The following is a 57,671-nucleotide window of genomic DNA, read 5'->3' on the forward strand; positions in this document are numbered from 1 at the left end:
CGTTCCGTCAAAATTATCAGGCAGAATATTCGTCATTTGTGTTAGATTTTTAGCAAACATATCAAATTCTACCCCATTTTCAAAGGTGAACACCTTTTCCTTCGAACCTACCTTTTCTACTACTCTCGTACTTAGATATTCAGAGGTACATGTGATCTTATCTGCCCTTTGAATAATTCGATTTTCTGCTCTGGATATGATGTTCTTTCTAAAATTTGCTATGATTGAGGTTTTCCCATTGATCGGAGAAGTCCATAAATCACTGCAATCATAAATAACTGTATTCCAAGAAAAGCTGTCTGAAAGTAATGGGAATCCAGGAAAAGTATACCATAAATTAACAGTATACTTTTCCTGAGCTTCTTTTAAATATTGAAATAATGGCTGCAGCTTAGTTTTATGAAATTGATCAATATAGCGTCCAAACCGAAACACTTTATGTGGTAATACATCTTGAATCGTCCATTGTTTTATTCCATTTGACAATCTAGTGAACGGCTCCTTTTTTTGTGTCGGCGTCGGACATAACCAGATGACCTCTTTTGTTTCAGGATGATTCTGTAGGAATTCAGCAAGCCGGTGTCTTCGGTACCGTAACTGGTCCTGTGCCCACTCCCCTGTTGCCACCATGATATGGATACTCTTCATTTGTCCCATCCCTTTTTATATTCTTTTTAGTACAGCATGAAAGGCATAATGAGAAAAACACCAAAAAGCTTTCATAACATTTAGCTTTTCAACTTTACGATACACAAACCAATTCATCTTTGCTGCTTTCCACTTGTTTCTTGAAATAGATGGATTTCCTATTCGGTACTCCGCTAAATTTTCATTTAATCCGTATGCATTGATCCCTTTTTTTAATATGGAAAGCCAGGTAGCTAAATCCTGTCTTGTTCGTATGTTAGGCATCTGAATATCGCCTGCCATCTCTCGATCAATCATGACTGTTAAGCATCCAATAATCGTATTCTTTAACATATCATTGTAGGAAATTTGCTCGGGGGCAGATATCTGTTTATTTAACAGTACTCCCTCATTGGTTACTAATTCATAACCGGTAAATGTAAAAGCAAATTTGTTAGTTTGCATGAAAGAAAGTTGTTTTTGTAATTTTTCTGGTTTCCAGCAATCATCACTATCAAGAAATGCTACATATCTGCCCTTTGCATGCTGTAAAGCTGTGTTTCGGGCAACAGCTGCCCCGCCATTCTGAGTTAAATAAATGACATGTATTCTATCATCTTCTTTATTAAAACGTTCTAATATATCGGGTGTATTATCAGAAGAACAATCATCGACTATAATCATTTCCCAGTTTTGATAGGTTTGCTTTCTTACAGAATTGATTGTCTGCTCGATAAATAAACTTGCATTATATGAAGGTGTTATTATCGAGATCAGTGGCTGCTGTGGGCTCATAAAATAACCTCCTATTCAAATGACTGTTCCTTGAAAATGACGGGAAAAACGATCCATAGAAAGCTTAATGTTACGCCCAATAATATCCCTAATACTGCTCTTTCCTTTGAGTTGAAGGCTCTATTTTCAGTATTTATTGCATTTATATCAGCGGGTTTTAATAATTTGGCTGGTTTCATGTCAAATAGAGCTGTATTAAGTTCATAAATGAAGCGTTGCTGGTCTGCTTTTGCCTCAGGACCTACTTCTTCACTCGTTATGGTTTTCTTATAGTCTTGAATGAATTTCTGTTTTTTATCGAATTGTTCTTTATCGAGCTTCATAAAGGCACGTGTAATTTTGTTTAGTACTTTGGCGGTGCTTTCCTCTGAATGATCTGTATACGAAAGGTTAATTATCTTACCCGGACCTGCAGTAACTTGTAAATTCGTACCAATTTGCTCAAACTTTTCTTCCCATAGATCATTCAAATGTTCTTCAACAAAAGGGGTTTCAGTTAGCAAAATGATTACACTTCTAGGATCATTTAAATCTGGATTATCATAGTTTCCTAAGGTAAGGGTTGTTTCTAATGTATAACTTGATTTCTCTTGTCCCACGGGAAGAAGCCATCCAATTACGCCCAGCAATATGGTAGTTGCTAATAATATTAAGAAGTATTTGTTCATTCTTTCTTTTAAACGTTGAATCATATGTCCCATTTGAACCTTGCTCCTTAGTAGGATTTTTCTTGTTGATGTTGATTTTTTGTGTCTTTAAGCACAGAAACCGTCGAAATAACTAATCCTAGAAATACCCAATGAAAAAATAGATTACTAATAGAGCTCGGACTGATACTCGAAACAGCAAATCCAATTAGCCCCAACATACACGCTTCAAGTAATGCTTTTTGGTTTCTATTTCTTCCAACTCTATAAAATTTGTAAAGACGTATGAAAAGATAGGCATACATAGTTATGTAACCAAGTAAAATACCAATTCCGAAATTACCCATAATTTCCGCAAGCCAATTATGAACTTCTACAACATGATTAGTTGGATAGATGGATTCGTTTTTTAAATAGAATGAGATATTGCCTGCTCCCACCCCGAATCCGAAGCTATCTAATATGTAGTGAAGGGTATTCTTCAGTAAATTTAATCTTGCTATATTAGATGGAAGCATTCCGTTACTAAGATTAATGGTTGAAGCGTTAAACAAATCGACTAACTTGCCGAAAAATACAATCGTACTCAATAGAAATACGGTTGATCCGATAATAACGGCTATTTTCTTTAAAAATCTCGGAAGAAGGATAAACATATAAACAAGTAATCCAATCATTACACCGAGCAAACTTGCCCGTGATTCTGTCAAATAAATGAGATACACACAAATAATGGCCAGAAGTAAACTGGTTGTTTTCAAAAATACATATTTACTATTCTTTGTTAAAGATAGATAAAAAAAGAAAGATATAGTAAGAAACGTGGCAAAATCATTCTGATTAAAGAAAACAGATGTTGGAAATGACAGCTTGTACTCAGGACCTCCATACAAAGTTGAGGTAGGCAGCTGGATGTGAGCAAAATGATTGATCAATCCAATCACCATTAAAAAGACTGTCATAAACATCCAGATTCCATAAAACAAGAACAAACTAGTCATTTTTCTAAAGGTAAAGACGGCCAAAAAGACAAACATTATTCCCATACCCAAAAGAATTAACGACTTAATACCCTCTATAATTGATTTTGCCCAAAGTAGTGATACCGATCCATAAGCCATCCAAAACAGTAGAAAAAGCATTATCCCTTTTACATTTACTTGATTCCAAAATTGAGGAAGATTCCTTTCTTTCATTGCATGAAACAAAAAGACTATAACTGCTGCGATCAGAACCAAGCGATACAAAAATATGCTAAAAAATCCAACATGAATGTTTAGAACTGATTGATTAAGAAATGTTGTCATGACTAATAAATACATAATGGTGGGAAATTGCGGTTTATTAATAACTTTGATTCTTACAAGCAATGTAAAAATGATAATCATCCATAACCCAAGAAAAATCATCATTTCTATCTGCATTTCAACAAGTGAATAGGCAATGGCAAATCCTACTAAGAGAAAAGCTGACACACCTGTTGCTGGTTTAACTAGTGGATTACTTTGCATCAAACTTCCTTCTCCTTTTTCAAATTAACCATTTAGTGATAGTGGTTGTTTATCCTTTGAGAACCGCAGGGTCTCATGTAAACCTTCGTAAAGACTGATAGACGGCTCCCAATTTAGTATTGCTTTTGTTTCTTCATTGGCAAGAATACTATGTCGAATATCGCCTGGACGTTCTTGTTTATAGATTGGGTACAGATTGGAACCAGCAGCTTCTTTCATCGTTTCAAACAACTCATTAATAGAAATGCATGTGCCAGATGACACTTGAACACAGATATTTTCCTTTGCATGAAGTGCTTTTACATTTGCAGCTGCCACATCTTTAACAAAAATAAAATCTCTCGTTTGCTCTCCATCTCCATAAATAATTGGTGCTCTGTTTTCGGTAAGTTGATTTGAAAAAATAGCTACAACTCCCCCTTCACCCTTTGCGTCTTGTCTTGGTCCATATACATTGCTATAGCGCAAAATACTATATGGCAGTTGAAACAGTTCACAAGACATTTTTAAATAATTTTCAACAGATAACTTTGTAAGTCCATATGGTGATTCCGGCTGAGTTGGATGTGAGATGGTAACAGGCAATGAAACCGGGTTTCCATACACCGCTGCAGACGAAGCAAATACAAATCTTTTCACCTTTGATTCAATCGCTGCTTTTATAATGTGCAGCGATCCCTTAATATTTACTTTTTCATCAAATAGAAAGTCCTTAACAGACTCGGCCACACTTACTTGAGCCGCTTGGTGAATAATATAATCAGGACTAAGAGAAACAATTAATTCAATGACACTAGGATGGGTAATGTCGTGGTTATATACTTCAATAGGTAAGTGATCGATGTTTTCTTGTCTACCTGTAGAAAAATTATCAATCACTGTAACTATGAAATCATTTTGAAGTAATTCCTCTACTATATGGGAGCCAATAAATCCCGCACCGCCAGTAACTATTACTCTACTCATTAGAAAAACCTCCTATATTGCCTTTGATTTAATAGATTTTGATTGGATGGCTGGTCTTCCAACGGAAAGGTACGTAAATCCATATTGTTTCATCAACTCTAAGTCAAAGAGATTTCGGCCATCCACCATCAGAGGCTGATTCATTAATTGCTTTACTAAAGGTAAATCTAATGTTTTTACATCCTGCCAATCAGTTAAGATCATGCAAGCATCTGTATCCCGAATGGTTTCATATATATCCTCTGAATAGGTGCACTGATATCCGATCTGTTTTTTTGCTTCTACGATCGCGATTGGATCATATGCCTTAACAACAGCACCCTGCTCTGTTAAGTAAGGAATAATATCCAAAGCAGGAGAAGAACGAATATCATCGGTATCTGGTTTAAACGCTAATCCTAGTACACTAATGGTTTTTCCATTTAAGGAACCTAATGCGCGTATCAATTTTTTCACCAGCTGCACCCTTTGCCCTTCGTTTGTATCAATCACTGCTTTGATTAATTTGAAATTGTAGCCACAATCCTCCGCAATGTGCAGAAGTGCAGCGGTATCTTTAGGAAAACAGGATCCGCCAAATCCAACTCCTGCCTGTAAAAATTTATTGCCAATCCTGCTGTCTAGACCAATGCCTGCGGACACTTTTGTAACGTCAGCTCCAACCCGTTCACAAATATTCGCTATATCATTAATAAAAGAAATCTTAGTAGCCAAAAATGCATTGGCAGCATATTTAATGATTTCGGCTGTTTCTATCGAGGCTTTTACTATATTTGCTGTGAAGGGCTGATGAATTTCTGCAATTATTTGATAAGCTTTTTCGCTCGTAGTGCCAATGACTGCGCGCTCCATATTCATCGTATCCTTAATCGCTGTACCTTCTCTTAAAAATTCAGGATTGGAGACGACGTCAAAAAGATGGTTTCCGTTGTCGTATTCTTTAATCAAGGATTCTATTAATTTTCCAGTACCGACGGGAACTGTACTTTTGGTGACAATTACTTTGTAACCATTTAAATTTTCACCAATCGATTTAGCAACTTGCTTTATATACGTTAAGTCAGCTTTACCTGATGATGTCATTGGTGTCCCGACTGCAATAAAAATGACATCAGCATCCTGGATTTCTTTATTGATATTAGCGCTAAATGTAAGTGTTCCTTTCCGGACATTTTTGAGGACCAGTTCTTTTAATCCTGGCTCATAAATTGGCATGATTCCCTTTATGAGATCATTAATTTTCAATTGATCAATATCACAACAAGTAACCTGATTGCCTGAATCAGCAAAACATGTACCTGAAACGAGGCCAACATAACCAGTTCCAATAACAGCTATTTTTTTCATCCTTATCAATCCTTCCAGTTCTTATTACTAAATCGTTGAATAAATAGATTCTATCGTCCGTTTATAGACAGCTTTTAACAAAACCGCATTACGATCAGCATGGTAGTTTTTTTGGATATGTTTATAGAGATCATGCTGAACCTGCGGTGTAAAAAGATTTCTGCTTATAATATCGTTTACTCGAGTTACTAAGCTTGAAACCGACTTACTTTCGATTAAAAGCGAACGATGCTCACCAAATAACTCTGGGACACTTCCCACTGAAGTACAAATCACAGGTACTTTAAGAGCTAGGGCTTCAATGACAACGGTTGGCATCCCTTCTGTATAAGATGGGAGAGCAAAAAGATCACTAGCAAGCAAATAATCACTTATTCTTTCATTTTCAACTTGCCCGATTAGGAACAACCGTCTATTGAAATCGGAATGCTGCCTTAATTTATCTTTAGCTGGTCCATCGCCAACAAACAAAATCGCTACATCGTTTGACAGCCATTGAAGTGAATGAACAAGTTCAAAAACTCCTTTTGCTTGTGTTAACCTTCCTATAAAAACAATAATCTTCTTTTCTTCTGGAAGTTGAAGGCGTCTCCTTATTTGCGTTTTGGTTTCATCAAGAGGTTTAAATCGTGATAGATCAACCCCGATAGGAATTACCATACTATCTCTGCCTGTTAACTCCTTTGCTTTATTCCTGAGGCTGTCACCTACTGCCAATACCAGATTTGCCGACTGGACCGTTTGTTCGAATGCTTTTTTCGCACTTGCACTATAAAAGGGATATATATTTACATCACTGCCATGTAACGTTAAAATCCAGGGCAGCTTTTTTTGTTCTGCAACAATTTTCGTTGCACCTCCAGACGGCATTGCAAAGTGTGCGTGAATTAAATCGGGCTCTATATCATAATCAGACATTGTATTTAAAATGGCAGCAGCAATCCGTTTATCCGGCTGAGACCATCTGAGTTGGCCCGGAATAGCTAAATATGGCGGTCGGTAGACCGTTACTCCTTTTCGGACATACTTAAATGGCATCTCCTTATTTGCTCGGTATTGTCTTTTTACATACTTAATCAAGGTTGAATGACGCGGCATAGGACAAATCACCGTAACCTCTACGCCTAAACGGATTAATGCTTGAACTTGAGTTTCATGAAAAACACCTTGCCCAGGATTTTCGTCACTTGGATATACACTTGTAATCCATAAAATTTTCATTATGTTTGCCCTCTTATTTGTTTTTTTACGATCTTTAAGAAAAAAGCCGGATAAACCTTATATAAAAGAAAAATATAGGCAATCGCACTTATGCCCACGGAAAAAATTAGCGGCCATATGCTGGATTGAGGGAAATAAAAGCTAGATACCTTTTTTAAACCAAATGCGACAGCCGTTATGAGAAAAGATAATAAAAATGGTATCGATATAGCCTGAAGATATTGCCGAAAACGGAGCTGTATCAACCAGTTCAATAACCATCTTCCAATTAAGAAGTTCACTAGACTAACTCCTGCATAAGTCCAAGCAACCACTTCTAATTTATCCGTCATTACTGCTAACCATAATGAAACACCATAGAGAATCAATACGCCGGCATCCCAATAAAAAGCTATATTAGCTTTTCCTTTGGCTAAAATAACTGATCCATTTGGATTCATTAAAACCCTAAGAATGCCTACGACTGCCATGATTTGCACAATTGGAACTGCGTCCAGCCACTTCTGTCCAAAAATAGTTAAAATAAACACATTGGACACGGCGGTGAGACCCATTAAGATGGGAAACGAAACTAGACTCAACAGTTTAGTCATGTGTAAGAATCCATCAGTTAATAAAACTTGATTTTGGTGGCTTTTTGAAAAAACCGGAAAAGCAACCCTCGTTATAATAGGATTAATCTTTAAGACTGGAATGGTCACAATCTGATAGGCCAGATTATAAATACCAAGTGCCTCAGCGCCCATAAATCGGCCAATTAATATCACATCAAGATTGGAACCCATTCGATTGACTAACCGGGAAGCTAATTGGAAGGCCCCAAACGCCATGTATTCTTTGCATTCCGACAAATCAAATACGAAAGAGGGCCGCCATTTCTTTTGATAACAGATAAAATAAAGAATGCCTTTTAATGAATTCAGAACGACTTGTGAAATAACAAAGGCATAAATCGGACTAATGGTAAGTATGAGAATCACTAATGTTAAAAAAGAGATGAATGTTGTCCCTGCTTCAATGGCCCCTAGTAAATTAAATCGAAGATCTTTTTGCAACAAATATTGGCATTGCTGCCCGACCGGAGCGATTAAAAACATCACGGCCAAGATTCGAATAAGTTCGATTAATTCAACTCGATGAAAATATGTCGCGATCAGTGGGCTAAAGAGGAATAAGAGCATAAACAAGCCAACACCTACTACCACATTTATCCAAAATAGGGATGACAATACACGGGCAGAAACCTCTTCTTTTTGAATCACGGCTGAGCCAAAACCAAGATCCAATAAGATCTGGGCAAAAACTACAATCGTGGTAATCATTCCTACTAATCCGAATTCGGAAATACTCATTAATTTGCCAAGTAACCCAAACTGGATAATTTGGATGGCTGTTATCATAAGTGTAGAAATTCCCGTCCATTTAACGCCTTTATGTAATTGTTCTCTGATGACTGACATATACTTCCCGCCTTCATTAACGTGCTCCCTCACCTGTGAAAATCACTTTGATCGTCTTCACAATAATTTTAACTTCAAGTGAGAAGGTTAAATTTTGTATGTATGCCAGGTCGTATTGAAGTTTTTCTCTTGGAGACATATCATATCCCCCACTAACCTGGGCTAGACCTGTAAGGCCAGGTTTTACAATCAGCCGATTTTCGAATCCCTTTATCTCTTTATTAAATTTCGCTGTAAAGAATGGTCTTTCGGGTCTTGGCCCTATAATGGACATGTCTCCTTTTAAAACAGAAACCAATTGAGGCAGCTCATCAATGCGAGTCTTTCGGATGAATGCTCCCACTTTTGTAACACGAGGGTCATTTACCTCTGCCCACTTTGCCCCTTCTTTTTCTGCATCCATTCTCATCGATCGTAACTTCATCATCATGAAACGTTTTCCATTCTTACCCATTCGCTCCTGTACGTAAAATGGAGAACCAGGTGTTTCGAGCACAATGAGGATCGAAAATAAAAGAACAATTGGCAATGCAATAATTAACCCTACGGTTGCAAGGAAAATGTCATACGCTCTTTTTAGATAGAGATACTGTTCCACATTCTTTGATAATGTGAGTTTGGATGAGGATACCATTAGATAATCTTGGTAGAAATTGTAGCTTTTTTCAGTACTCACAAATTTTTCACCCCAAAAGATTTATTGATAATGAGACTTGCCAGCCCATACGTAAAGTATAGGTACATAATTTGAAGTTGCTGTTGAGGACGGGTGAAGAGTTTGTAAAAGATTTTGAATATTTATGAATTTTATAAAGGTTTTGTAAAGATTTTTACAGATTGTAGGTAGATTTATCGATAAAATGAAAAAAAGCTGCCCTAAAAAGAATGAGGATTAATCTCCTTTTTAGGGCAGCTTTTTATGATTGTATAAAAAACACCCTCTTGATTAGACAAGAGGGTGTTAGTTAAGCGATGGATTCTTGTTTAGCTATTTTTAAAATTTCTAGTGATTTAATATGGTAACCGTCAATTTCAAGGACTTTGAATTCATAATTGTCATATCTAACTTTATCGCCTTCTACAACATCCATTTTTTCAGATAAGATCCAACCGCCGATGGTATCCATATCTGAATTTTCGAGATCAAGCCCAAATAAGTCGTTGATTTCATCAATAAGCACTTTACCATCTACAATCGTTTTGTTTTCACTAATTTTATTAATTTCTGGTACTTCATCCGCATCAAATTCGTCGCGAATTTCACCGACAATCTCCTCAAGAATATCTTCGACAGTGACTAAACCGGCAGTACCGCCATATTCATCCATTAAGATCGCCATATGAACACGTTCTTTTTGCATTTTTAGGAGTAAATCATGAATTGGAATTGATTCAATCACTTGGATGACTGGACGAATATATTCCTGAATCGATGTTTCAACATTTTTCCCTTTGATATATTCGGTAAACACTTCTTTCATATTTACCATACCGATGATGTTATCTTTTTCACCATCGATGACAGGATACCTTGTATAATTTTCTTCCGTCACAATTTGAAGACATTCATTTAATGATTGTGAGATATCAAATGCGACAATTTCCGTACGAGGCACCATAATTTCATTGGCATTTCGATTATCAAATTCAAAAATATTGTTAACATATTTATATTCCGATTGATTGATTTCCCCGCTCTTGTAGCTTTCAGAGATGATTATTTGAAGTTCTTCTTCTGAGTGTGCGGCTTCATGCTCTGAAGCAGGCTTTAATCCAAAAATTCCAACGATTAAACGAGCAGAACCATTTAGAGCTTTAATAAATGGATACATAATTTTATAAAAAAGCATCATCGGTCTTGCAAAAATCAAAGTGACCGTTTCTGCCTTTTGAATGGCAAAGGTTTTAGGTGCTAGTTCCCCTACCACAACATGAATAAATGTTACGGATGCAAACGCAAGGATAAAAGAAGTGATACTCGAAATGGATTCAGGCATGTTAAAGTAACTCAACAAGGGGTGAAGAATGTGCTCAACCGTTGGTTCTCCTAACCACCCAAGCCCTAAAGCTGTTACGGTAATTCCTAGTTGACATGCCGATAAATACTCGTCTAGATTTGAGACGATCTTTTTTGCCGCGATCGCATTCTTGTTCCCTTCGCTAACGAGTTGATCAATACGTGTACCGCGGATTTTAACAATAGCAAATTCATACGCTACAAAAAATGCTGTAAAAGCAATTAAAATTGCTATTATTAGTAGATTACTAATTATCAATGGTCTCCTTACTTAAATATTTAAGTAAGGAATACACCTCCTGTTTTTTTACGTGTTTTGATTTTGTTTTATTTTCTAGCAAAATAGTTATCAACAAAATTAGCTAAACAGTACTAATAATGTTTGAGCCAATGTAACGCCTTCCGATGATAATCTATTTACCAACTTTTCTTTTTGTTGTTCGTTTAATTTTTGAAGAATCGGTTCCATCACATGAATTTCTTCTTTTAGATGCTGCATAATACTAGCAATCTGTTCAAAATGTTTTTCAACTTTATGTTTATCAATGGTATTGTCTGATTTAATCAATTCAATTGAAGACTTTATTTCCTCTAGGGGCATATTAAGATTCTTATAGTGTTCAATCATATTCAAAATCTTAATACATTCTTCTCCGTACAATCGATAATTAGAATCCGTCCGAATAGGGTTTAGTAAGCCTATTTGGGTGTAATAATCAATTGTCCGTTTAGAAATATTCTTCAATTTTGCTATTTCACCAATTCGATACAACTCCCCAAATTACTCACCCCTTCTCAAATAAATATTAATACAAATATACCACATTCCAAACCATACAGTCAACGTAATGGTTTGAAATGTGGTTGTAAGTTTACAAAGTAAAATATAGAACTGAATAAATTTCTATATCTTACTTATCATTATCGTGTTAATATGACTGGTCCGTTTTTGGTGATGATTAACGTATGTTCGTATTGTGCCACAAAGCTTTTTTCTGTCACAAACGTCCAGCCATCATCAAGTTGAAACACTTCTTCATCATGGGTTGAGATGAATGGTTCGAAGGCAATAACCATCCCTTCCCTTAACAATCCATTGTCCGAGGTTTCATTGTAATTATAAATATATTCAGGTTTTTCGTGAATTGTTCGTCCAATTCCGTGTCCAGTTAAATTTTTTATCACCGTTAAGCCATGATTTTTTGCTGTTTGGTAAACAACTTTACCCATTCCATTTATTTTTGAGCCAGGTTTCGCTTTTTTTAGACCAGCTTCAAAGGCTTCCTTTGCTACCTCACAAATTTTGGTTAGAATTTCTTCCCCTTCTCCAACAACAATTGAGATACCTGTATCAGCAAAATAACCGTTCTTTGAACCGGAAACATCGATATTTACCAAGTCACCTTCTTTGATCACTCGACCACTCGGAATTCCATGTGCTACTTCCTCGTTTACACTTATACATGTATAGCCTGGAAAATCGTATTCACCTTTTGGAGCAGAAATAGCTCCTTCCTTCTTAAATAACTCAGCTGCTATATTATCGAGCTCAAGAGTGGTAACCCCAGGTACCGCCCTTTGCACTAATTCATCGCGGATGGCAGCTACAATCCTGCCGATTTCTTTCAAGCCATTAAAATCTTCTTCGGTCTTTGCAATCATTCTTTTTCCCACCTATTATTTTATCTAAAATTACGTTCACCTATTAGATTGTACATTTAACCTCAGGTAAAATCCATGCATAACAATTTCTATAGGACAAAAAAATACAGAGTTAATCCATCTACTCTGTATTTTTTGAGATTATAATGTTTTTATCTTTTTGATAAAACTAATTTCGAGTTGAAATTTTTCGAAGATTTCTTTGTAGGTGGAATTAATTAATAGCGGGAAGAGATTTTCGATTGCTTCATCATATTTTTGGCCTAATGCTTCCCGAAGAAAGACATATTCGTGAAAGAGCAGCGCTTTTTCAAAATCAATACCTAATTCGTGTAAGCCTTTGTATAACTCTTTCTTAGGGATTTTTAATATCTTTTTAAAAATTTTAATGTTTTTATCAATTAATTTTTCTTCGATATAGCGCGTCACATAATCCGTGTAAACCATCTGCCCGATCGTATTAGTTTCATTTTTGGAATATTTAAAGCCAATCACTCGATCTTCTTTATTTTCCCGGATAATAAAGGTTTTACTGCCTCGTAAGTGGGTAATAAAATTTTTGACGCTTTTATCAAAAATTTTATCAAACTGAATGATTTTTTGCAGTTTAACAGCAAATTCAGTATGTTCCTCACCAACCACAAATAAGCGGTCAACAATCGGTAAAAGTTTTAAAACCCCCTCAGACAGCTGACTTGAAGCATCATAAATGATGATATCATATTCATTTTTCATTAATTTCACTTTTCGTTTTTGTTCTGTTAAAGATAATTTTGAAAATTCATGGACGAGCTCATTGGATGTCACTTCTTTTTCTAAGGTCCCGTATGAAATAAATGCTGCAGAAGCATTTGTATTTAATTTAAGCCAGTTATAAATCGATAAAGCCAATTCGGTGACACCTGATTTTGCTTTTGGAGAGTAAAAGCCAACTAAATACATGTCCCTCACATGCCTTTTATTTAAATAATATTCAAAAGTCAAATAAGTGTTAAAGACAACTACTAAACATTTTTTAGAAAATAGTCATGTGTTAAAATAATTCTAATTCTCAATTTAACGACAGGAGGTTTCAATTACGATATGGATATCGAAACATGGCTTAAAAGTAACCAGTTTTCATTGTTAGAACAACTCCAATCATTAGATCAGGTATTTTGGGTGAATCCAAACTTAGAAAAAGCCCAACAAGGAATTGATAAATCTCCCCTTACTGCTGAGGATATTAAGGATGCGGAGGAAAGATTAAATCGTTTTGCCCCTTACCTCGCTTTGGTTTTCCCGGAAACAAAAGCATCCAATGGTATAATTGAATCAGCATTAGTAAGAATCCCTGCAATGCAACAAAAATTGGCTCACAATTTCAAACAGCCCATTTTAGGTGAATTATTATTAAAGTGTGACAGTCACCTGCCGATCTCAGGATCCATAAAGGCCAGAGGCGGAATTTATGAAATCCTTAAACATGCAGAAAACTTGGCTCTCTCACATCAATTGCTCACCATTAAAGATGATTATTCCATTTTAGCTAATGAAGAGTTCCGCTCTTTCTTTTCACAGTATTCCATTGCTGTTGGTTCAACTGGAAATTTAGGATTAAGTATTGGGATCATTAGTGCCAAATTAGGATTTAACGTAACGGTACATATGTCCGCGGACGCAAAGCAATGGAAAAAGGACTTACTTCGCAGCAAAAATGTGACGGTTATAGAATATGAGGCGGATTATAGCCGAGCCGTCGAGCAAGGCCGCATCCAAGCTGAGTCAGATCCTAGATGTTATTTCGTTGATGATGAAAATTCCCATGATTTATTTTTAGGATACGCTGTCGCTGCAACGCGGTTAGAGAAGCAATTAGAATCGTTAGGAATCTTAGTCGATGAAAACCACCCGTTATTCGTTTACCTGCCATGTGGTGTCGGTGGAGGACCTGGAGGAGTAGCTTTTGGTTTGAAGCAACTGTTTAAGGATAATGTTCACTGTTTCTTTGGAGAACCGACGCGTTTAATGACCGGTTTACATGATAAAATTTCTGTTCATGATGTTGGGATTGATAATGTCACAGATGCGGACGGACTTACGGTCGGCAGGCCTTCAGGATTTGTGGGGAAAATCATCGAACCTTTTTTAAGTGGATGTTATACGATTAGTGACGATCATTTATACAAACTGTTAAAAGACCTTGTTGATACGGAGGCTATTTATCTTGAACCTTCCGCGCTAGCAGGCATGGTTGGGCCCACTTTCTTATCTAGTAAGGCAATCGATTATTTAAAAAAACAAGATCTTTTGAATAAAATGAGCAATGCAGCTCATATCGTTTGGGCTACAGGCGGGAGTATGGTCCCTGAGGAAATAATGGCAGAATACTATCAAAAAGGATAAGGTAAGTGAAAAAAACATTAACTTTAACTTTAATGATTTCATTCGGACTTTTTATGGTTTTATCTCCTGTCTTTATTCATTTAGTTTCCTATTTACACGCAATTGTATGGGTTGTTATCCTGTTTTGTATTATCTGTATAGTCGGATTCTGGGTCTTACTGCTCAGAAAGGAAAAGATTCATATTCCTTACCCGATATTTTTAAGCTTTTTAACTCTATACACGATTGCACTAGTGATTTTATTATTTTTACGACCTACCGATCAAATCTATAAATCAATCAACCTTGTACCCTTTACTACCCTTATATTTTATTTGTCAGGTAAAGTAAACTGGTTAATTGCTTTTTATAATCTAGCAGCAAATATTGTTTTGTTTATTCCGTATGGACTATTCCTAAGAATGAAACGTTTTTCTCAATGGAAGACATTATTTATTGCTTTACTGATGATTGCATGCATTGAAGTTTTACAATTTATATTCCATCGCGGCAGCATGGATATTGACGATTTGATTTTAAATTTATTGGGGGTATATCTGGGCTTCGTTCTCTTTCGTTTTATCCGGAAAGTCGTGCATATCGTAATTTTTTAAAGGACTCATCGACTGATGAGTCCTGTTTTATCATGCTGCAAATACTAGTAATAGCCATAAGTATAAGCTAATGAGTGTGAAGACCAATGTTGCAGGGATAACAACAATGGTAACTTTAATATATTCCAACCATGTTATTCTTATTTTATTCGTCTTTAAAATATGCATCCATAGGAGTGTTGCAAGAGTACCGATTGGAAGGATTAGCGACCCTATATCACTTCCAATGATGTTTGATAAGTATACGGTTTTTGTTAATAACGGAGTTAGTTCCATATCGGTCAAGGCAAAAGTGGATATCATTAAGGCTGGATGATTGTTAAAGATATTTGAGAGAAAGGCAGTGATTGCCCCCATGGTTAAACTTGCATGAAACAAACTGCCATTAACAATTGGTTTTAAATAGCTTAATAGAAGTTGGGATAATCCAATATTGTGTAATCCGTAGATGATGACATACATACTAAAGGCGAAGATTAATATATGCCACGGTATTTTTCCTGCTACGTCTTTTGGGTTTATCTTTAAATAAACCCATCTCCAAATCAATAAGATTATAGAACCACACACAGCAACCAAGGAGACTGAGATGCCAATAAAGGAAGCGACGAAAAGACTAATCCTTACAAGGAAAACGAAGATAAGCATATAGATCATGAGTTTCTTTTGTTGGTCAAATAAGCTTTCTGACCCTTGTTGGAGTGGATGGTATGGGCGGTTTTTTTGCAGTGGGATTGAGTAGGAGTGGAAGCGGATTTCTGTTGGAATATCTTTCTTGAATACAAGGTATAAAAGATAGGATAAAAATAGTAATCCTAGTACTCCAGGAACAAACATCATTTCCGTTTGAAGATACAAATCCATACCAATGATTTTCAATGCAATTAGATTAACGATATTACTTACACCGATTGGTGCGCTTGAGGCAGTCGCAATTAACGCACCACTTAATAAGAATGGAATCTTCTGCCGGTTCTTTAACTTCAAATTATTTAAGATTAAAATCAATATCGGTGTTGTTATTAATATACTTCCATCGTTGTTAAAAAATAGAGTCATTAAAAAGCAAAGTAATAAGGTATTCCAAAATAATCGTATACCGGACCCCTTTGAGAGCTTTAACATTAAAGCAGCTGTCCAACTAAAAAAGCCAAAACTTTCGAGTACGATCGCCATAACGATTGTCGCGATAATAGTAATTGCTGCCCCAGTAACCTTTGAACTTATGTCAAGTAAATCTCCGATCGAAACGCTTCCACTTAGAAAAACGAGAATGGCCCCTAATGCAGCTGGAATTGCTTCGTTTAAATTTTTGGGACGGATAAAGATCAGGACCATTGTCAGGATAAAAGCAAAGATGGTGATAATTATCGTCGATTGATGGTACATAAAAATTTATTTACTCCCTTCACTTAAGGTTCCTTAATGATTTTCCGTTTTTTATCTTGTCCTTTGCTTCATAGTACGTCCTAATATGAATGCTTGTTCTAAACGAATGTCTCGTATATCGATAAATCAGCATTTAACTAGAAATTTTTTTTAGAAATCGACCTATATTTTTACCTATTTTAAGAAAAAAACGCATCTTGGCTAATGCTTTTTGTTTTGTTTATGTATCAATTAATTAAAAATAAAACCGATACTCTTTAAGTATCGGTCGCTTATAAATATGCGTTTAACCTTTTGGTCCACTTCCACCACTGCTGCCTTAGCTGCCGCTGCTGCTAGAGCTACTGCTGCTGCCAGTGCTGCTACTGCCAGTGCTGCTGCTGCCAGTGCTGCTACTGCCAGTGCTGCTACTGCCAGTGCTGCTGCTGCCAGTGCTGCTGCTGCCAGTGCTGCTGCTGCCAGTGCTGCTACTGCCAGTGCTGCTGCTGCCAGTGCTGCTACTGCCAGTGCTGCTACTGCCAGTGCTGCTACTGCCAGTGCTGCTGCTGCCAGTGCTGCTGCTGCCAGAACTTCCGCTGCTGCTGCTGCTTGAGCTGCCTGAACTGCCTGAACTGCCTGAACTGCCCTGTTGTCCTTTTAATCCTTTAATTCCTTTAATTCCTTTAATTCCTTTAAATCCTTTTGGTATTTTACTATTGCTACTACCTGAGCTGCTACCTGAGCTGCTACCTGAGCTGCTACCTGAGCTGCTGCCTGAGCCGCTGCCTGAGCCGCTGCCTGAGCCGCTGCCTGAGCCGCTGCCTGAGCCGCTGCCTGAGCCGCTGCCAGTGCTGCTGCCTGAGCTGCTGCCAGTGCTGCTGCCTGAGCTGCTGCCAGTGCCACTGCCAGTGCTGCTACCAGTGCTGCTGCCTGAGCTGCTACCAGTGCTGCTACCTGAGCTGCTGCCAGTGCTGCTACCTGAGCTGCTGCCAGTGCTGCTACTTGAGGTGCTGCCAGTGCTGCTACTTGAGGTGCTACCAGTGCTACTACTTGAGGTGCTGCCAGTGCTGCTACTTGAGGTACTGCCAGTGCTGCTACTTGAGGTGCTGCCAGTGCTACTGCCAGTGTTACTGCCAGTGCTGCTACCAGTGCTGCTACCAGTGCTGCTGCCAGTGCTGCTGCCAGTGCTGCTGCCAGTGCTGCTGCCAGTGCTGCTGCCAGTGCTGCTGCCAGTGCTGCTACCAGTGCTGCTGCCAGTGCTGCTGCCAGTGCTGCTACCAGTGCTGCTGCCAGTGCTGCTTCCTGTGCTTCCACTTCCAGAACTACCGCTGCTACCTGAGCTGCTGCTACCAGAACTGCTGCCGCTGCTGCCTTGTTGACCTTTAAATCCTTTAAATCCTTTAAAACCTTTTGGTATTTTACTACTGCCTGAGCCACCGCTGCTTGAGCTGCCACCGCTGCTTGAACTGCCACCGCTGCTTGAACTGCCACCGCTGCTTGAACTGCCACCGCTGCTTGAACTGCCACCGCTGCTTGAACTGCCACTGCTGCTTGAGCTGCCGCTGCTGCTTGAGCTACTGCTGCTTGAGCTACTGCTGCTGCTGCTTGAGCTGCCGCTAGTGCCACTGCCAGTGTTTCCGCTGGTGCCACTGCCAGTGTTTCCGCTGGTGCCACTGCCAGTGCTTTCGCTGGTGCTACTACCAGTGCTTTCGCTGGTGCTACTACCAGTGCTTTCGCTGGTGCTACTACCCGTGTTACAAACAGTGCTTCCACTGGCAGATCCTGTACTATCTGACGTTGACTTATTGCTGCTCTCTTTTTTACCTACAGGATTGTTATCTAAAAAGCCAAATAAACCATTTTCTTTAGCTTGTGAAAGTAAATGCTCAATATCAAGCTTTAGTACCATTTTCCCACCACTTTCCTAAACATTTTTTCTTTTCTATTTCAGATTATGATGATTTCATCTATTTGACATAGACAATCATATATTTTTTTAGTCTGATATTTTTTAAGTTATTCACACATTCGCTTGTGTGGATGCATATATCTAGAAAAAATATGACTTAGGAGAATTCAAGTGTTAAAATATGAAATTTTAATTAATCCCAAGTGGTTAAGAAAATTGGATAACGACATTTGGAATGATGAATTAGTACCAGCGATATTAAAAATAGGTGAAGATCGTATTAGTATTAAAGTAGCTTATCGAGGTAACGTAATAAGGGATAAGAAAAAAAAATCCTATCGCATAGTGTTTCAAAAGCCGTTCAAGGTTAATGGGGCTCATGAAATTCACCTCAATGCAGAATTTTCAGACGTATCATTAAGCAGGAATAAATTATCGCTTGATTTCTTTGATCGAATAGGCGTCATCTCTCCACACTCGCAGCATGTTATGTTGTATATCAATGGATATAAAAAGGGTATTTACTTAGAAATTGAATCCTTTGATCAATATCTTCTGGAAAAGAGAAAATTGCCGGATGGAGCTATTATTTATGCAACCAACAATCGAGCAAATTTCTCCTTATTAACTAAGAAAAAAGAAATAAAAAAAAGGTTGGATCAAGGATACACATTAAAATACGGAGATCAAGAGGATATTCATGATTTACGTAACTTTATTGCCATGATTAATGCGTTAAATAATGAAGATTTTGCAAAAGAAATTCCAAAAGTATTGGATATAGAGAAATACTTAAGATGGGTAGCTGGAGCGGTATGTGTTCAAAATTATGATGGTTTTATCCATAATTATGCATTATATAAAAATAGTGAAACAGGGCTTTATGAAATTTCTCCTTGGGATTATGATGGAACCTGGGGAAGAAATCTTCACGGAAGAAAACTTGATTATGACTATGTTCCATTAACTGGATATAACACACTTTCTGCAAGACTTTTCCACTTTCCACAATTTAGAAACCTTTATAATGAAATTTTAACAAGTATTCTAGAAAACGATTTTACTCTGGATGTTCAAAAACCTATAATTGATGGCTTATTCGAAACCTTAAAACCACACATTAGTCTAGATCCGTTTGTAAATTCTACAGCTGATACCCTTGAACAAGAAAAAAAGGTTTATTTTAATTTTATAAAAAAAAGAAATGCTTATCTAAAAAAAGAATTAAAATCATTTTTTAAAGTGAAGAGTATATGAAATTTAATCATATACTTTTTTTTTGCCTATTTTTTTCTAAAACAGGAAAAAAAGGCTACTTTATTAGTACAACATCATACCGTGATACATATAGATGCAGTGTAAATGTTTATTAATTTGAAGGAGGAAAAGATTTTTATGAATAGAGACATGATGAAGTCTTTAGTGGGTAAAATTGTTAAGATTGATCGTGGTGGTCCAGAATCAAGAATAGGTAAATTATTGGATGTTTATGATGACCATCTCGTCCTTCTTACAGAAGATGATGGTGTTGTATACTACTGCACACATCATATTAAAAGTGTAACGGAGAATGCAAAGGATCAGTTAACTTTCGATATTGAGGTTCCTGAAGAATTCGACTTTAAAAAAGCAGATAATTTTCAGGGGATGTTATCTTCCTTAATGTACCAATGGGTCAAAATTAATCGTGGAGGTCCAGAGAAATTAGAAGGTGTATTGGGCGAAGTAAATAATGATTATGTTTCTTTAATCAATAAAGAAGAAATCGTACGCCTCTCGATGTTCCACATTAAAAATATTAGCTACGGATTAAAAATTGAAAAGCCTGAAGAAGAAGAGGCTGAAGCACAAGGTAATGGTAAAAGCGAAAACAAGAAAAAATAAAAACCATATCGCTTCTCATTAGAGAAGCGATATGGTTATCTCTAAGGAGGACTTTTAAATGGGTTTAGATAAAATCTCATCCTCATTGGATTTATTATTAGGCTACAATGTAAATCTATATATAGGTGAGGAGATGGTTACTGGTAAACTGATTGGTGTAGAGAGAGATCACATCATCATGGAAGACGAAAATAATTATGTCTTTTATTATAGTTTTGAACAGATTCAAGCCATCACAAAAAATACGAAACTATTTCAGAGTGAAGAAACAACAACCGATTTTTTAAGAACACAAAGTTTAACTGAGGTGTTAAACTCCTTCAAAAATTCTTGGGTATCTGTTCTATGCGTAAATAAACAAAAATTTAGTGGCATAGTGAGCGTGGTGGATGAAGATTTTGCAACACTTATAGATGGAGAAGAAAAAATCTTAATAAAATTAAACCAAATTACTAATATTTTAAAAGGGTACATTAATGACCAAGCAACAAACGCGGAATCAACTAATGCTAGTTCGCAAAGCAATTCAAAATCATCATCATCATCATCATCATCTTCATCATCATCCGGAAGCAGTGGTAACAAATCTAAGAGTAAATCATCATCTTCATCTTCATCATCATCATCCGGAAGTAGTGGTAACAAATCTAAGAGTAAATCATCATCTTCATCTTCATCATCATCATCCGGAAGCAGTGGTAACAAATCTAAGAGTAAATCATCATCTTCATCTTCATCATCATCAACCGGAAGCAGTGGTAACAAATCTAAGAAAAAATCATCATCATCATCATCATCATCAACCGGCAGCAGTAGTAACAAATCTAAGAAAAAATCATCATCAACTTCATCATCATCATCAACCGGAAGCAGTGGTAACAAATCTAAGAATAAATCTAATTCATCTTCCAAAAAAAGTGAAAACAAATCAAAGAATAAATCTGATTCATCATCCAAAAAAAGTGAGAACATTACAGTAAATTATTTAGACGTGTTCTCAAAGGAAGACAGCAGCGATTCTGCTAAATCTCCATCATTAATGGAAAAAAGTGATGTGAAGCAAGAGGTTACTGATAAGTTAGAGGTAATCGAACCTAATAACACTACGGTCTGGTCACAGCCAATTAAAATTGAATCTACAATGGTTCAAACCAAGGATGAAATTCCTACAAATATCTTTAAGTCAAAAAAATCTCACAAAAGTGAAAAGGACTCTTCAAAATCATCCGTTGAAATGAGAACTAAGGATAATAAGTCTGAAGAAACAAAGTGGAGCAATACAAAAGATAACCATCAATCAGTGGGAATGAAATCAGAAAAAGAAACAGCAACTATTGTAAATACTGAAAATAATCCAGCACCACCGTTTAAAATTCAACTGAATGAAGTAAGAACAACGAAAACACAAGAGACAGCAAATTCTGCCGCTTCACAAAACTTAGCATCGAAGAAGAAAGAACAAACAGTACCAGCTGAAACTACAAATAACAGCCAAAATGTATGGAAACAAAAAGAGCCAGAACAGAAGGTCCTTCGTTTTGCTGGTGAACCAGGAAATATTGACAACCAAAGAGCTTTCCCTTTTGCAGGATGGCCTAACAGAAACAATCGCGCAACTAGATTTTAAATTTATGAAATATAAATGGAAAATTGAATAAAAGTATTTGTTTATTCCCCAAATTTCCCCTGCTAAGACCCCCAAAACTCTATACAAATATGAGGTGGGCATTTCAAAACAAAGGATCTAAGATATCGATTAATTGTGTTTTCAGCCCTCCTCTATTTGTAAATGGGAAAACAAAGGAAAGGATGTGAGTATATGAAGTTGAAAGATAATATCGGTAAATATATCAAATTAGAGATTTCAGGGAAGAAATTCATTAAAGGATTACTTATTGATGTAGGCAGCGATTTATGGGTTATTTTTAATGGATATGACTACCTTTACATTCCTGCTATACATTGCCAAAACTGGAGATATTTAACCCAAGATGAAATTAATAAGTTCGATGGAATTTCCCTTAATGACGAACCAGCACCTATTTATAATAATAACGAAGAAATCTCATTGCGAAAAACATTAACAGCCGCCAAAGGGATTTTTACAGAAATATATGTCACCAGTAATCAGGCTTTACATGGTTATATCATTAGTATTATGAATAATTATTTTGTTTTCTATTCGCCAATTTACAAAACCATGTTTATCTCCCTAAACCATTTAAAATGGTTAATCCCATACACAAATAATCAACGTCCATACGGTCTAAGTAACGCAAATCTGCCAGTGAATCCAAGTAATATTACCTTTGCAAGATCATTTGAAGTTCAAATTGAAAAGTTGACTGGGGAATTGATCGTCTTTAATATCGCGGAAAATGAAAATGTTATCGGAAAGGTAAAAGCGATTAAGGATAATTTTGTGGAATTAATTGGCCCAAAGGAAGATCCGGTCTTTATCAATCTTCAACATATTAAAACAATCCATATGACATAATTTCTTACATTAAGTTTTCTAGTGGGTAATTAGTAAACAAGCACCAGATTTTTTTCAAAAAAAAAACAGAGTGTCTGGAGACACTCTTTTTATTAGGAAGATTTTATAGCTTATTAAATTAACAAACTATTTTTCTTTAACGAATGCTGTTTCTGGTTTATGGTTAAATGACAATAATTCGAATGCAATCCCATACAGGAAAGTAACAAGGAACATGGATCCAATCATATCGAAAATGACATGCTGCTTAACAAACAGCGTTGAAATGATAATTAATGTCCCAATAATATGGATACATAAATGATGAATAACATGTTTATTTTTAATATGAAGTGAAGCAAGCATGATAGTAAATGTTGTAAGCACATGAATACTTGGGAAACAATTAAAAGGACGATCATGTGCATAAATCCATTGAACTAGATTATTAAAGAAATTATCCCCTACAATGGTTGGTCTTGGAACTGTTGTTTGGAAAAAGAAATATATAACAAAACAAATTAATTCTCCCACAACAATTAATATTAACGTCTTCAGGTATACTTTTGTATCCTTAAAACAAAAGTATACAAGATACCCAAAGATATAAGCATACCAGATGATGTAGGGAATGATAAACACTGACAAAAACGGTATCGCATGGTCAATAGAAGTACTAATATCAATCGATCTATGTGAACGGGAATTTAATAATTCATATATTTTGGCCAAAGCGGGAATGACCAGCAAGAAAAGTAAGTAGGGAGCTCTTTTTATTATATTCTTCAAGTAAGTTCCCTCCTAAAAACAATTTGAAATTTCCTAGAATACTAACTTGAAAATGTCGAACACATTCCATAATACCATAAAAATCGTGGAAATAAACATACTTTCCTAATTTCTAAAGAAAATTCACCTGGAAATCAAATTCCTTTTATGTCTTTAAATGGTGTTGTTCCATGGTGGCGTTATATGGTGTCAGGCACCAGTTGTGGACACTTTGGAGATTTGTCCGTCTCCAATGGACACTGACTTTAAAAAATGGAGAAACCATTGGTTTTTGGTTTCTCATGTTTGTTCCTTTTTTAGGTTTCCTTTAGCTTCCTATTCCCCTGCTTGGTTTCGTGTAAATCCATGGTATCTTGTGCCTTGGAATTGTAGCTCGCCGACATCGCCTTCTGCCAGCAGACCATATTCCCGACCGCCCACACTAAATTCCATCCGGTCACCACTTTCAACTTGAAATGTGGCATAGTACCATGTACTGGAAGAATGATCACCCCCTCCTCCACTCACTTGCAATCTCTTCGAGACAACAACCGCAGCCACAGTTAAACGTGGTTGTTTATTATTATGACTCCACATTTTAATCCCTTTAATAAACATAAACAAAATGAAGCCTGCTACAAGAACAATAAAAATAGGGATAATGATAAACATAATATCGATAATCTCAAAGCCATCATTAAATCCCATACCTCTGCCCCCTCTATCTCTGTACAAATGAAGATAAACTAAACAATTTTGGTTTCTTTTCCAATATATAGGATGGATTTCCCGTTTTGCAAGAATATTTTTAATATTAAAAGAACCAAAATACCTATATGAGCGACCAGTTTAAGAAATATGCTAAACTAAGGAAAACATACACGAAGAAAAAAGGAGGTGAAACTTTGGAACGGATCATTTTATTTGATGGAGTTTGTAATCTTTGCAATAACAGTGTGCAATTTATAATAAAAAGAGATTCCATTGGCTTATTCAAGTTTGCTTCTCTCCAAAGCGAGACGGGCCAGTCACTTTTAAAAAAGCATGGCTTAAACAATGATTTAAAGAGTTTTGTCCTCCTAGAAAATGACAAATTTTATATCAAATCAAGTGCAGCACTCCGGGTTTGTAGTAAGCTAGGCAGAGCATGGCCCTTATTATCGATCCTCCGGTTCCTCCCTCCTTTTTCAAGGGACTTTCTATATGACATTGTGGCAAACAATCGATATAAATGGTTTGGAAAAAAAGAGAGCTGTATGCTTCCATTGCCTGAATGGAGGGAAAGATTTTTAGATTAATGGTTCGCCTGGGCACTTTAATTCTAACTAATATTTTATTCCCTAAAGCATAGATATAATTAAACAATTTTTTTTAAGCAGGTGGGCATAAATGGAGATTGTTGTTAGACAAGGAGATTCATTATGGCATTTCAGCCAGATGTTTCAGGTTAATTTACAGCTCGTTAATGATTCCAACCCAAAGATTGATCCCAATAATCTTTCTGTCGGCCAGAAGGTACGGATTCCAGGTTTTGTTGCAAAAGAATATCAGATTCAACAAGGAGACTCCTTATGGAGCATTGCTAAACAGATGAACCTCCCTCTTGAAGCAATGGAGTTAACTAACCCTGAATTAGATCCCTCAAACCTCAGTCCGGGCCGAATCATAAAGGTTCCTTCCAGGATTAACTGGAGACTTGTGCAAAGTGGCCAAAAATATGATTACAGCAATCTGTTAAAAGATATCAACAGATTAAAAGAGATATATCCATTTTTACAAGTTTCAAACATCGGAAAGACTGTTCTCGGAAGAGACATTCCAGAGATCATGGTTGGAACAGGTGAAAAAAAGGTTCATTATAATGGTTCCTTTCATGCCAATGAATGGATTACTTCCTTGGCCATTATGACTTTTTTAAATGATTACCTATTATCCTTAACAAATCATCAACCTATCCGAGGATTAAATGCTTTTCCACTTTACCAACAAAGTACATTATCCATCGTCCCTATGGTAAATCCAGATGGAGTTGACCTCGTTCTAAACGGACCTCCTGATCAGGAAGAATGGCAAACAAGAGTGGTTGAATTTAATAAAGGAAGCACTGACTTTACAGAATGGAAAGCAAATATTCGAGGTGTTGATCTTAATGACCAATTCCCTGCTAGATGGGAATTAGAGAAAGCGCGGAACCCAAATGAGCCTGGACCACGAGACTATGTGGGCGAAAAACCATTGTTAGAGCCCGAAGCCATTGCGATGGCAAATCTAACAAAAGAACGGGATTTTGCACGAGTGCTAGCCTTCCATACACAGGGTGAGGTCATCTACTGGGGATTTGAAAATCTTGAGCCTGCTGAGTCTGAGGTGATCGTCCAAGAATTTAGCCGCGTCAGTGGGTATGAACCGGTGAAAACGATTGCTAGTTACGCCGGTTACAAGGACTGGTTTATACAAGACTGGCAGCGAACAGGCTTTACAATTGAGCTCGGGCGCGGAATCAATCCACTTCCCTTGTCCATGTTTGATGATATTTACAAAAAGTCACTGGGAATTTTCCTAGCGGGTCTTTATATGTAAAGAGAGGGGGCGAAGGAATCCAGCCTCCTCTCTCTTTATTTAATTAGGATTTTGTATAATTTAAATCCCAAATTACACCATAAGTATCTCTGACCTTCGCGTATTTTACTCCCCAAAAAGTATCCTGCAGTTCCATAAATACTTGACCATTTTGACTCAGAGCATCATAAATCTTTTGGATTTCTTCTTCACTTTCAAATTCCAGCGTTAAGGAGATATTATTTCCAACCACTACGGAATTCCCAGGAAACGCGTCTGATGCCATTAAGAATAAATCACCACATTTAAATTGGGCATGAATAATACGATCATGTGCCTCTGGAGGCGTAGGATAGTCCGCCTCACCATAAGTTTGGAGATTGGATATCTCCCCGCCGAATACATCTCTGTAATAATGTAAAGCCTCTTTTGCCTTACCACCAAACATTAAATAAGGTGTCGCTTGCCCCTTCATAGATAACTCCCCTTCCAAAGAAAACCTCAGTATTATTTACTACACAGCCCACAAAAAGACCTGCCTTTCAAAAAAATTTATTTTACCCTTCCGGATTATGCACCTTGATACGATGCCTTATGGAACCTTTCAATATACTTAAACAGTTCCTCACCGTATTTAGGTATATTGGTGTCAGGCACCAATATTAAATACATCGCACGATAGGATTCAGGGACCCAGATGTAATGGTTTATGTATTCTGTCATTATGAAGCCGCACTTTTTCCAGAATTGGTTTCTGGCTAGTGTTTCGGGTGTCACTTCAGATTCTACTTCAATCACGATACTTTTCACATTTCCTTTGGTCAGTGCCCATTCTTGGATATACCGCATCATCTTCATGCCAATCCCGCGATGCTGCCACATAGAATCGACAGCAAGATAATCAATGATTAAAGCATCGGTGCCTTCCAGTATGCCTGTTAGTGCCATGGCCACTACCTGATTCTCCTCTATCCCGATATGTAGGTAACAAAGTTGTTTGCGAAACATATTACGTATGATTTTCTCCGGCTTTGCTCCCTTTCCATCGAATGCTCGGTGGTAAATAGGGCTGATTTGATCTTTCCATATTTGTGCATCCCATTTACTAATTGTATTAAATTCCAATGGCTGTGTGCCTCCTACGCCCTTCATATAATACCAAAGTACCCAGGAATCATGATTTTTATTAAAAAGGCTGTGTTAAACTTGACTGTTGAATTCCGTTCCAGGCACGAGCGGTTCCGGGCGTGCCGGGGAGCCTGTCCAGCTACAGCGCCTAGCCCCTCGAGGTCGCTTCGGTCCTGCCGCTGAAGTCAAAGAACGACTTCAACGTCAGGCCCTCCAGCGCTTGTCGGGGCTGAACAAGGCGCTTCCGCTTTTCCTTCTCCTCGTCGCTTTGCTCCTGCGGGGTCTCCCCTGCCCCCTACTCCCGCAGGAGTCTTCGTGCCTTCCTCTCCAATCCAAAAAAAAGAACCTTTGAATGAATTCAAAGGTTTAAATGAGAACTTGGTGGTCTATGCCAAGTCCCTAATTAGGAGGTCTAAACTCAGAAGAATTTAAACATCTTTATATTACCATTTTCTAAAAATTCTATCAATCATTTATGCTTTAAAGTAGAAAAGTGATACAAAAGGCACAGGGAAAATCAAGAAATTCCCTTTTATGATAAGAACATGAATTCCATTGTTTATTCCCATTATTTGTTTTTGGTAAAACTATTTAATTCATAGTTGACATACATGTATATACAAGTTAGAATGAAAACGTAATCACAACTTGTATATACAAGACGCGATGTTATACTGAAAACGCAACCACAACTTGTATAGAGAGTGAGAAAAAACTAGAAGATAGAAATTGGGGTTACCCATTTAAACAGGGGGAAAGACAAATGACGAACTACACAGATCCTTCAAAAGATCTATTAAAACACATTGGCGGTAAAGAGAACATTGCTGCGGTCACTCATTGTGTGACAAGAATGCGCTTTGTTTTAAACGATCCAAGCAAAGCCGATGTTAAAGAAATCGAATCCATTAAACTTGTAAAAGGTACCTTTACCCAAGCTGGACAATTCCAAGTCATCATTGGGAACGAAGTTTCTAGTTTTTATAATGAATTTGTCAAAATTGCTGGTGTGGATGGCACTTCTAAAGAAGAAGCAAAAGTAGCAGCACAACAAAATATGAATTGGTTGCAACGCATGATGGCCCACCTCGCTGAGATCTTTACACCTTTAATTCCAGCGCTGGTTGTAGGTGGTTTAATCCTAGGCTTTAGAAACATCATCGGTGATATCAAATTACTTGATGGTGGGACAAAATCAATTACCGAGGTTTCTCAGTTCTGGGCGGGCGTTCATGCTTTCCTATGGTTGATTGGCGAAGCGGTGTTCCACTTCCTTCCAGTCGGTATTACTTGGTCGGTTACGAAGAAAATGGGTGGTTCCCAAATCCTTGGGATCGTCCTCGGAATCACTCTTGTTTCTCCGCAATTGCTTAATGCATATGCTGTAGCGGATGCAAAAGAAATTCCTTTCTGGGATTTCGGATTTGCGAAGATTGAAATGATTGGCTACCAAGCACAAGTAATCCCTGCGATTTTGGCCGGATTAGTATTAGCATTCTTAGAAACAAGGTTACGTAAAATTGTTCCTAATTCCATTTCCATGATCGTTGTTCCATTCTTAGCATTAATTCCAACAGTGTTAATTGCTCATACAGTATTAGGCCCTATCGGCTGGAGCATTGGTTCTGGAATTTCTCATGTTGTGTATTCTAGCTTAACCTCAGCATTTGGATGGATTTTTGCGGCAATCTTCGGATTCGCTTATGCCCCACTTGTTATCACTGGTTTACACCATATGACAAATGCGATTGACTTACAATTAATGAGTGAACTTGGCGGTACAAACCTATGGCCAATGATTGCTCTATCTAATATCGCTCAAGGTTCTGCTGTTCTTGCGATGATCTTTATTAATCGTAAAGATGAAGAAGAAAAACAAGTTTCGATTCCAGCAGCTATCTCTTGTTACTTAGGGGTAACAGAACCGGCAATGTTCGGGATTAACTTAAAGTATGGCTTCCCATTCCTTGCTGCAATGATTGGTTCCATGATTGCAGGGGTTGTCTCCGTTGGCAGCCATGTTATGGCTAACTCTATCGGTGTAGGTGGTATTCCTGGATTCTTATCTATCCAGGGGCAGCATATGGCAATGTTTGCGATTGCCATGGTAGTAGCCATTGTGGTTCCATTCATGCTAACGGTTGTCTTTTCTAAAACACGCATGAATAAATTTTCTTTTAAAAAATAACAGCAAAATCACATAGTTTGGAGGGAGACATGCTCCCTCCTTTTCCTCATTAGATTACTTATAGGCAGGTGCTGAAAAATGACAACAGACTGGTGGAAAAGAGCAGTCGTTTATCAAATTTATCCGAAAAGCTTTAATGATACGACCGGAAATGGAACCGGCGATATTCAAGGCATTATAGAAAAATTAGACTATCTAAAACAACTAGGTGTGGAAGTCCTTTGGCTTACCCCTATCTATAAATCTCCACAACGGGATAATGGCTATGATATCAGCGATTACTACTCTATTCAGGAAGAATATGGTACGATGGAAGATTTTGACTGCTTATTAGCAGAAGCCCACAAACGCGGCTTAAAAATCATTATGGATATCGTCATCAATCACACATCAACAGAGCATGAGTGGTTTAAACAAGCACGAAGCTCGAAGGATAACCCATATCGTGACTTCTATATTTGGAAGGATGGTAAGAACGGGCAAGCGCCAACAAACTGGGAATCAAAATTTGGTGGTTCTGCATGGGAATATGACAAGAACACCGAACAGTACTATCTTCATTTATTCGATGTTACCCAAGCAGACCTTAACTGGGAAAATGAAAAAGTTCGCGCTGCACTATATGAAATGATGCACTTTTGGCTAAAAAAGGGTGTCGATGGCTTCCGTCTCGATGTAATCAATTTAATTTCCAAAGACCAAAGCTTCCCTCAGGATGACAGTGATGGACGTAAATTCTATACGGATGGACCAAAAATACATCAATTTTTACATGAAATGAACGAACAGGTTTTTTCCAAATACGACATTATGACGGTCGGTGAAATGTCGTCAACATCGATCGATAATTGCATTAAATACACGAACCCTACGCAAGAAGAGTTAAACATGACCTTTAGCTTCCATCATTTGAAGGTCGACTATCCAAATGGTGATAAATGGACGAAAGCAGACTTTGACTTTCATTCTTTAAAACAAATTTTATCTGACTGGCAAGTGGGAATGAATCAAGGCGGAGGTTGGAACGCCCTCTTCTGGTGTAATCATGACCAACCACGCGTTGTTTCCCGTTTTGGAGATGATCAAAATTACCTTAAAGAGTCGGCGAAAATGCTGGCAACTGCCCTTCATATGCTCCAAGGAACTCCGTATATTTATCAAGGCGAAGAATTTGGGATGACCAATCCAAACTTTAACTCAATTGATGAATATCGGGATGTTGAATCTTTAAATATTTTTAACATCAAGAAAAATGAAGGCATGGATGAGCATGAGATTATTGAAATCCTGAAACAAAAATCCCGTGATAATTCAAGAACACCGGTCCAGTGGAATGCAACTGCGCATGCAGGTTTCACAAATGGGACTCCATGGATCCAAACAGCGCGTAATTATCAGGAAATCAACGCGGAAAAAGCACTCAAAGATTCAAACTCTATCTTTTTCCATTATCAAAAACTGATTCAATTGCGAAAAGAGTATGATGTAATTACGGATGGAGAATATCAGCCGATTTCCAATGAGGATGATTCGGTATTTGCCTACTTAAGAACAAGTGATACGGAACAATTACTTGTCATCAATAATTTTTATGCCAAAGAGCATATCTTCGTCCTTCCCTCTCATTTACATCTTGAAGTGGATGAGAGTGAGATGTTACTCTCTAATTATGAGGATTCGATTTCACTAAGCCAGGAAATCTTATTACGGCCATATGAGTCGATTGTGTATTACCTGAAAAGATGAACGGAGATGTCATTATGACGAACAAGTATCTAACAATCTATAACATCATTGTCGAGCAAATTAAAAGCGGAGAAATCCCGCCCCAAACGCTTCTCCCTTCTGAAAACGAATTGAAAGACCAATTCGAGACATCCAGGGAGACGATCCGGAAGGCGTTAAATTTGCTCTCACAAAATGGCTATATTCAAAAAGTTAGAGGCAAAGGTTCGATTGTAATCGACATTAGCAAATTTGATTTTCCTGTTTCGGGCCTAGTAAGCTTTAAAGAACTTGCCAATAAAATGGGCAGTAAGCCGAAAACGATTGTGAACGAAATGGAGTTAATCAAGCCGGATGGCTTTGTCAGACAGCAGCTTCAACTCGGCAGTAAAGACCTTGTGTGGAAAGTCATTCGAACAAGGGAAATGGGCGGCGAGAAAATTATCTTGGATAAAGATTTCTTAGTAAAAAAATACGTTCCTTCGCTAACAGAGGAAATTTGTGCCGATTCAATTTACCAGTACATCGAAAATGAATTGAACTTGACAATTAGCTTTGCCAAAAAGGAAATTGTCGTGGAGGAGCCTTCACTAGAAGATCAATCCCTACTAGACCTTGAAGATTTTCATAATATTGTCGTCATTAAAAACTACGTTTATTTAGATGATGCCACCCTCTTTCAATATACCGAATCAAGACATCGGCCTGATAAGTTTCGCTTTGTCGATTTTGCACGTAGATCCCATTAATTTTAGGAAGGAGACCGCCATATTCAAACGTGGCGGTCTCCTTTTTATTCCTTCATCCAATGATGTTTGCTACAATATAAGCAACCAAATTGTGAGGTGAACATTGTATGTGCGGCCGATTCACATTAACAGCAACGTTCGAAGAAATCATTGATCGTTTCGATATTCAAGCCTTTATTGAACAAGAAAATTATGAGCCCAGTTTTAACATTGCTCCATCTCAAGCCGTCCTTGCTGTCATAAATGATGGGAAATCCAATCGGATGGGATTTTTAAAATGGGGCTTGGTTCCGCCTTGGGCCAAAGATCCTGCCATTGGCCATAAAATGATTAACGCCAGAGCAGAAACATTAGCTGAAAAGCCCAGTTTTAGAAACGCCTTCAAAAAAAAGCGCTGTCTAGTCATTGCAGACAGCTTTTATGAATGGAAGCGGCATGAGGACAACAGCAAAACACCTATGCGGATTAAACTAAAGTCCGATGATTTGTTTGCAATGGCGGGCATATGGGAAGCTTGGAAATCCCCTGAAGGAAAAACACTCTATACTTGTTCTGTCATTACAACCGGACCCAATGACCTTATGAAAGATATTCATGATCGGATGCCTGTTATTTTGAAGCCGGACGATGAAAAAATCTGGCTGGACTCATCCGTGTCAAACCCCAATGATTTAAATAAACTACTCGTCCCATTCGATGAAAGCCTAATGGAGACTTACGAAGTTTCTTCCTTAGTTAACTCACCCAAAAATAATTCTATCGGGCTTATTCAAAAAATTTGCTAATCCTTTTTTTAAAAAATAGGCCTCTTTTTTTAAATTATTTTTTTAATATGGACAGGTTTACTACATGCATGTACAAGCTGCTACATATGATGTACTAACCCATAAAAGTTTTCCTTCTTTAGGAAAGTGGTTCGACCACTTTCCTTTTTTTATGGAAAAAATGGTCAAAGCATATGATCATATTTCATTATTCTACAAAAAAAGGGAAATATAAGTAATATTTACTTGAAATAGATAGGGTTGGATGCATATGGGGATGAAAATGAGAAAAATACTTTATCATTTAATAAAGGTTCGGGATAAAATTTTTATTCCATTTGTCTTTTTATACATATTAATGGCAGCCTTAGGAATTTATATAATTGAACCGACAACATTTAAAACATATACTACCTCTATTTATTGGGTTTTGACCACACTGGCAACCGTAGGATTTGGAGACTTTGCCCCTGTTACGCATGCTGGTAAGGTGTATACAATCTTTCTCTATATTACTGGAATCGGACTTGTCAGTGTGCTTATCGGAAAAATTTTCAATTCTGTCTTTCTAATTGATAAAATGAAAGTTGGAGGCAATATGAAGTATACGGGAAAAGACCATATCATTTTGATTGGTTGGAGTGCGAAATCGAAATTAGCCATCGAAGAAATTCTAAAAACGGATAAAAAAATAGATATTGTCATCATTGATAATTTAGAAAAAGCCCCCTTAATCGAAAAGCGTCTATATTATGTCCGTGGAGATGCCACCCATGAAGAAACCCTTTTTAATGCAAATCTACCGACTGCAAAGGGAGTAATTATTTTTGCCGACCAAATTACCCAGGATAATTATGCAACTCCTGACCAAGTACTAGTCGATGGAAAAACCCTATTAATTGCAACGGCTATCACTTCCATAGAAGAAAAATTACATAAATCGATTCACGTTACTGCCGAAGTGATTAATCAAAAGCACATCCGGTTATTTGAGCATGTAAATGTCGATGAGTTTATTCCTACTCAAGAAATGATCTCACACGCTGAAGTAAGATCTTTATTTTCCCACGGTGTCACACATATGTATTCTGAATTAATGAGCATTCAATATGGGGAAGCCATGTATGAAATACCTACACGACCTGAATGGAAGACCTATCGGAATGCCTTTGAGGACCTTCTTAATAAAGGGGCAACCCTGGTGGCAGACCGAGGTGACCTTCATATTAATCAAAAGCTAGATAGTAATATCCCTGAGGACGCCCAACTTTTTGTGATATGTGATAAAGAGACAATTTCCCTTCTACAATAGAATGACCGCACACAAAAAGGATGCCACTGCTAGCATCCTTTTTATCTGATAAGAAAGTATAAGTTTTTGAACTTAGATTACTGTCTAGCTCCACCGCCCTAGCGACTAGTGACCTTCGCTCTCCGCCCTACGATAAGTCAACATCGAATCGCCTCCGGCTCTTCGTGTTTCCTTTATCTCAGTTGGAGCGCTCCAGGCCATACGCCGCTGAGCAGGGCGCTTCCGCTTTTCTTAAATGGAGTAATAATAAAAATAATTTGATTCTTTTTCAAAACCAATTTTTTCATAGAGCCGCTGTGCATTGTGATTTCCCTTACCTGTTTCCAGCATAATGCCTTTTGCTCCTGTTTCCTTAGCAAACTGAATCGCCTTATGTATTAATTGTTCTCCAGCACCCTTTCCACGGTATTGTTCCTTCACATACAAATCATTTAGTACCCATGACCTCCTCATACTTACAGACGAAAAGGTTGGATACAACTGAACAAAACCAACAGGATTGCTCCCTTCAACCGCCAAAAAAACAATGGATTCTTCGTTCACTAATCTAGCTTTTAAAAACTCATGTGCACCCTCCAAATCAGACTTTTGCTCATAAAAAACCCGATATAAATCAAATAATTCTGTTAACGGTCCCAATTCATTCATCGATGCTTTTTGAATAATCATACCTAAATTCCTCCTTGTTTTTAAAATAATATGGAAGGATAATTTTAATAAATGCAGAATATTTAAATATTATCAGACAACTACGATATTTGTTAGTTTACTAATTTGCATTTTGAGGCTTGGGGGAAATAAGGATGAACGCTTTGAACGTTAGGCTCGATTTGTTTGAAAAAATTATTCCTTTTAATCATAAGCTAGCACCATTTTTTATTCGCGACAGCTTACATTCTATCATTCCTGAAGGAACAGAACATATTTTCGTGATTGGAATAGGTTCAAATATAATAAATGGTGACAGTCTTGGTCCATTTGTTGGTACCTTGCTTCAAAATCTATATCCACAACACTTAACAGTAGTCGGGAATCTACAGTCACCCTTAGATGGACAAACACTTGTCCCTGAGGTTTCACAGATTACTCTGCCCCAAAATAGTTTTGTCATTGCTATCGATAGTGTTCTCGGTTCAGAAAGAATCGTTAATTCCATCGTGGTTCGTGACGGGTCCCTCCTGCCTGGGTCCGGTTTAGGAAAAAAACTTCCCCTGATTGGAGACTGCAGTATTATGGGGGTTGTGTTGGAAAATGATCCAACATTAGAATGTTCTTTACTATCCACGAACCTTCATCTTATTTACACAATGGCCACTAATATTGCAAAAGGGATTTCCCTAGCTATTAGGCAATACTATAAATATCCATCGGTCCATCCAATTTTACAACATTGCTAGTAAGTGAATGTCCATTTTCTGAACTACCTAATAATAACAGATATTTCGAATAATTGAAATTTTAGTGACCAGGAAGCGTCTGATAAAGGCGAATTAAAACAAAATAGCCCGGAAGAGCCCCGGACTATCACGATTATTTACGATTTAGGCACTATTGCTTTTGATCCCATAGATAATTTACCACAGCATCATATTGTTCCTTTGATAAAGAACCTGGTGCAGACTTAGGCATATTTTTTTGGACAAAGCCTAACAGCTCTTCTTTCTTTTGAAAATCGGCATGGATTTTGGCTGAATCTAGTTTAACTTGACCACCTGTAATGTCGCCGGAACTATGGCATGTGATACAGCTTTTTTGAAAAATATCATCTCCTGCAGATGCTGTTGCAGGTTCACTAGCTGGTTCACTAGCAGGTTTGCTGGCGGGTTCTTTTGAGGAATCATTATCACTACAAGCACTCAATAAACCAATCATTAAAATGAATAAACCCAAACCGATAATCCTTTTCAAGCTTTCACCCCTTTTTTGTTTCCTAGGGGATTGCCTTCTTGGTAATAATTGCGGCATTCTGGCAATCACATAGGTAAAAATAAACATGCCCAAAGACATCTTATTTCAAATGTCCTACGATTATACCAGTATTAATACTGAGGTTTATTTTTACTGATAGACATTTTTAGCAAAGAAAAAGGACAGATTAAGCAGCACGCTGCTATAATCTATCCTTTTCTTCATTTTCTGCTTCTTCTTTATTGAACCATAGCGGGTCATTATTGTCCTCTTCCCCATTATAGTTGATCAGGATTTCTTCCCCTGCTTTGATATCTTTGTATGCGTAAAAATCGAACGTGTGGTTTGGAAAATTAATTTCATATGTAGCATTCGGCTCATACGAATGGTTAAATAGCATTCCATACCCTAAGAGAAGTGCGGTGTGGTTGATTCCATATTCAAACGCATAATCAGCAAGCAGCGTTTTTTCAATATGAACATGCTCCTCATTTGGATAAGGAATAACTGGTGCTTCATGAATTAGCTCCCCTTTTGCAATATCCCGAGTCGCAAATACTCCTCTATTTAATTCTCCATCACTAAGCTTGGATGTCTTAATCTCAATCATGTTAATCACCTATTTAATTCTTTCCAATGAAGTTTTTACTCTTTATATAGCTTGCCATTAACTAATCAAGAAAGCAAATGTTTTTTGCTTCATCCACTTTTTCAGGTTCTTTTTTGGAGAGGTAAATCATAAAATAGGAATATATGTTCGCAACAAGAGGAGGGCACAAATGGGGAATTTGATAACGGGTGAAATGTTGGTGAAGTATTACGAGTTAAATAAGCAGAAAAAAGAAATAGAGATGGAAATGAATGCATTAAAGGATGCTTTTCAAAATTACTTTAATAATCTAGTCGGTACTGATCACAAAGGTGAAATTACCATTAGTGGCTATAAACTCCAAAGGCAAATTCGCAAAACTGAAAAATATGATGAAGCTGAAACCATTAAAAGATTAGAAGAATTACAGATGAATGAGCTCATCCAGGTAGTGAAAAAACCAGACGATGTAAAAATCAAAGCTGCTGTCGATTTAGGATTATTAAATCCCGACCATTTAGAAGGATGTATTATTTCGACTAGCTCCCCTGCTATTACTGTAAAGCCAATCACGCCTCGATAACGTTCTAAGGCCCCTGCATTTTTTGGTGCAGGGGTTTTCGTTCATAAAAATGTTGTAAAATTATGGAGGGATTTAAAGAATTATAGAGAAATACCTATATGTACACGCTTACACTTTAGATTGAAAGGGGAAATTCGTCATGGCCAGTCAAGAAAGTTTACTAGTAAGGCAATATTTAATGACGGCAAAAGCAAGCCAAACAGCAGGAACGGACATTGAAATTGCTAGGCAGGGACTAGAATCATTTTCCTCCTTAACTCCTGTGGCACCGGATATCATTGTTGAGAAAACAAAGATTGAGGACATCCCGGCAGAATGGGTCATCGCACCTAATGCTGTCGAGGATCGAGTGTTTCTTTATCTTCATGGTGGAGCATACATAATGGGAAGCTGCAACACTCATCGTTACCTGGCTTCGAAACTATCACAGTCAACAGCGGCACGGGTTTTAGTTCCTGAATATCGACTTGCACCAGAAAACCCCTTTCCAGCTGCGATTGAGGATGCTGTCAAAGTATATCGCTGGTTGATTTCCTCCGGTATAGCTCCTGATAACATTATTATCGGCGGCGATTCGGCTGGCGGCGGTCTAACGCTTGCTACCCTCCTTTCATTAAAAGGTGAGGATGAAGCCTTGCCAGCTTTGGCAGTACTATTGTCTCCGTGGACAGATTTGGAAGGTACCGGTGAATCAATGGAAACTAGAGCCGACGTTGATCCATGGTTATCACCAGATGCAACCCGAGCGATACCAACATTATATACAAGGGATTTGGATCTCAGTCATCCACTTGTATCCCCCATTTATGCGGATTTGTCTGGCCTTCCTTCGATGTTGGTTCATGTAGGTAACGATGAAATCCTTTTAAGTGATTCAGCCCGATTAGTCGATCGTGCACGTGAAGCAGGTGTGGAAGTAACCTTTAAAGTATGGGATGACATGTGGCATGTTTTTCAAACGTTCGCCATTCCAGAAGGTCAACAGGCGGTTGATGAAATTGGAGAATTTGTTCAGAAGCATTTTAATTATTGATAGTTTTGTAGTTAGTTACAATTTTTTTAGTAAATAACATGTGCCATCTTCGGCGAAGAATAAAGATTCGCCTTGGTGCACGTTAAATTTAACATTCTTTTTGTCATAAATCAGTTTTGCCACTTTTTCAAATTTCTCTACATCTTTAACTGTTGGATTAACAGTTAGATCTTGTTTAGCGTTTGTAGTCACAAATCCTTTGGGGTTATATTTCCGATTGGGTTTTAATTCTGTGCCCCAACTTCCATCGAGAAGAAGGGAAAATGCGGTAAACTTTGTTTTTCGCGTTTGAACAGACCATAGTTTCCGGCAATTACAACGGTGTATTTTGAATTTCATCAGTCTTTACCCTCTTTCTGTAAATTCAAAATCGGAGATAGTAAATTATATTCGCTCGGAGACTAAATTATTTATCAGGGGCAGGTACGGAATTTGGTATAGGGGAAAATTTTAAATTTGTCCAATAAATGGTACAATTACCGATGTTTAAATTTTACACAAAAGGGGTTATCAAACATGTCTGTTGATGTTTATCTTAATTTTAATGGGAACTGTCGTGAGGCAGCAGAATTTTACGCGGAGGTGTTTGACTTAGAAAAACCGCAAATTATGACGTTTGGGGAAGCGCCGCAGCACCCAGACTATGCCCTTCCAGATGAAGCAAAAGGATTGGTCATGCATACAAGGCTTAATATTGATGGAAGCAACGTAATGTTTTCTGATGTTTTCCCTGGTATGCCGTTTGTAGCAGGTAATAACATAAGTCTAGCAATTGTTAATAAGGACTTGGATAAGATTAACACTTATTTTAACCAACTGAAAGAAGGCGGTACGGTAGTCATGGAGCTTCAAGAAACCTTCTGGAGCAAATGCTATGGTTCCCTAAAAGATAAGTTTGGAATTGAATGGCTATTTAATTATGATAATGGGGAAAGTGTTTTTTAATTGGTTTATTTATTAAGGAAGACCGAGCAAAGTGCTCGGTCTTTTTTTGATTTTCTTATTGATAAGCTATTAGACCTTACACTGATTCCCATGGGATGATATTTTTGGATCAACAGGCATTAGAGGACTTGTATGGTTACCGTTGGTCTGATTTTTTTTGGCTTAACGGGCATCATAGAACTTGTATGGTTACCGTTGGTCTGATTTTTTTGGCTCAACGGGCATCATAGGACTTGTATGGTTACCTTGGGTCTGATTTTTTTGGCTCAACGGGCATCATAGGACTTGTATGGTTACCGTCGGTCTTGTTTTTTTTGCTCAACGGGCATCATAGGTCTTCTATAGTTACTGTTGACGAATTCTTCCGCATAACTGGCATCTAGAATGAACCTTTAATCTAAACCTCGATTTGTTGACTTTCTTGTGATGGCACATCCTCTTCTTCCCAACCTTTACATACATCAACCCAGTCTTTTGCAAAAGAATAGGTTAATAACTCATCTTTTGTTAATTCAATCGCAGAATTGGTACTTCCACAAGCTGGGTAGAGTGTTTCGAAGCGCTGCATAGAGACATCCAAGTACACATCAAGTTCATTATTCAACCCAAACGGACATACACCGCCAATGGCATGTCCTGTTTGTTCGAGTACTTCATCCGGGGAGAGCATTCGTGCTTTGAAACCGAATTGCTGCCGGAACTTCTTATTATCGATTTTTGCATCCCCTGCCGCAACAATTAAAATAGCCTTATCCTCACTTCCCCTAAATGATAAGGTTTTAGCAATCCGAGCTGGAGCCACTCCAATTGTCTCAGCGGCTTGCTCTACGGTTGCGCTGGAGGTTTCAAATTCCATTACATCATTTTCACGATCCCATTGTTTAAAATGGGCCTTTACACTTTCCAATGACATCTTATTCATCCTTCCTCGGTTGGTAATATTATGAATAATATCATACTTTAAAGGAATAAAGCGAACAAACGACTTTATCGGCTAGATTTATCTCTAATAGTTCCCTTCGACTTCATTTTTGGGAGGTCACGGATAGTTTAGGACAAACAATGAGTGAATTTCCGCTAATTGCCTGTGTTGTTATCACACACCTGCATTAGGGGACATGTCATATGATATATAAGCCTTTGAATTTTCAATCACTTCTATCTTATAGGACAGTATTAAGGTGCAGATGCTTATTTTCAAAAAAGGAACTTCAGGAGGGACATTTTGAAGACATTATTATTGGAGAACATTTTAACTGCAATGAACATTCAGCCTCATGAAAAGCAAAAAGGGATACGGATTGAGACGGTCACTGATGACAGATCTGAAATTAGCAGTCATACATTATATTTTCGTTTTAACAATAGTGAGGTGCCTGTTGAAAGGATAAAGAAATACAAAAATGTATTCATCGTTACAGATACATCATTTTCAAACATGGAAAGTTTACATCCTATGCAAATCATTATGGTTAAAAATCTCAAAGATAGTTTCTTTAAATTCACCTCGTATTACAGGCACCTGTTTAACATTCCTGTGGTTGCCATTACAGGTACATGTGGAAAGTCTACTACGAAGGAAATGCTAAAACACATATTAGAGGATACACACAATGTCCAGGCAACCATATCCAGCAAAAATGCCGATTATTACAACCTTTCTTATTTATTGGGAATTGAAGAAGATACGGATGTGGCAGTGTTTGAAACAGCTGTATCTAAAAAAGGGGATATGACGGAGTCCTGTAAGTATTTTTACCCGACAATTGGGATATTGACAATGATAGATGTGGATCATACGGATAAAATTCGATCATTTGATCGTTATCTAGCAGAAAAGGCAAAAATCATGCAAGGGATGAACAATGAAGGAATTCTCATCCTAAACTCGGACGACCCCTATCTCTCCTCGATCGATACATCCAAGTTTAAAGGAGAGATTATTACATTCGGAAAAAACAAGAATGCTATTTTTAGGATTAAGAGATATCAATATACTTCTTCCGGTATGAATTTTTGGATGGAATATATGCAAAGTGAATACAGAGGATATATTCCGGGTCTTGGTGAGCATAGTGTATATAATTCAGTTGCTGCAGTAGCAGCCGCTGCTATGTTAGGAGTCGATATTCAGTATTCTTTAAATAGATTATCTTCTTATCCACACATGAGATCCCATTTTCAAGTAATGGAAGGACGAAATCAAATTACGTTGGTGGATGATACCTGGAAGTCAAATCCCGCTTCCTTGAGGAAAGGCTTAGAAACATTAAGCAGAATAGCATTGCCATCCCAAAGAAAAATTGCTGTTCTGGGAAGAATGGCAGCACTGGGAAAATATGCAGATGAGGAATACGAAAAGGCAGGACATTTAATCGCTTCTTCGGGAGTCGATATTCTCATCACCAAAGGGTTTATTGCAAAGGATTTTCAAAAGCCAGCTATCGAGGCAGGAGTAAATCCGCATAATGTTTATCATTTTTCAGAACCAGATGAAATGAAGAGGTTTTTTGATTCATTTTTACGCCCAAATGACATTGTTTATTTCAAAACGGGCGGGAATGACTCAGATTTCGATGATGTCATCGAGTATTTAAGAAGCTAAAATAAAGGCAGCTTACCTTAATGAACGTCAACCCAATTGTTCAGGTGCAGTTCATTAGCGGCAAGCTGCTTTTTTTAGTGATGTTAAATTTTAATGATGTTAAATGGTATTTCCAGTTTAATGTTTATTTGTATCGGCTAGGTATTTTGCATACAAAATTGTATTTTTGGCTACATCTAATTCAAGACTATAGATATTAGGCGGACCTGGTCTCCAATTTACTTCAAAAAGCCATAGTTTTTGGTTTGCATCCATTCCTACGTCAATTCCTAATTCATCTAATTCATTGTCATATAAACTATCAAAATGATTTGAAAAACTGATCGCAAACTGTTCAAGATACCTTTTAATATCATACCAAGAATCACCAAATTCTTGTTTTAAAAAAATATCCAGGTAAGTACTATAACCACCACTCCCCATATTAGAAGTTATGGTCCCTAAACGGCCAATTCTAGGGTATATAGAAGTAATCACCCATTTTCCTAATCCATTTTTTTGTACATGCAACCGGAAATCAAAAACATGACCAGATTTTGTCTGACTTGTAATAAACTGTTGAACTACGTACTCTTGTTCTTGTACTTTATCGGTTAACCAGTCTAACAATTGTTTTTCACTAATAGATGATTCTAATCCCGCATCATTCATTTTGTAATGATTGGCTCCATCTTTTTCAATAAAAACAATGCCTCCACCTTGATGGCCAGATAACGGTTTGATAATCACCTTTGGATAACGTTTGATCATGTCAAAAAAAATTTGAACGTTAGTTAATTCATAAAAAGGAATAAGGTAATGCTTAAAAGTATTTGCCCTTTTAATTCTGTTATAAACCGATAATTTGTCCCCAATTGAATGACTTGTAAACGGAATCCTATCATACAAATAATCAAAGATATGATTAGTTTTCTCACTTGGAAGATAACTTGCATTATAAATAACATCAGGGAAAGGAAATTCCTTTTCAATCCATCGTCCATTTTCATAGGCTTTTCCTAAGATTTTTTGCTGTTTGATATTCACCTTCCCTAGGGTAAAGTAAAAAAAGTTTACACCCTCTGCTTTTGCTACAGCAGCATAAGCATATGCTTTCTTTACTTTAATTGGATCTCTCCGATGATGAAGCATGCCAATTAGCGTCATTTCACTTCTCTACCACCTCTCCACTTCTTCTTTAGCTAAGAATTTTTGTTCAATTATAAAATTGCCACTTGGAAATTTTATATTGGGTCGATGTAGAAATGCACCTGGCTTGCTGCCCGTATGGCCATTCTTTTCGCCTCAATTTTTACATTTGAAGATGTCAAGACGTATCCGCAACGATCTCCCATTGATATAGGCGGACGCACGATCTGTCCTTGTCGGGGTTTTATATACACCTCTTCTACACCGGGAAATTCAGTGGCGAGTTCTTTCCCCGTTACCCTATTTAATTTTCCTCTAGAGTCCACTGTTAAATAATGAGCGTATACATACTTACTGTGTTTTCTAGTAAGGCGTGGCTCATTTCCTAACATTAATTGAATGGTTTCCTCTACTAGATTAATTCCATATCCTACTTCAATGATACGATTCATCGCTCCACCTGAGATCCTCGGATTTATTTCTATTAATTTCCATATACCATTTACTAAGCGCATTTCAAGGTGACAGGCACCATTTTTCATTTCAAACGCCCTTAAAATGGAACTTACTGTTTCATGAATACTCTTATACATTCTTTGATTGATATATGGTAGTAAACAATATCCTGTTACGATAAATCGTTTTGAAAAAGTAATCTCCTGTTCGATGACCGCGACGATATGAACTCTTCCATTGTGTACTAAAACTTCAATTAAATATTGAGGGCCTGTTAGATACTCTTCTAGTAAAATCTGTTCATTTTTCTTTCGTAATTCTTGTATGGCCACCTTCAGCTGGCTCTGGTTATTAGCTAGGAGAACATCTTTTGATCCGGCAGATGCGGGAGACTTTAGAATAAGAGGTAAATAGTCCGTTGCCTGACTTATAAATAACTCTAAGGGGTAATCTGGTGTATAAAGAGCATAATAGGGAGAATTTGGGTGGCCTTTGAGAAGCTCACGAGTTAAAACTTTATTTTCCATTTTTAAAATGGAGTCTGTAGAGACAACACTTTTACAAAATTCTTCTGCTAATACTGCTGCTAGGTGAACGTAAGAATGTACAAAACTAAAAATGCCTTTTATTTGTTTACCTTGTTTCTGTAGTTCATTAAGGTTCTTTTTTAATTCAACCTTATTGGATAATTCCACTAAAATCATTTGATGGACTTCGGGAAATTCTGTTCTTTGCTGAATGTACTTTTGTCTATTGGTGAATAACACCGTAAAATAGCCGAGTCGCTCCGCCGCTTTTATGGCTTCTCTGCTAGATCCAGATTTATTCGTTTCAATAAATACAATAGTTCGCATAAGCTTTTTCATCCTATCTTTGAAGTTTTTTACTGAAGGATATAGCTTTACCAGTTTTATTCTTAATTATCTGATAAGTACATTTTATTATATTGTCATAGGACAAGAGTGGTCTGGACAATCGTCATAATTTTTAAGACAATTAAATAAAAAAACAAAAAAAGATGTCACAAATTTATAGGACGAATTTGTGACATCTTTTTATTTTATTTGACCTTTAGATCTTGATAATGTACAGGTCTGCTTTAATGTTTATTCACCTAAGTCAACATTGTGATACACTTGTTGAACGTCTTCTAAGTTAGAGTTTGAAATGTTGATATACCGAGTTTTTTAGCTCACTTTTAGTATGAAATTATTTACGTTTATTATAGTTTACAAAATGGGTTTTTACAATAGCTAATATTGTGTACATCCTACTAATATATTCTTCATTTGTTTTTTTAGAATCTTATTTTTAACCAGTAATGTATTTACTCTTCAACAGCCTCTTGATGAGTTTTTCAACATCCAATTTCCCTACAGAAGTAACAGTTCCCAATCCTTTAATTGTATATTTTCTTTTCATCGTTCTTTTTCATCTAAATCCTTCTTATATTCTCTTGTTTGGTAATACAAATCAATTATTGCTTGTGCCATGCGGTCTATATTTGGCTCTTTAGAAAAACTTACAGTGTATGGAGGCATTCTTTTACCAGTAATTTTTGAATATATGATCTTATCTTTGGCCATTGTTGTTACCATTTCCCAAAAATTTATTATTCTGATTCTGATAGTATAAATTTTGAAACGCTTTAGCCATGAGTTCAAAGTTTGGTTCATTTAAGAGGGTAACTGTACATAGAGGTCTTTCTTTATATTTAATTGTTTTTCTATTTTTCATTTAAAAGCCCCCCGAATACCTCTGTAAAGAAAATGGTAAGACTTTCTTTAGCTATTTTATTTTTGTCAGGATTCTTACTAAAACTAAAGTTAACTTTAAACGGTTGATTTGATTTGTCTGTAAGAATTACTTCTTTTTCATTTTCAGTTACTTCATTATCTCTATTGTTGAAGACAAGTTGCTTCATTTTTCCCACTTCTAATCTTCCTTAAATCCATCCTTCTTGTACTTTTCCAACAGTAATTCAACTTGTTTTTGAAGATAATCTTCAACTTTAAACTCACCTAAAAATATCTCTTTTCTAATTTTGACTTTAGTTGTTGATTTTGTTTTCATTCACTTCGCCTCAACCTTCCTTTATTTCTAATACGTTATATCCATATTTTTCATTTACATAATCCACAAACAATTCACACAACAATTCTTCTGCTTTGATTTTTAGGACTGATTCATCTACATTGATTACGGTATCTTCTGTGACAAGGTTCTTCCTTCCTTTCATAATATCACCATCTTTTTTTGGTCTTTGAATTGCCTTTTAACCAATTTTGGAATACTTCTTCATGAACTAAGTATTTCTTACCAATTGTCTTAACGTGAAATTCTCCACTTTTCATTAATTCATATGCATTGTTTCTTCCTAATCCCGTGATTGCCATAACGTCACGTACATCAAGCATTACTTTTTTATCATTAGTCACACCTATGCTTGCACCTCCTAGCCCGAATCATTATACTCAAATAAAAATAAGAATGTCAAAATTTTCAGTTAATACTAAATAATTAGATGTAAAAACAAAAAGAGTGACCATTTCGGACACTCTCCATGCAATATTATTAACTTTATTTCCGTTGATTTTTAGTTTTGTACATATACCATGATCTCATCGTTTTGTGAAGTTCATCCTTGCCCTTACTGCTAATAACTTCCACCACTTTTTCATAACTAACATTTAAATTTTTTGAAACTTCAGGAATACTACTTGTTTTGGCATATTCTAAGATGATTTCCTGTTCTAAGTTAATTGGTTTATAGGCTTCAACTAAGTTGACATACTTTTGTAGTCTAATTATTTCTTTCCTTGCCCTGTCTAGGGTAATAAACTTACTTGCCACAAAGCACCTCCCAATTTTCAACACACGTTAAGCATATACTATCGGAAGATAATAGAATGGAAATAATTATGAAAAAAGGGTGACATTTTTGCCATTCACAATATTCACTTTTGTATTGATGTTAATATCCCATCCTCAAAATACAAATAATGATTATTCGGATATACCCACTGTTCAGACTTTCCATTTATAGTAGTTGTTGTATTAATATCTATTGGTCTACCCCACCCTTTTGTTAACACTTCTTCTTGAGTCATACCTATGTTTACAGGTTTAGGGTTTTCGGTAGCATATTTCCAGCTGCTTTTAGCCTGTTCTTCTTCATAAGTTACTGAATAATAATTAAATTTTTCTTTTGCCAAAGTATGAAGATCATCTACTTTATCTTTTATTTTTTTAGGTACATAGTGTACATTTTCTAAATTGTTTTTTATATCCTCGTATTGTTTTTTATATATAGCTGAAGCAATTAATTCACTTTCAGTTCCCTTTACCTTTTCTTCAAGTTTATTCTCCTTGTCAAATGCAATTGCTAAAGAATGATAATCCTGTTGGACTTGATTTGTTTTTCCTTCTGTTTCTTTCAATAATGTTTCATAATCATCCTTTAATACTAAATTAATAAATTTTTGTTCTTCTTCTGTAATCTTTCTAGAATCCGTTTCTTTTTTTAATTCTTGATTTACCTTTTCTGTGGGTTCTGAGTTGGAGGAACTACATGCTGTCAATGTAAATATCAGCAGGATAACAAATATTCTTGTCATATACATAACTCCATCCAAATTCATATTTTTCCTCTATATTTTAATTTTGTATTGTTGTAAGTATTCCATTTTCAAAATAAAAATAATTCCCATTTCCATATACCCATTGTTCTTTTGTCCCATAAGATGTCGTTGTCTTATTAATTTTCTGTGGTTCTCCCCAGGAAGATTTCAATACCATATCTTTAGTCATACCGATTGAAACACCAGTTTTCCCAGTAGAACCTTTTTTTCTTGTTTCAATTTCTTTTCTTAATTTACTTATGTAACTTTTTAATTCAGGAAGAGGGTTTGTAATACTATTTAAAAAGGTTTCAGGTAATGATTCTTGCCCCTTAATATATTCAAGGTCATTATTATTATAAAAGTTATCATATGCAGTCCCTAAATTAAAAAAGTTTTCACCAACATTAGTTATATCTGTTGTGGATTCTTGAGTTAATTTTGCGTAATTCCCTTCTTCCATATATTTTAAATATTGTTCAAAAGGACTCAATGATGTTGCTACTTGGGCTGATTCATTTTCTTGTTTATTTTTCATTAATGATAAATAAACATCTTTAAAATTTTCTTTTGTATCTTTATCTAATTTATCGTAGTATCTTTCAACAGAATGGAAATATTTTTTTGAAATTAGATCGTCAAATGAACCCTTAACTAATGTATATACTTCCTTCTTTATAAAATCATCTTTGATTGGTTTAGATGTATATTGACTTAATACCTTTTGATACTCTTTTTGATCATACAATTTTTTTAATTCCAGATATTTTATTAAACTTTTATAATTATATTTTGCATCCTCATTTTTCTTATTTAATAGGTCATTCTCATCAATTAAATTAGCTGCTTCTGATAATTTCCCTTTACCAATTAATTCATCGACATCTTTATTTACCGATGAACATCCCACTAATATAAATACCAAAAGTAAAAATAAAGTTAACTTTTTCATAATATCCCCCCAATAACTTGTCTAGGTAAATTTTACCACAATAGTGTAGATTGACTATTTGGAATATATCGACAAATTTTTCAAATAAAAAAAGAGTAGCCTTTTGCCACTCTTAACTTAATTAGCCCAACCCATGAACGAAGGGATTCTAAGTAGTCCCTTTTTCGTAAGGTTACGATACTTTACCCTTGCCTTCAATTTAGGATCAAGATATATAAACTTATCATTCTCTTCAATTATAAAATCTTTATATTGCATATAGAACTCTTTACGATTTTGCGGAGGCATGAACTCCATTAATCCAGCATATTTGCCATCTTCAAAGCTAAGAAGTAGCCCAAAATCATCTTTACGTAAACCAGCTATATAAACATCTTCGTATTGATAATTAATAACCTTTAACTAATCATGGTAACGTTTATTAATTTGATACTTTGAATCAGCTTTTTTCTGGACAATTCCTTCTAATCCATGCTGCTGAATTAAATCAAAATATTGTTCTGCATTACCTTCTAACCACTGTACTTTATTTAATAATGGAGTGTCTGAAGGTATAAGTTCCTCTAAGATCACTTTACGTTCAAGCAGTGGTAAGTTAGTAATCTTCTTCCCATTATAATAAACCACATCAAAAACACTAAAGGATATTTGGTGTTCTGACCTCTTTGACATAAACCTTTCCATTACTGCTTCGAAGTCGGGTTTACCTTGAACATCTGTTACTATAATCTCCCCATCTAAAACTGTTCCGTCAGGTATAGGAAGATTAACTAACTCAGGAAACTTAGATGTAATTTCATTCTTGTGTCTTGTATAAATTTTTACTTTATTTTCAAACTTAGTCCATATAGTACGAAAACCATCTAATTTTAATTCGGTTATATAGTTATCATCGTCAAATGGATGATCAGTTTTGTGTAATAACATAGGAGAAACAAACATACATACCACCTCAAGATAATTGTACCATGACAACTTTTCTATACGGATGGTAATTAAATGTAGGAACGTATTGTATATAATTTTATTCCTTTAATAGCAAGAAAAAAAACCAGCAATTTTGCTGGTAATTATTTATAAATCCTTTTATATTTGTAGAATTGTGCAGCAGGGTGAGAAGTTAAATTTATAAGACTTAAAGGACTACCAGTAACTGGTGTCACATATGGCTCAATTCTTTTAAATTTTATTTTACCCTCATCACCATATCCTAGGGAATACCATAGTTCACCTACTGGATCTTTATTAACTATATAGTGTTTAGCAAATTTATATTTTGATGAATATTTAATAAATGAACTCTTTGTTTTAAATATTCCCGGTGCATTAAATGTGATTAAACCCTTGACTTGATTAGGATATTGTTTCTCTAAACTTTTTAATTTCTTCTTTAGTTTTAGAGTACTTTCTATTTGTGCTTTTGACCATTTCATGTCTTTTAATATAGGTAATTTAATATTATCATCTAATGTTTTTTGCGTAGCCTCAAAAGCAACAGTTTGTGCTAATGTACCACCTAGAGAATGTCCCACGAAGTATACATTACTTTTCGGTCGATTGACAAAGACAATAGCTGCAACCCTTTCTGCAAACCGTCTTTGAGGAGACTCTGTTTGAAATGCATCTTTTTTAGAAATCATTAATTTATCCTCTTTAAAAATATCTTGCCAATTTTTATCTGTTCCCCTATATGCAACAATAACTTGATTTTTGCTTATATTTTCGAATACAGCGGAACCAAATCCTGTAAAGCCAGCATTATCATTTGAATATAGTATCAATTTCCAATCCTTAATGGATTTGTAAAAATTATCTCTTTTCTTTCCTTTACCTAGAGCATTTTCTACGTTTTTCGATACTCTCTCTTTAACGTTTGTATCATTTTTTATATCCCATATTGTTTTATTAATTTGATTATCCCTAAAATTTACATATGCCAAGTCACTAAAGAATAAAGCCTCTTGATCAGTTATTGTTTTTACACTACTTACTCCAGCAGCATTACCCACAATTGAACTTGTTAGAGTTAGCAAAAAAATTGTTAAAATAATAACGATTCCCCTAAAATATTTTTTCAAAATCCCATCCCCCTCTTAAAATGCTTTTCTAACTATATGGTAAAAAAGATCTACCTAACAACATAATTGGTTTGTAGTAAATACAAAGATAAGCATTCAATTGATTCAAATAAACATAGTTAAATAGCAACAAATAACTTCTACATTTTACCATCTAGTTTATTTTTAGACAATTAAAAAAATTAGTTTTTTGTACATTTAACTTGTTTTTTGTTCTTCTTCCCTTTTGACAACTTGTGATAGACTCCACATTGATTGCATTGTGCGTACTTTCTACCGTCAATTTTAATCTTAATTCCCATTATTGTAGCCTCCTAGAGCTGTAGTTTTATATTAACCCTCATTTAGACCGCGTTACCTACTTGCTTTAATACGTCCAAAATGAGAGGGGATACCTGAATTAAGACGTAACCTAAACCAGCATTTTGAATCATTTTCCAGCCCTTATCAGCCCTATCAAACATAAACTGAAAACATGAGCCTACAATTATTACGCTTGCAATAGGGAAACTAAGTGCTACTAATATATCGACAACTGGATCAAGGACGTGTGCTAATGTGCTAAGAGTAGCTTGTGACATCCATTCCTTTGCACCTACAGTTACAGCCACTGGAGCTGTCACAGTTACCGCATTGGTTGAAGTTGTAGCCGCTAATGCTGTCATTGCAAATCCTATTGTTCCTACAGAACCACAAGTTACTAAAGGTAAAATTGCTGCTGTTGCTATTTTGGTAGTTTTACGGATTATTCTTTGTTTCTTTTCTTTTTGTTTTTCCTTATATTCACCATTCATAAATTCACCAAATTTGATTGTCTTTACTTTTCTCATTAGAATCACTCCTTATTTGATGTCATTAATTGTGAAAATCCCATAAGGTAATCCTTTACATAACTCCGTCAGTTTCTTTTTTCGTAATTCTGTAGTTGTTACCCATATTAGAGGTGGAGCATAACCTAATTTATTTTCCATGCCTTTGTTTTTATAAAGCCCTCTGTACTTTTCAATTTTGATCCTGTTTTCCTTCATGGACTGTTGGTAATCAACTTCTAAGATGTGATATTTTCCATTGGACTTGAACCAAGCATCACAGATAACTTTATATTCACCGTCATTAAGTTCCATTTCATTTTTCCATTCACTCGGAAAACCTGCATAAATGTAGAATTGATTCCTCATTAATACATGGTTAACAAAGTTTGTTTTCTTACGGATTTTTTCAGAAGTAACATATTCTCTGCCTTCTTTATTGAGATAATAAATAGTGGAATAGTCTTCACGATAACTGGATAAGTAGAGGGATAATTGTTTGAGGATACGGTTAGTATTTCGAATGGTACCTAGTCTGTGGATTCTGTTTAGTTGATCTCTGTCAAGATAATCTAGTTTCTTTAATGATAAAAGAATCTGTTCTTGTCGTTTGTTTAGGGGTTTCAACATTGACAACCTCCTTTTTTTGAATTATAAATGGTGAAATCGTCTCTGCAATAACTTCAGGTGTGATAAGAGGAGTTTGAACAATTACACGTTCATCTGCCATTTGATAAATTGCTCTTCCTTTTATTTTTGGCAAAGTTTCTGCACCTTCACTATCTAAAACAACCCTTGAAGCTACTCCTGACTGAACACGGAAGCAAAGTTTAGCATCACTATTTTGCTTACATTGACGTGGGATAATATCTCCAGTTCCATATTGGGTTGCTAGTATCAATCTAAAACCTAAGCCTGCTCCTAACCTTGCAATTTGGCTCATGTATTTTTGACATTCTAACTTAATGGTTTTTTCACTTTTATGAATGAAATCTCCATCTTTATCTTTGATGTCTTTTTTATCCACTGCTTCATCTGGATTCAATTCCCCAACTTCATCAATAATTACAAAATGCCTTTCAACAATACCAGCATCTTCTACTTTTTTCTTCTTGACCTTTTTAAGTATTTCTTGTTTTTGTCTCATTAAGTTATAAGCGTTTTCTAATGTTTCAAGTGCTTCTTCTGGTTCATATGCGACTGATACAGTTTGTTTAATGTTTTCATAGTCACAAAGTTCAACTCCACCCTTAAGATCAATTAAATGTAGTTTTACATTGTCAGGTTGCTGCTTAAGTAAAGAAGTAATAATACAATTTATCATGTTAGATTTTCCGTATCTTGTAGCACCACCAAAGCAAATGTGAGGGATTTTCTCAAAGTTATGAAATATTAATTTATTTCTATCCCTAGTTGCTCCGAATACAACTTTCCATCCCTTTCCTTCTTGAAATTTAACCTCAGTGGGCAAAGGTTCATTGTAAACTCTAATCTTTAATAATCCGTCATATAACATCTCTATTTCTTTATTATCAGTGAGTTTTTTCGAGTAGAGTGTTTTTATATTCCTAATGATATATCGATCTAATTTCAATGATTTGAGGTCTTTAAATTGAAGCTTAACTTGTCGGGCATTGATCCCTGACTCGATTGTTTTTTGTTTAGCAAGATAATCCTCAAAACTCCTTCCTAAGGGAATACGGTAGCGATACTCTACTCCCCAATCATAATTTTTCTTTTTTAGCTGCTGAGCAGTTAATGTTTGATTTCCATCCTTCACATTAAGTCCACTAAGAGCGAAAATCTTGTTGATTTTTTTTGAATCGTTCCCTGCCCCATTTTTAGATTGATAAGCTTTCAAAGAAATTGCTGACATTAAAATTGTTGAGGCCACTTCAAATATCATACTTAGTCCCCCTTCTTTCACCGCCACCTCTTTAGTAATTACAGAGTAATTAGTTGCATCAATCTGGAACAGTGAAAATAGTGTCGAAACTATTGATATTAATGAATCTGGAATATTCTTTAGAAGTATGTTGAGGTGGAATTCCATTTGGTATATTACAAGGTATTAGGGATGGATTGTCCGTTATTCCTATCTATCACAAAAAAGTACGCAAAAAATCTTTAAATTTTGTGAAAGGTTATAGTACAAACAGTGTCGAAAGATTAATAAGGTGATGAATAATGGTTAATAGTAAAATTGGAGAGATCATAAAACAATCCCCTTACAAAAGGGAATACATTGAAAAACATTTGGGAATATCAAGAAATACTTTAAGTAATTGGTGTACAGGGAGAACATACCCAAGTGTTCCTCAGATAATGAAACTTACGGAAATATTAAACGTAAAATTTGAAGACATGTACGAGGAAGAAAAAAATGAATAATAATCACAAACTGTCTGTATAAACTAAAAACCCCTCTCAATTGAGAAGGGTTTTATTTATCTGGTGTATGTATCCAATAAAAGTTATTGAAAATACCAATTGCTTGCATATATTCTTTATCTTTTTCCTCGAATTTTGTTTTGTAGATAGTAAACAACCCGTAATTTTGTTTAGTGGTAAAGTTATTTACCAAAGGACTTGTAAACATACCAATGAATGGATGTCCTTCTTCTGTTATTTCCTCTTTTACAAAGGAAACATAGTCAGATTTGGTTGGATTAGAGGAGAAGGCCAAAAGGCAAAATAGGAGTAAAAGTGCCGAAATAACAAATCGTGTTCTCATATGATTCACCTACCTTTTTTTACCAAAAGTATTTCCTTATGAATGGATTCTTATTCAACTTTAAGAAATTGAAAAAGCCTTAAAGAATCTAGGTTATAATGTGAAAAGAGATGATTTTTTTAATTATTAAAGGAGATATGAATGAACGTAGTAATTGAAATACATTACAAATCAGACAGTAGAGCCTTGCAAACTGGTAACTTTCCTTTAAGAGGTAGGAAATCTGAACAAGTAGCTTTAGATTTTTGGAAGCAAATTAAGAAGGAAATGTCTTATCATGTTGTACTTGAGAAAGTAATTGTTAACGGAGATCAGGACATAACACAACTGGTGCTTGAACTTGAGGAACAAAAGTGGAATAATTCTTTAAATGATAATTTACCATTCTAATCAAAAAGAACCCCCTACTCAATCGAGTAAGGGGTTCGTTGTTGTGGAGTATCAACGGGAACTAAACCTAATGTTTCCTAAAAGTCAAAAAATATTCTTCATTAAAACAATTTCGCCCAACTCAAAATGAGAAGGGTTTATTATTTTTTGCGGATATTTTGAAACTTTTACATTTGCAATTCCGTAATACTGGTATAATTCTACTAGACTAGAAAAATTAGGGGGAAATATCATGGGTACATTTTTAATTGGAATTGGGTTTTTAGGGTTTATTGTGTTTATTATTTTGGGAATATTGAGCGCAATTAAGAAAAAAGGAAAAGGCAAGAAGATGATGTTATTTGCTGCTGGTTGTTTTATATTAATGGCTATTGGTGGAGCTTTAAGCCCAGATTCTAAACAAACAATAGGAACAACAGTAAAAGAAGAAGATAAAAATGGCAAAACTGTGGACAAACAAAATGCCGCTGATGAAGCTAAAAAGAAAGATGAAGCTAAGAAAAAAGCTGAATTAGAAGCTAAGAAAAAAGCCGATGCTGAAGCAAAAAAGAAAGCTGAGTTAGAAGCTAAGAAAAAAGCCGATGCTGAAGCAAAAAAGAAAGCTGAGTTAGAAGCTAAGAAAAAAGCCGATGCTGAAGCAAAAAAGAAAGCTGAGGAAGAACCAGTATTTGCTTTTACATGGGATGAATTTAGTAAAAGTTGGGAAACATTAGTACCGGAAATTAAAGGTGCCGGTATCGATGAAATTACTGAAACTGATAGAACAAAACAAAAAAATAATGTGGTGGTAAATGCCAAAATAAATGACTATTTAATGCTCATGAGTGACGTAAATCCTACGTCAAAAAAAGTAAAGTACATTACCCTTATGGCTGAACCGTCTAGTACTGATATGGCACAAAACGCTAATATTCTTTTAGCATTTGCAAACCTCATTGCAAACTCTAACCCTTCTCTTAGCAAGGATGAAAGAGGAGATATTTTAATGAAAGGCTTAGGATTCAATACAGACGATCTGTCAAAATTGAATTCAAATTATACCTATAAAAATGTCGAATATAATGCATCAAATATGGCTGGAATACTTACCATTAGTATTCAACCCAAATAAACTTTATTCGATAGATAAAGCCCCTCTCAATTAAGAGATGGGGCGCTTTTATTATTAATTAATAAAATAAAATTTATTGGCTTCATAGATCAGAGTAAAAGGTGCAATTACACCAATAAATAAAAACAAAGATATGTAACTAATTTTATGCATCAATCCTGTTTCTGGCTTATTTATGTCCAATGAAGTTACATTAAAGGAGTCGTCTAGAGAATAAACAGTCTGTGTGATCGGTTGTGCTGCTACCTATATAGCGATGTGCATTTTCCCACAGGATGTTTTTCCATCCCCGGACTACCTACTAGATAAAACTACTGTTTTAATGGTAATTAAATGTAAAAAGGCACCTTCTAAGGTACCCTTCTAACGTTTATTTGGTTTAGTTTTGTGCATATACCATGATCTAATGATTTTGTGAAGTTCATCTTTCCCCTTGCTGCTAATAACTTCTTGAACTTTTTCATAACTAATATTTAACCTTTTCGATACTACTGGAATGCTACTCGATATAGCATAATCCTTAACAATTTCTTGTTCTAAGTTAATTGGTTCATATGTTTCAACTAAATTGACATAGTATTGTAGTCTCTTTATTTCATTTTTTGCTCTGTATAATGTAATAAACTTATTTGCCACAAAGCACCTCCCAATTTTAGTCACAAATTAAGCATATACTATTGGAAGATAATAAATGGAAATATTTACGAATAAATAGTGACAATTTTGCAACTCATAATATTTAACACACATAATATGTTCGTAATATTCTTTAGGACCTTACTCATTTTTGTTTTATTTACCGCCAAAAATTTTTGAAAAGAATGTTTGCTTCTTTGGAGATAACTCAATATTTTTTAAAATTTCGGAAGGTATTAGCCAAGAAGTCCTTGATAGTTCTCCATCTTGTCTAATATATGGTTGCATTGTTTCAGAGTTTAACATAATTACAGTTGGTTGCAATTCTCCTTCGTAAGTTTGAAACCCTGTTACTCTAAAACATACCGAGTAATCAACTTCTTTTGTGTAGTAATCTATTCTGTTTACAATATCCCCAATTTTAACAATTCCGTTTGATAATTGTATATGTGCCATCATAGTTCCCCCAAAATAAATCAAACCTTTTATTTATCCCATACTTTAAAATCAATATCATCTACAAACCCAACATGTTTTCTCCCCTCATCAGTAAGGAAATAACAATACTCAGTATACTCACTTCCCATATCTTGTTTATAGATTAGTCCTTTATTGGATGCCATCCCTAGTACACTAGCAGCAGTTTGAGAAGTGTCATATAATGTGCAAATATCACTAAAATCTGCTAATGTCTGATCATTTGCTTTTTTAAAGAGAAAATCAATTAGAATTTGTTGATTCTTACTTATCTTCATGATTAAATCTCCTCTCTTAAAAGATTGCATTATTAGACTTCCTCTACAACTTTACAAACTTTACTAATTTCATCGGTTAAAACCTTATACGTTAATACAGTTGTGTTCCTTTGTTTACCAATATTCCTTTTTATTTTCTCTTCAAATTTATATGCATCATTTTTATCATAAAACATTAAAGCATTTTCAACTTCGTTTACAAATTTATTACCAATATGATCTTGGATATATCTAATAGGATCATCTGAATATTTTACACCAATCACATATGCAAATTGCCCTTCTGTTGCTGACATACCATCTCTCCCTTTTAAAATGATTGTTTTACTTTAAATTGCCTTTATTCGAAATAGTTTAAATAAATTGGTTCTAAAACTCTTGTCAGCATTTGTTCCATTGCTTTTCTTTCATTCAGATTATCAATATTCATCCAGTATATATTAAATAACCCTAGATTCTCAGAAAAAAACTTATACCATCTCGCATGTTTCTCTCTTTTAGTTTCTTTATATGATTCTGAATAATGTTGTCTAATCCTACCTTTCAGTACACCTTCGCCTACATAATAAACGATTCCTTGTTTCTCATAAATATAGACACCTAACAAATTTCGGAATTCCGAATTTATACTTTTGGCTACAGAACCATAAAGTAATGCACCTGTATGTTCTATTTTAAAAACATTCCATTTATCATTATTTGTATAAGGGAGTAATTTATTTTGTTTTAAAAATTCACTGAGCTCTTCTTTCATACAAACCCCCATTAAAATGATTATATAATTTATATCATCCAAATCGATAACGTCTACTTTCCCTGTCCTATTAGTATCCAAGAACTTTACGGACGCATTAACGCCTTTAAAACCTTCATCTGTTATTTTATTATTAATTACTCGCCTGTCTCGATGTTTAAGTTTTTGTTTATTTATTGGTTTTGCCACCATTTCTTTTCCAATTTTAACAGTTACTTTTCGTTCAATTTCATTATTACTCGTTGCTGTTTTTATTAAAACTTTCTCAATTACATCATCTTTTTTTACAAGAATTCTAATTTCACTTAACAAGTCACGTAACTATTTTTACACCTCGGTTAAAGTATCTATTTTTATATTAATTCCACAATCAAAGTTAATTTCCTGCTGTTTTTGAACTAGTTTATCGAGTTATTTGATCAAGTTTAAAAAAAGTTTCCCTGCCACAACCTGCTTATATTATTATTAAGTAAAGGATTTTATTCTAGAGATTATACTGGTACAACGGGGGAGAAAAGTGAAGA

68 protein-coding genes and 1 pseudogene (2 of these 69 only partly in view) are annotated in these 57,671 nt (G+C 35.8%); 23 read left to right on the plus strand and 46 right to left on the minus strand.

Annotation, left to right across the window (positions count from 1 at the left end):
* The 13 genes from tuaH to QNH17_RS16000 all read right to left on the minus strand — a co-directional run.
* On the minus strand, positions 1-657 hold the 5' portion of the coding sequence (gene tuaH / locus QNH17_RS15940) for a teichuronic acid biosynthesis protein TuaH (protein WP_283873464.1). 510 nt of this gene lie to the left of the window's left edge; only the first 657 of its 1,167 coding nucleotides appear in the window; the start codon lies at positions 655-657; its stop codon lies beyond the left edge, outside the window.
* 6 nt (positions 658-663) lie between these two features.
* Positions 664-1,422 (minus strand): teichuronic acid biosynthesis protein TuaG, encoded by a 759-nt coding sequence (gene tuaG / locus QNH17_RS15945; RefSeq protein ID WP_283873465.1) that lies wholly within the window; start codon positions 1,420-1,422, stop codon positions 664-666.
* Positions 1,423-1,433: 11 nt separating this feature from the next.
* Positions 1,434-2,123: a hypothetical protein gene (locus QNH17_RS15950; RefSeq protein ID WP_283873467.1), complete on the minus strand. Its 690-nt coding sequence runs from the start codon at positions 2,121-2,123 to the stop codon at positions 1,434-1,436.
* 14 nt (positions 2,124-2,137) lie between these two features.
* Positions 2,138-3,580 (minus strand): teichuronic acid biosynthesis protein TuaE, encoded by a 1,443-nt coding sequence (tuaE, locus tag QNH17_RS15955; RefSeq protein WP_283879521.1) that lies wholly within the window; start codon positions 3,578-3,580, stop codon positions 2,138-2,140.
* A gap of 24 nt (positions 3,581-3,604) precedes the next feature.
* Positions 3,605-4,546: an NAD-dependent epimerase/dehydratase family protein gene (locus tag QNH17_RS15960; RefSeq protein WP_283873469.1), complete on the minus strand. Its 942-nt coding sequence runs from the start codon at positions 4,544-4,546 to the stop codon at positions 3,605-3,607.
* 12 nt (positions 4,547-4,558) lie between these two features.
* Positions 4,559-5,893, minus strand: a complete 1,335-nt coding sequence (tuaD, locus tag QNH17_RS15965) for a UDP-glucose 6-dehydrogenase TuaD (protein ID WP_481858527.1) — start codon at positions 5,891-5,893, stop codon at positions 4,559-4,561.
* A 27-nt stretch (positions 5,894-5,920) separates the two neighbouring features.
* The gene (gene tuaC / locus QNH17_RS15970; protein ID WP_283873471.1) at positions 5,921-7,114 is read right to left on the minus strand and encodes a teichuronic acid biosynthesis protein TuaC; all 1,194 of its coding nucleotides are present in this window, start codon (positions 7,112-7,114) and stop codon (positions 5,921-5,923) included.
* The gene (tuaB, locus tag QNH17_RS15975; protein ID WP_283873472.1) at positions 7,114-8,574 is read right to left on the minus strand and encodes a teichuronic acid biosynthesis protein TuaB; all 1,461 of its coding nucleotides are present in this window, start codon (positions 8,572-8,574) and stop codon (positions 7,114-7,116) included. Before tuaB ends, tuaC begins: the two co-directional genes overlap by 1 nt.
* A 16-nt stretch (positions 8,575-8,590) precedes the next feature.
* On the minus strand, positions 8,591-9,250 hold the full coding sequence (locus QNH17_RS15980; protein ID WP_283873473.1) for a sugar transferase: 660 nt from the start codon (positions 9,248-9,250) through the stop codon (positions 8,591-8,593).
* Between the two features lie 289 nt (positions 9,251-9,539).
* Complete coding sequence (locus QNH17_RS15985) at positions 9,540-10,850, minus strand: hemolysin family protein (RefSeq protein ID WP_283873475.1); 1,311 nt, start codon at positions 10,848-10,850, stop codon at positions 9,540-9,542.
* Positions 10,851-10,949: 99 nt separating this feature from the next.
* A complete protein-coding gene (locus QNH17_RS15990; RefSeq protein ID WP_283873476.1) occupies positions 10,950-11,363 on the minus strand; it encodes a MerR family transcriptional regulator in 414 nt (137 codons plus the stop codon).
* Between the two features lie 149 nt (positions 11,364-11,512).
* The gene (gene map / locus QNH17_RS15995) at positions 11,513-12,253 is read right to left on the minus strand and encodes a type I methionyl aminopeptidase (protein WP_283873477.1); all 741 of its coding nucleotides are present in this window, start codon (positions 12,251-12,253) and stop codon (positions 11,513-11,515) included.
* 141 nt (positions 12,254-12,394) lie between these two features.
* The gene (locus QNH17_RS16000) at positions 12,395-13,195 is read right to left on the minus strand and encodes a hypothetical protein (RefSeq protein ID WP_283873479.1); all 801 of its coding nucleotides are present in this window, start codon (positions 13,193-13,195) and stop codon (positions 12,395-12,397) included.
* Between the two features lie 141 nt (positions 13,196-13,336).
* Between QNH17_RS16000 and QNH17_RS16005 the strand changes: the two genes are divergently transcribed.
* Together QNH17_RS16005 and QNH17_RS16010 are read left to right on the plus strand one after the other, a co-directional pair.
* Entirely contained in the window at positions 13,337-14,638 is a 1,302-nt protein-coding gene (locus tag QNH17_RS16005; RefSeq protein WP_283873481.1) for a D-serine ammonia-lyase, read from the plus strand.
* Between the two features lie 5 nt (positions 14,639-14,643).
* Entirely contained in the window at positions 14,644-15,231 is a 588-nt protein-coding gene (locus QNH17_RS16010; RefSeq protein WP_283873482.1) for a VanZ family protein, read from the plus strand.
* Between the two features lie 30 nt (positions 15,232-15,261).
* On the opposite strand, the gene QNH17_RS16015 is transcribed toward QNH17_RS16010, so the two are convergent.
* Complete coding sequence (locus QNH17_RS16015; protein ID WP_283873483.1) at positions 15,262-16,620, minus strand: arsenic transporter; 1,359 nt, start codon at positions 16,618-16,620, stop codon at positions 15,262-15,264.
* Between the two features lie 280 nt (positions 16,621-16,900).
* On the opposite strand from QNH17_RS16015, the gene QNH17_RS16020 reads away from it, so the two are divergent.
* Entirely contained in the window at positions 16,901-17,212 is a 312-nt protein-coding gene (locus QNH17_RS16020; protein WP_283873484.1) for a hypothetical protein, read from the plus strand.
* A 44-nt stretch (positions 17,213-17,256) separates the two neighbouring features.
* Here QNH17_RS16020 and QNH17_RS16025 read toward each other — a convergent pair whose 3' ends face one another.
* Positions 17,257-18,372 (minus strand): hypothetical protein, encoded by a 1,116-nt coding sequence (locus QNH17_RS16025; protein ID WP_283873485.1) that lies wholly within the window; start codon positions 18,370-18,372, stop codon positions 17,257-17,259.
* A gap of 307 nt (positions 18,373-18,679) precedes the next feature.
* Here QNH17_RS16025 and QNH17_RS16030 point away from each other — a divergent pair, with 307 nt between their 5' ends.
* The 4 genes from QNH17_RS16030 (at position 18,680) to QNH17_RS16045 (ending at position 22,889) form a co-directional block, all read left to right on the plus strand.
* Positions 18,680-19,765, plus strand: a complete 1,086-nt coding sequence (locus QNH17_RS16030; protein WP_283873486.1) for a CotH kinase family protein — start codon at positions 18,680-18,682, stop codon at positions 19,763-19,765.
* A gap of 138 nt (positions 19,766-19,903) precedes the next feature.
* Positions 19,904-20,392 carry a hypothetical protein gene (locus QNH17_RS16035; protein ID WP_283873488.1) on the plus strand — a complete coding sequence of 163 codons (489 nt, stop codon included), beginning with the start codon at positions 19,904-19,906 and terminating at the stop codon, positions 20,390-20,392.
* A gap of 58 nt (positions 20,393-20,450) precedes the next feature.
* On the plus strand, positions 20,451-22,019 hold the full coding sequence (locus QNH17_RS16040; RefSeq protein ID WP_283873489.1) for a hypothetical protein: 1,569 nt from the start codon (positions 20,451-20,453) through the stop codon (positions 22,017-22,019).
* Between the two features lie 192 nt (positions 22,020-22,211).
* Positions 22,212-22,889: a DUF2642 domain-containing protein gene (locus tag QNH17_RS16045; protein WP_283873491.1), complete on the plus strand. Its 678-nt coding sequence runs from the start codon at positions 22,212-22,214 to the stop codon at positions 22,887-22,889.
* Between the two features lie 126 nt (positions 22,890-23,015).
* Here QNH17_RS16045 and QNH17_RS16050 read toward each other — a convergent pair whose 3' ends face one another.
* On the minus strand, positions 23,016-23,657 hold the full coding sequence (locus QNH17_RS16050) for a phosphatase PAP2 family protein (RefSeq protein WP_283873492.1): 642 nt from the start codon (positions 23,655-23,657) through the stop codon (positions 23,016-23,018).
* Positions 23,658-23,972: 315 nt separating this feature from the next.
* Positions 23,973-24,344, minus strand: coding sequence for a DUF2500 domain-containing protein (locus QNH17_RS16055; RefSeq protein WP_283873493.1), 372 nt, complete (start codon positions 24,342-24,344; stop codon positions 23,973-23,975).
* 197 nt (positions 24,345-24,541) lie between these two features.
* Here QNH17_RS16055 and QNH17_RS16060 point away from each other — a divergent pair, with 197 nt between their 5' ends.
* Both QNH17_RS16060 and QNH17_RS16065 read left to right on the plus strand, forming a co-directional pair.
* Positions 24,542-24,934 (plus strand): thiol-disulfide oxidoreductase DCC family protein, encoded by a 393-nt coding sequence (locus tag QNH17_RS16060; RefSeq protein WP_283873494.1) that lies wholly within the window; start codon positions 24,542-24,544, stop codon positions 24,932-24,934.
* A gap of 91 nt (positions 24,935-25,025) precedes the next feature.
* Positions 25,026-26,216: a M14 family metallopeptidase gene (locus QNH17_RS16065; protein WP_283873496.1), complete on the plus strand. Its 1,191-nt coding sequence runs from the start codon at positions 25,026-25,028 to the stop codon at positions 26,214-26,216.
* A gap of 43 nt (positions 26,217-26,259) precedes the next feature.
* On the opposite strand, the gene QNH17_RS16070 is transcribed toward QNH17_RS16065, so the two are convergent.
* Together QNH17_RS16070 and QNH17_RS16075 are read right to left on the minus strand one after the other, a co-directional pair.
* Positions 26,260-26,670, minus strand: a complete 411-nt coding sequence (locus QNH17_RS16070) for a VOC family protein (protein WP_283873497.1) — start codon at positions 26,668-26,670, stop codon at positions 26,260-26,262.
* A 95-nt stretch (positions 26,671-26,765) separates the two neighbouring features.
* Positions 26,766-27,320: a GNAT family N-acetyltransferase gene (locus QNH17_RS16075; RefSeq protein WP_283873499.1), complete on the minus strand. Its 555-nt coding sequence runs from the start codon at positions 27,318-27,320 to the stop codon at positions 26,766-26,768.
* A 766-nt stretch (positions 27,321-28,086) separates the two neighbouring features.
* Here QNH17_RS16075 and treP point away from each other — a divergent pair.
* The 5 genes from treP (at position 28,087) to QNH17_RS16100 (ending at position 34,061) form a co-directional block, all read left to right on the plus strand.
* Positions 28,087-29,511, plus strand: coding sequence for a PTS system trehalose-specific EIIBC component (gene treP, locus QNH17_RS16080; RefSeq protein ID WP_283873500.1), 1,425 nt, complete (start codon positions 28,087-28,089; stop codon positions 29,509-29,511).
* A 78-nt stretch (positions 29,512-29,589) separates the two neighbouring features.
* A complete protein-coding gene (gene treC, locus QNH17_RS16085) occupies positions 29,590-31,257 on the plus strand; it encodes an alpha,alpha-phosphotrehalase (RefSeq protein WP_283873501.1) in 1,668 nt (555 codons plus the stop codon).
* A gap of 14 nt (positions 31,258-31,271) precedes the next feature.
* Positions 31,272-31,985: a trehalose operon repressor gene (treR, locus tag QNH17_RS16090; protein WP_283873502.1), complete on the plus strand. Its 714-nt coding sequence runs from the start codon at positions 31,272-31,274 to the stop codon at positions 31,983-31,985.
* Between the two features lie 107 nt (positions 31,986-32,092).
* Complete coding sequence (locus tag QNH17_RS16095; RefSeq protein WP_283873503.1) at positions 32,093-32,770, plus strand: SOS response-associated peptidase; 678 nt, start codon at positions 32,093-32,095, stop codon at positions 32,768-32,770.
* A gap of 262 nt (positions 32,771-33,032) precedes the next feature.
* On the plus strand, positions 33,033-34,061 hold the full coding sequence (locus QNH17_RS16100) for a potassium channel family protein (RefSeq protein WP_283873505.1): 1,029 nt from the start codon (positions 33,033-33,035) through the stop codon (positions 34,059-34,061).
* 231 nt (positions 34,062-34,292) lie between these two features.
* Here the strand turns inward: QNH17_RS16100 and QNH17_RS16105 are convergent, their stop codons facing one another.
* Positions 34,293-34,730, minus strand: coding sequence for a GNAT family N-acetyltransferase (locus QNH17_RS16105; protein ID WP_283873507.1), 438 nt, complete (start codon positions 34,728-34,730; stop codon positions 34,293-34,295).
* Between the two features lie 134 nt (positions 34,731-34,864).
* Between QNH17_RS16105 and yyaC the strand changes: the two genes are divergently transcribed.
* On the plus strand, positions 34,865-35,458 hold the full coding sequence (yyaC, locus tag QNH17_RS16110; RefSeq protein ID WP_283873509.1) for a spore protease YyaC: 594 nt from the start codon (positions 34,865-34,867) through the stop codon (positions 35,456-35,458).
* A 151-nt stretch (positions 35,459-35,609) separates the two neighbouring features.
* Here yyaC and QNH17_RS16115 read toward each other — a convergent pair whose 3' ends face one another.
* On the minus strand, positions 35,610-35,969 hold the full coding sequence (locus QNH17_RS16115) for a c-type cytochrome (protein WP_283873511.1): 360 nt from the start codon (positions 35,967-35,969) through the stop codon (positions 35,610-35,612).
* Positions 35,970-36,171: 202 nt separating this feature from the next.
* Positions 36,172-36,579, minus strand: coding sequence for an SET domain-containing protein (locus tag QNH17_RS16120; protein WP_283873513.1), 408 nt, complete (start codon positions 36,577-36,579; stop codon positions 36,172-36,174).
* A 169-nt stretch (positions 36,580-36,748) separates the two neighbouring features.
* Between QNH17_RS16120 and QNH17_RS16125 the strand changes: the two genes are divergently transcribed.
* Together QNH17_RS16125 and QNH17_RS16130 are read left to right on the plus strand one after the other, a co-directional pair.
* Positions 36,749-37,141: a hypothetical protein gene (locus QNH17_RS16125; RefSeq protein ID WP_283873514.1), complete on the plus strand. Its 393-nt coding sequence runs from the start codon at positions 36,749-36,751 to the stop codon at positions 37,139-37,141.
* A gap of 139 nt (positions 37,142-37,280) precedes the next feature.
* The gene (locus QNH17_RS16130) at positions 37,281-38,174 is read left to right on the plus strand and encodes an alpha/beta hydrolase (RefSeq protein WP_283873515.1); all 894 of its coding nucleotides are present in this window, start codon (positions 37,281-37,283) and stop codon (positions 38,172-38,174) included.
* Between the two features lie 15 nt (positions 38,175-38,189).
* Here the strand turns inward: QNH17_RS16130 and QNH17_RS16135 are convergent, their stop codons facing one another.
* Positions 38,190-38,513 (minus strand): hypothetical protein, encoded by a 324-nt coding sequence (locus QNH17_RS16135; RefSeq protein ID WP_283873517.1) that lies wholly within the window; start codon positions 38,511-38,513, stop codon positions 38,190-38,192.
* 177 nt (positions 38,514-38,690) lie between these two features.
* Here QNH17_RS16135 and QNH17_RS16140 point away from each other — a divergent pair, with 177 nt between their 5' ends.
* A complete protein-coding gene (locus tag QNH17_RS16140) occupies positions 38,691-39,119 on the plus strand; it encodes a VOC family protein (protein ID WP_283873518.1) in 429 nt (142 codons plus the stop codon).
* A 397-nt stretch (positions 39,120-39,516) separates the two neighbouring features.
* On the opposite strand, the gene QNH17_RS16145 is transcribed toward QNH17_RS16140, so the two are convergent.
* Complete coding sequence (locus tag QNH17_RS16145) at positions 39,517-40,032, minus strand: YbaK/EbsC family protein (RefSeq protein ID WP_283873520.1); 516 nt, start codon at positions 40,030-40,032, stop codon at positions 39,517-39,519.
* A gap of 312 nt (positions 40,033-40,344) precedes the next feature.
* On the opposite strand from QNH17_RS16145, the gene QNH17_RS16150 reads away from it, so the two are divergent.
* Positions 40,345-41,724 carry a Mur ligase family protein gene (locus tag QNH17_RS16150; protein WP_283873521.1) on the plus strand — a complete coding sequence of 460 codons (1,380 nt, stop codon included), beginning with the start codon at positions 40,345-40,347 and terminating at the stop codon, positions 41,722-41,724.
* Between the two features lie 117 nt (positions 41,725-41,841).
* Here QNH17_RS16150 and QNH17_RS16155 read toward each other — a convergent pair whose 3' ends face one another.
* From QNH17_RS16155 to QNH17_RS16230, 16 genes and pseudogenes are all read right to left on the minus strand, one after another.
* Positions 41,842-42,870 carry a YheC/YheD family endospore coat-associated protein gene (locus tag QNH17_RS16155; protein WP_283873522.1) on the minus strand — a complete coding sequence of 343 codons (1,029 nt, stop codon included), beginning with the start codon at positions 42,868-42,870 and terminating at the stop codon, positions 41,842-41,844.
* A gap of 77 nt (positions 42,871-42,947) precedes the next feature.
* The gene (locus tag QNH17_RS16160) at positions 42,948-44,162 is read right to left on the minus strand and encodes an ATP-grasp domain-containing protein (protein WP_283873524.1); all 1,215 of its coding nucleotides are present in this window, start codon (positions 44,160-44,162) and stop codon (positions 42,948-42,950) included.
* A gap of 564 nt (positions 44,163-44,726) precedes the next feature.
* The gene (locus tag QNH17_RS16165; protein WP_283873525.1) at positions 44,727-44,894 is read right to left on the minus strand and encodes a hypothetical protein; all 168 of its coding nucleotides are present in this window, start codon (positions 44,892-44,894) and stop codon (positions 44,727-44,729) included.
* The gene (locus tag QNH17_RS16170; RefSeq protein WP_283873526.1) at positions 44,881-45,045 is read right to left on the minus strand and encodes a hypothetical protein; all 165 of its coding nucleotides are present in this window, start codon (positions 45,043-45,045) and stop codon (positions 44,881-44,883) included. The genes QNH17_RS16165 and QNH17_RS16170 overlap by 14 nt, the downstream gene beginning before the upstream one ends.
* Positions 45,035-45,241 carry a hypothetical protein gene (locus QNH17_RS16175; protein WP_283873527.1) on the minus strand — a complete coding sequence of 69 codons (207 nt, stop codon included), beginning with the start codon at positions 45,239-45,241 and terminating at the stop codon, positions 45,035-45,037. The genes QNH17_RS16170 and QNH17_RS16175 overlap by 11 nt, the downstream gene beginning before the upstream one ends.
* A 2-nt stretch (positions 45,242-45,243) precedes the next feature.
* Positions 45,244-45,381, minus strand: coding sequence for a hypothetical protein (locus QNH17_RS16180; protein WP_283873528.1), 138 nt, complete (start codon positions 45,379-45,381; stop codon positions 45,244-45,246).
* 10 nt (positions 45,382-45,391) lie between these two features.
* A complete protein-coding gene (locus QNH17_RS16185) occupies positions 45,392-45,547 on the minus strand; it encodes a hypothetical protein (RefSeq protein WP_283873530.1) in 156 nt (51 codons plus the stop codon).
* A gap of 4 nt (positions 45,548-45,551) precedes the next feature.
* A complete protein-coding gene (locus tag QNH17_RS16190) occupies positions 45,552-45,746 on the minus strand; it encodes a helix-turn-helix domain-containing protein (protein WP_283873531.1) in 195 nt (64 codons plus the stop codon).
* A gap of 142 nt (positions 45,747-45,888) precedes the next feature.
* Positions 45,889-46,161, minus strand: a complete 273-nt coding sequence (locus tag QNH17_RS16195; protein ID WP_283873532.1) for a hypothetical protein — start codon at positions 46,159-46,161, stop codon at positions 45,889-45,891.
* Positions 46,162-46,265: 104 nt separating this feature from the next.
* Positions 46,266-46,925, minus strand: coding sequence for a hypothetical protein (locus QNH17_RS16200; protein ID WP_283873534.1), 660 nt, complete (start codon positions 46,923-46,925; stop codon positions 46,266-46,268).
* 40 nt (positions 46,926-46,965) lie between these two features.
* A complete protein-coding gene (locus QNH17_RS16205; protein WP_283873535.1) occupies positions 46,966-47,880 on the minus strand; it encodes a hypothetical protein in 915 nt (304 codons plus the stop codon).
* A gap of 117 nt (positions 47,881-47,997) precedes the next feature.
* Positions 47,998-48,822, minus strand: a pseudogene (locus tag QNH17_RS16210) (ATP-dependent DNA ligase).
* A gap of 128 nt (positions 48,823-48,950) precedes the next feature.
* Positions 48,951-49,958, minus strand: coding sequence for an Mbeg1-like protein (locus tag QNH17_RS16215; RefSeq protein WP_283873537.1), 1,008 nt, complete (start codon positions 49,956-49,958; stop codon positions 48,951-48,953).
* 344 nt (positions 49,959-50,302) lie between these two features.
* A complete protein-coding gene (locus tag QNH17_RS16220) occupies positions 50,303-50,788 on the minus strand; it encodes a hypothetical protein (RefSeq protein ID WP_283873538.1) in 486 nt (161 codons plus the stop codon).
* Between the two features lie 12 nt (positions 50,789-50,800).
* Positions 50,801-51,397, minus strand: coding sequence for a replication-relaxation family protein (locus QNH17_RS16225; RefSeq protein WP_283873539.1), 597 nt, complete (start codon positions 51,395-51,397; stop codon positions 50,801-50,803).
* Positions 51,330-52,673 carry an FtsK/SpoIIIE domain-containing protein gene (locus QNH17_RS16230; protein ID WP_283873541.1) on the minus strand — a complete coding sequence of 448 codons (1,344 nt, stop codon included), beginning with the start codon at positions 52,671-52,673 and terminating at the stop codon, positions 51,330-51,332. Before QNH17_RS16230 ends, QNH17_RS16225 begins: the two co-directional genes overlap by 68 nt.
* A gap of 281 nt (positions 52,674-52,954) precedes the next feature.
* On the opposite strand from QNH17_RS16230, the gene QNH17_RS16235 reads away from it, so the two are divergent.
* The gene (locus tag QNH17_RS16235; RefSeq protein ID WP_283873543.1) at positions 52,955-53,158 is read left to right on the plus strand and encodes a helix-turn-helix transcriptional regulator; all 204 of its coding nucleotides are present in this window, start codon (positions 52,955-52,957) and stop codon (positions 53,156-53,158) included.
* A 52-nt stretch (positions 53,159-53,210) separates the two neighbouring features.
* On the opposite strand, the gene QNH17_RS16240 is transcribed toward QNH17_RS16235, so the two are convergent.
* A complete protein-coding gene (locus QNH17_RS16240; RefSeq protein ID WP_283873545.1) occupies positions 53,211-53,501 on the minus strand; it encodes a DUF4359 domain-containing protein in 291 nt (96 codons plus the stop codon).
* Positions 53,502-53,642: 141 nt separating this feature from the next.
* Between QNH17_RS16240 and QNH17_RS16245 the strand changes: the two genes are divergently transcribed.
* Entirely contained in the window at positions 53,643-53,891 is a 249-nt protein-coding gene (locus tag QNH17_RS16245; RefSeq protein ID WP_283873547.1) for a hypothetical protein, read from the plus strand.
* Between the two features lie 232 nt (positions 53,892-54,123).
* Positions 54,124-55,002, plus strand: coding sequence for a hypothetical protein (locus QNH17_RS16250; protein WP_283873548.1), 879 nt, complete (start codon positions 54,124-54,126; stop codon positions 55,000-55,002).
* Positions 55,003-55,365: 363 nt separating this feature from the next.
* On the opposite strand, the gene QNH17_RS16255 is transcribed toward QNH17_RS16250, so the two are convergent.
* The 5 genes from QNH17_RS16255 to QNH17_RS16275 form a co-directional block, all read right to left on the minus strand.
* On the minus strand, positions 55,366-55,638 hold the full coding sequence (locus QNH17_RS16255) for a hypothetical protein (protein WP_283873550.1): 273 nt from the start codon (positions 55,636-55,638) through the stop codon (positions 55,366-55,368).
* 156 nt (positions 55,639-55,794) lie between these two features.
* Complete coding sequence (locus tag QNH17_RS16260) at positions 55,795-56,094, minus strand: hypothetical protein (protein WP_283873551.1); 300 nt, start codon at positions 56,092-56,094, stop codon at positions 55,795-55,797.
* 29 nt (positions 56,095-56,123) lie between these two features.
* Entirely contained in the window at positions 56,124-56,393 is a 270-nt protein-coding gene (locus QNH17_RS16265) for a hypothetical protein (RefSeq protein ID WP_283873552.1), read from the minus strand.
* 32 nt (positions 56,394-56,425) lie between these two features.
* Positions 56,426-56,689, minus strand: coding sequence for a hypothetical protein (locus QNH17_RS16270; protein WP_283873554.1), 264 nt, complete (start codon positions 56,687-56,689; stop codon positions 56,426-56,428).
* Positions 56,690-56,733: 44 nt separating this feature from the next.
* Positions 56,734-57,459, minus strand: coding sequence for a hypothetical protein (locus QNH17_RS16275; protein WP_283873555.1), 726 nt, complete (start codon positions 57,457-57,459; stop codon positions 56,734-56,736).
* A 205-nt stretch (positions 57,460-57,664) separates the two neighbouring features.
* Here QNH17_RS16275 and QNH17_RS16280 point away from each other — a divergent pair, with 205 nt between their 5' ends.
* A protein-coding gene (locus QNH17_RS16280) for a GIY-YIG nuclease family protein (RefSeq protein ID WP_283873556.1) crosses the window boundary here: on the plus strand, positions 57,665-57,671 show its beginning. Its footprint extends 938 nt past the window's final position; 7 of the gene's 945 nt are visible here — the first part of the coding sequence; its start codon is at positions 57,665-57,667; its stop codon lies off the right edge, out of view.

Source organism: Neobacillus sp. SuZ13 (genome assembly GCF_030123365.1).
In the GTDB taxonomy this organism is placed as follows: Bacteria; Bacillota; Bacilli; order Bacillales; family Cytobacillaceae; genus Neobacillus.

Excerpts from the sequence above, each read along its gene's own strand:
- tuaG (WP_283873465.1), bottom strand. The coding sequence starts at position 1,422 with ATGAGCCCACAGCAGCCACTGATCTCGATAATAACACCTTCATATAAT.
- QNH17_RS15950 (WP_283873467.1), bottom strand. The coding sequence starts at position 2,123 with ATGGGACATATGATTCAACGTTTAAAAGAAAGAATGAACAAATACTTC.
- tuaE (WP_283879521.1), bottom strand. The coding sequence starts at position 3,580 with ATGCAAAGTAATCCACTAGTTAAACCAGCAACAGGTGTGTCAGCTTTT.
- QNH17_RS15960 (WP_283873469.1), bottom strand. The coding sequence starts at position 4,546 with ATGAGTAGAGTAATAGTTACTGGCGGTGCGGGATTTATTGGCTCCCAT.
- tuaD (WP_481858527.1), bottom strand. The coding sequence starts at position 5,893 with ATGAAAAAAATAGCTGTTATTGGAACTGGTTATGTTGGCCTCGTTTCA.
- tuaC (WP_283873471.1), bottom strand. The coding sequence starts at position 7,114 with ATGAAAATTTTATGGATTACAAGTGTATATCCAAGTGACGAAAATCCT.
- tuaB (WP_283873472.1), bottom strand. The coding sequence starts at position 8,574 with ATGTCAGTCATCAGAGAACAATTACATAAAGGCGTTAAATGGACGGGA.
- map (WP_283873477.1), bottom strand. The coding sequence starts at position 12,253 with ATGATTGCAAAGACCGAAGAAGATTTTAATGGCTTGAAAGAAATCGGC.
- QNH17_RS16000 (WP_283873479.1), bottom strand. The coding sequence starts at position 13,195 with ATGTATTTAGTTGGCTTTTACTCTCCAAAAGCAAAATCAGGTGTCACC.
- QNH17_RS16005 (WP_283873481.1), top strand. The coding sequence starts at position 13,337 with ATGGATATCGAAACATGGCTTAAAAGTAACCAGTTTTCATTGTTAGAA.
- QNH17_RS16015 (WP_283873483.1), bottom strand. The coding sequence starts at position 16,620 with ATGTACCATCAATCGACGATAATTATCACCATCTTTGCTTTTATCCTG.
- QNH17_RS16020 (WP_283873484.1), top strand. The coding sequence starts at position 16,901 with ATGCGTTTAACCTTTTGGTCCACTTCCACCACTGCTGCCTTAGCTGCC.
- QNH17_RS16035 (WP_283873488.1), top strand. The coding sequence starts at position 19,904 with ATGAATAGAGACATGATGAAGTCTTTAGTGGGTAAAATTGTTAAGATT.
- QNH17_RS16040 (WP_283873489.1), top strand. The coding sequence starts at position 20,451 with ATGGGTTTAGATAAAATCTCATCCTCATTGGATTTATTATTAGGCTAC.
- QNH17_RS16045 (WP_283873491.1), top strand. The coding sequence starts at position 22,212 with ATGAAGTTGAAAGATAATATCGGTAAATATATCAAATTAGAGATTTCA.
- QNH17_RS16055 (WP_283873493.1), bottom strand. The coding sequence starts at position 24,344 with ATGGGATTTAATGATGGCTTTGAGATTATCGATATTATGTTTATCATT.
- QNH17_RS16065 (WP_283873496.1), top strand. The coding sequence starts at position 25,026 with ATGGAGATTGTTGTTAGACAAGGAGATTCATTATGGCATTTCAGCCAG.
- QNH17_RS16070 (WP_283873497.1), bottom strand. The coding sequence starts at position 26,670 with ATGAAGGGGCAAGCGACACCTTATTTAATGTTTGGTGGTAAGGCAAAA.
- treP (WP_283873500.1), top strand. The coding sequence starts at position 28,087 with ATGACGAACTACACAGATCCTTCAAAAGATCTATTAAAACACATTGGC.
- treC (WP_283873501.1), top strand. The coding sequence starts at position 29,590 with ATGACAACAGACTGGTGGAAAAGAGCAGTCGTTTATCAAATTTATCCG.
- treR (WP_283873502.1), top strand. The coding sequence starts at position 31,272 with ATGACGAACAAGTATCTAACAATCTATAACATCATTGTCGAGCAAATT.
- QNH17_RS16095 (WP_283873503.1), top strand. The coding sequence starts at position 32,093 with ATGTGCGGCCGATTCACATTAACAGCAACGTTCGAAGAAATCATTGAT.
- QNH17_RS16100 (WP_283873505.1), top strand. The coding sequence starts at position 33,033 with ATGAGAAAAATACTTTATCATTTAATAAAGGTTCGGGATAAAATTTTT.
- QNH17_RS16105 (WP_283873507.1), bottom strand. The coding sequence starts at position 34,730 with ATGATTATTCAAAAAGCATCGATGAATGAATTGGGACCGTTAACAGAA.
- yyaC (WP_283873509.1), top strand. The coding sequence starts at position 34,865 with ATGAACGCTTTGAACGTTAGGCTCGATTTGTTTGAAAAAATTATTCCT.
- QNH17_RS16120 (WP_283873513.1), bottom strand. The coding sequence starts at position 36,579 with ATGATTGAGATTAAGACATCCAAGCTTAGTGATGGAGAATTAAATAGA.
- QNH17_RS16125 (WP_283873514.1), top strand. The coding sequence starts at position 36,749 with ATGGGGAATTTGATAACGGGTGAAATGTTGGTGAAGTATTACGAGTTA.
- QNH17_RS16130 (WP_283873515.1), top strand. The coding sequence starts at position 37,281 with ATGGCCAGTCAAGAAAGTTTACTAGTAAGGCAATATTTAATGACGGCA.
- QNH17_RS16135 (WP_283873517.1), bottom strand. The coding sequence starts at position 38,513 with ATGAAATTCAAAATACACCGTTGTAATTGCCGGAAACTATGGTCTGTT.
- QNH17_RS16140 (WP_283873518.1), top strand. The coding sequence starts at position 38,691 with ATGTCTGTTGATGTTTATCTTAATTTTAATGGGAACTGTCGTGAGGCA.
- QNH17_RS16145 (WP_283873520.1), bottom strand. The coding sequence starts at position 40,032 with ATGTCATTGGAAAGTGTAAAGGCCCATTTTAAACAATGGGATCGTGAA.
- QNH17_RS16155 (WP_283873522.1), bottom strand. The coding sequence starts at position 42,870 with ATGACGCTAATTGGCATGCTTCATCATCGGAGAGATCCAATTAAAGTA.
- QNH17_RS16160 (WP_283873524.1), bottom strand. The coding sequence starts at position 44,162 with ATGCGAACTATTGTATTTATTGAAACGAATAAATCTGGATCTAGCAGA.
- QNH17_RS16165 (WP_283873525.1), bottom strand. The coding sequence starts at position 44,894 with ATGGCCAAAGATAAGATCATATATTCAAAAATTACTGGTAAAAGAATG.
- QNH17_RS16170 (WP_283873526.1), bottom strand. The coding sequence starts at position 45,045 with ATGAAAAATAGAAAAACAATTAAATATAAAGAAAGACCTCTATGTACA.
- QNH17_RS16180 (WP_283873528.1), bottom strand. The coding sequence starts at position 45,381 with ATGAAAACAAAATCAACAACTAAAGTCAAAATTAGAAAAGAGATATTT.
- QNH17_RS16185 (WP_283873530.1), bottom strand. The coding sequence starts at position 45,547 with ATGAAAGGAAGGAAGAACCTTGTCACAGAAGATACCGTAATCAATGTA.
- QNH17_RS16200 (WP_283873534.1), bottom strand. The coding sequence starts at position 46,925 with ATGACAAGAATATTTGTTATCCTGCTGATATTTACATTGACAGCATGT.
- QNH17_RS16205 (WP_283873535.1), bottom strand. The coding sequence starts at position 47,880 with ATGAAAAAGTTAACTTTATTTTTACTTTTGGTATTTATATTAGTGGGA.
- QNH17_RS16220 (WP_283873538.1), bottom strand. The coding sequence starts at position 50,788 with ATGAGAAAAGTAAAGACAATCAAATTTGGTGAATTTATGAATGGTGAA.
- QNH17_RS16225 (WP_283873539.1), bottom strand. The coding sequence starts at position 51,397 with ATGTTGAAACCCCTAAACAAACGACAAGAACAGATTCTTTTATCATTA.
- QNH17_RS16230 (WP_283873541.1), bottom strand. The coding sequence starts at position 52,673 with ATGATATTTGAAGTGGCCTCAACAATTTTAATGTCAGCAATTTCTTTG.
- QNH17_RS16235 (WP_283873543.1), top strand. The coding sequence starts at position 52,955 with ATGGTTAATAGTAAAATTGGAGAGATCATAAAACAATCCCCTTACAAA.
- QNH17_RS16240 (WP_283873545.1), bottom strand. The coding sequence starts at position 53,501 with ATGAGAACACGATTTGTTATTTCGGCACTTTTACTCCTATTTTGCCTT.
- QNH17_RS16245 (WP_283873547.1), top strand. The coding sequence starts at position 53,643 with ATGAACGTAGTAATTGAAATACATTACAAATCAGACAGTAGAGCCTTG.
- QNH17_RS16250 (WP_283873548.1), top strand. The coding sequence starts at position 54,124 with ATGGGTACATTTTTAATTGGAATTGGGTTTTTAGGGTTTATTGTGTTT.
- QNH17_RS16260 (WP_283873551.1), bottom strand. The coding sequence starts at position 56,094 with ATGGCACATATACAATTATCAAACGGAATTGTTAAAATTGGGGATATT.
- QNH17_RS16265 (WP_283873552.1), bottom strand. The coding sequence starts at position 56,393 with ATGAAGATAAGTAAGAATCAACAAATTCTAATTGATTTTCTCTTTAAA.
- QNH17_RS16270 (WP_283873554.1), bottom strand. The coding sequence starts at position 56,689 with ATGTCAGCAACAGAAGGGCAATTTGCATATGTGATTGGTGTAAAATAT.